This is a genomic window from Paraburkholderia suaedae, assembly GCF_040812055.1.
In the GTDB taxonomy this organism is placed as follows: domain Bacteria; phylum Pseudomonadota; class Gammaproteobacteria; order Burkholderiales; family Burkholderiaceae; genus Paraburkholderia.
The window spans coordinates 114450-169014 of sequence record NZ_JBFOAH010000017.1; the positions used below are offsets into that span (position 1 = coordinate 114450).

General features: G+C 60.4%; 62 protein-coding genes, 1 tRNA gene and 1 pseudogene (1 of these 64 running past the window's edge). 39 read left to right on the forward strand and 25 right to left on the reverse strand.

Annotated features, from left to right (window positions below; translation table 11 throughout):
* Window positions 1-433 precede the first annotated feature (433 nt).
* Window positions 434-823, forward strand: a complete 390-nt coding sequence (locus ABQJ48_RS22385) for a hypothetical protein (RefSeq protein WP_367840187.1) — start codon at window positions 434-436, stop codon at window positions 821-823.
* Window positions 824-1317: 494 nt separating this feature from the next.
* On the opposite strand, the pseudogene ABQJ48_RS37880 reads toward ABQJ48_RS22385, so the two are convergent.
* Window positions 1318-1849 (reverse strand): annotated as a pseudogene (locus ABQJ48_RS37880) (transposase); the annotation flags it as partial.
* A gap of 125 nt (window positions 1850-1974) precedes the next feature.
* Here ABQJ48_RS37880 and ABQJ48_RS22395 point away from each other — a divergent pair.
* Window positions 1975-3720, forward strand: coding sequence for an alkaline phosphatase family protein (locus ABQJ48_RS22395; RefSeq protein WP_367840189.1), 1746 nt, complete (start codon window positions 1975-1977; stop codon window positions 3718-3720).
* A gap of 19 nt (window positions 3721-3739) precedes the next feature.
* Here ABQJ48_RS22395 and ABQJ48_RS37885 read toward each other — a convergent pair whose 3' ends face one another.
* Window positions 3740-4060, reverse strand: coding sequence for a hypothetical protein (locus tag ABQJ48_RS37885; RefSeq protein ID WP_473094169.1), 321 nt, complete (start codon window positions 4058-4060; stop codon window positions 3740-3742).
* Window positions 4061-4499: 439 nt separating this feature from the next.
* Window positions 4500-4883 carry a DEAD/DEAH box helicase family protein gene (locus ABQJ48_RS22405; RefSeq protein ID WP_367840190.1) on the reverse strand — a complete coding sequence of 128 codons (384 nt, stop codon included), beginning with the start codon at window positions 4881-4883 and terminating at the stop codon, window positions 4500-4502.
* Window positions 4884-5269: 386 nt separating this feature from the next.
* Here ABQJ48_RS22405 and ABQJ48_RS22410 point away from each other — a divergent pair, with 386 nt between their 5' ends.
* Window positions 5270-5728 (forward strand): MEKHLA domain-containing protein, encoded by a 459-nt coding sequence (locus tag ABQJ48_RS22410; protein WP_473094171.1) that lies wholly within the window; start codon window positions 5270-5272, stop codon window positions 5726-5728.
* Window positions 5729-5772: 44 nt separating this feature from the next.
* Complete coding sequence (locus ABQJ48_RS22415; RefSeq protein ID WP_367840192.1) at window positions 5773-5988, forward strand: hypothetical protein; 216 nt, start codon at window positions 5773-5775, stop codon at window positions 5986-5988.
* A gap of 25 nt (window positions 5989-6013) precedes the next feature.
* Here the strand turns inward: ABQJ48_RS22415 and ABQJ48_RS22420 are convergent, their stop codons facing one another.
* Entirely contained in the window at window positions 6014-6307 is a 294-nt protein-coding gene (locus ABQJ48_RS22420; protein WP_367840193.1) for a hypothetical protein, read from the reverse strand.
* Between the two features lie 609 nt (window positions 6308-6916).
* Here ABQJ48_RS22420 and ABQJ48_RS22425 point away from each other — a divergent pair.
* Both ABQJ48_RS22425 and ABQJ48_RS22430 read left to right on the forward strand, forming a co-directional pair.
* Complete coding sequence (locus tag ABQJ48_RS22425; protein ID WP_367840194.1) at window positions 6917-8632, forward strand: phospholipase C; 1716 nt, start codon at window positions 6917-6919, stop codon at window positions 8630-8632.
* 179 nt (window positions 8633-8811) lie between these two features.
* Window positions 8812-10263 (forward strand): cytochrome-c peroxidase, encoded by a 1452-nt coding sequence (locus tag ABQJ48_RS22430; protein ID WP_367840195.1) that lies wholly within the window; start codon window positions 8812-8814, stop codon window positions 10261-10263.
* A gap of 69 nt (window positions 10264-10332) precedes the next feature.
* On the opposite strand, the gene ABQJ48_RS22435 is transcribed toward ABQJ48_RS22430, so the two are convergent.
* Window positions 10333-10704, reverse strand: a complete 372-nt coding sequence (locus ABQJ48_RS22435) for a Rap1a/Tai family immunity protein (protein ID WP_367840196.1) — start codon at window positions 10702-10704, stop codon at window positions 10333-10335.
* 367 nt (window positions 10705-11071) lie between these two features.
* Between ABQJ48_RS22435 and ABQJ48_RS22440 the strand changes: the two genes are divergently transcribed.
* The gene (locus ABQJ48_RS22440) at window positions 11072-11782 is read left to right on the forward strand and encodes a winged helix-turn-helix domain-containing protein (protein ID WP_367840197.1); all 711 of its coding nucleotides are present in this window, start codon (window positions 11072-11074) and stop codon (window positions 11780-11782) included.
* A gap of 1003 nt (window positions 11783-12785) precedes the next feature.
* A complete protein-coding gene (locus ABQJ48_RS22445) occupies window positions 12786-13157 on the forward strand; it encodes a DUF6697 family protein (protein ID WP_367840198.1) in 372 nt (123 codons plus the stop codon).
* An 84-nt stretch (window positions 13158-13241) separates the two neighbouring features.
* Here ABQJ48_RS22445 and ABQJ48_RS22450 read toward each other — a convergent pair whose 3' ends face one another.
* The gene (locus ABQJ48_RS22450; protein WP_367840199.1) at window positions 13242-13349 is read right to left on the reverse strand and encodes a potassium-transporting ATPase subunit KdpA; all 108 of its coding nucleotides are present in this window, start codon (window positions 13347-13349) and stop codon (window positions 13242-13244) included.
* On the reverse strand, window positions 13307-13588 hold the full coding sequence (locus tag ABQJ48_RS22455; protein ID WP_367840200.1) for a potassium-transporting ATPase subunit KdpA: 282 nt from the start codon (window positions 13586-13588) through the stop codon (window positions 13307-13309). Before ABQJ48_RS22455 ends, ABQJ48_RS22450 begins: the two co-directional genes overlap by 43 nt.
* Here ABQJ48_RS22455 and ABQJ48_RS22460 point away from each other — a divergent pair.
* Both ABQJ48_RS22460 and ABQJ48_RS22465 read left to right on the forward strand, forming a co-directional pair.
* Window positions 13587-13829: a potassium-transporting ATPase subunit C gene (locus ABQJ48_RS22460; protein ID WP_367840201.1), complete on the forward strand. Its 243-nt coding sequence runs from the start codon at window positions 13587-13589 to the stop codon at window positions 13827-13829. The genes ABQJ48_RS22455 and ABQJ48_RS22460 overlap by 2 nt on opposite strands.
* Before the next feature lie 168 nt (window positions 13830-13997).
* Window positions 13998-14945, forward strand: coding sequence for a PTS sugar transporter subunit IIA (locus ABQJ48_RS22465; protein WP_367840202.1), 948 nt, complete (start codon window positions 13998-14000; stop codon window positions 14943-14945).
* A gap of 351 nt (window positions 14946-15296) precedes the next feature.
* Here ABQJ48_RS22465 and ABQJ48_RS22470 read toward each other — a convergent pair whose 3' ends face one another.
* Complete coding sequence (locus ABQJ48_RS22470) at window positions 15297-15665, reverse strand: hypothetical protein (RefSeq protein ID WP_367840203.1); 369 nt, start codon at window positions 15663-15665, stop codon at window positions 15297-15299.
* A 229-nt stretch (window positions 15666-15894) separates the two neighbouring features.
* On the opposite strand from ABQJ48_RS22470, the gene ABQJ48_RS22475 reads away from it, so the two are divergent.
* Entirely contained in the window at window positions 15895-16506 is a 612-nt protein-coding gene (locus ABQJ48_RS22475) for a Crp/Fnr family transcriptional regulator (RefSeq protein ID WP_367840204.1), read from the forward strand.
* Between the two features lie 264 nt (window positions 16507-16770).
* Window positions 16771-17640, forward strand: a complete 870-nt coding sequence (locus ABQJ48_RS22480; protein WP_367840205.1) for a hypothetical protein — start codon at window positions 16771-16773, stop codon at window positions 17638-17640.
* Between the two features lie 458 nt (window positions 17641-18098).
* On the opposite strand, the gene ABQJ48_RS22485 is transcribed toward ABQJ48_RS22480, so the two are convergent.
* Window positions 18099-18680, reverse strand: a complete 582-nt coding sequence (locus ABQJ48_RS22485) for a lecithin retinol acyltransferase family protein (RefSeq protein WP_473094170.1) — start codon at window positions 18678-18680, stop codon at window positions 18099-18101.
* Between the two features lie 659 nt (window positions 18681-19339).
* Here ABQJ48_RS22485 and ABQJ48_RS22490 point away from each other — a divergent pair.
* The 3 genes from ABQJ48_RS22490 (at window position 19340) to ABQJ48_RS22500 (ending at window position 23441) form a co-directional block, all read left to right on the forward strand.
* A complete protein-coding gene (locus ABQJ48_RS22490) occupies window positions 19340-20647 on the forward strand; it encodes an MFS transporter (protein ID WP_367840253.1) in 1308 nt (435 codons plus the stop codon).
* A gap of 64 nt (window positions 20648-20711) precedes the next feature.
* Window positions 20712-22244: a UxaA family hydrolase gene (locus tag ABQJ48_RS22495; RefSeq protein ID WP_367840206.1), complete on the forward strand. Its 1533-nt coding sequence runs from the start codon at window positions 20712-20714 to the stop codon at window positions 22242-22244.
* A gap of 135 nt (window positions 22245-22379) precedes the next feature.
* Complete coding sequence (locus tag ABQJ48_RS22500; RefSeq protein WP_367840207.1) at window positions 22380-23441, forward strand: Ldh family oxidoreductase; 1062 nt, start codon at window positions 22380-22382, stop codon at window positions 23439-23441.
* Between the two features lie 130 nt (window positions 23442-23571).
* On the opposite strand, the gene ABQJ48_RS22505 is transcribed toward ABQJ48_RS22500, so the two are convergent.
* Window positions 23572-24336, reverse strand: a complete 765-nt coding sequence (locus ABQJ48_RS22505) for a FadR/GntR family transcriptional regulator (RefSeq protein ID WP_367840208.1) — start codon at window positions 24334-24336, stop codon at window positions 23572-23574.
* 367 nt (window positions 24337-24703) lie between these two features.
* Between ABQJ48_RS22505 and ABQJ48_RS22510 the strand changes: the two genes are divergently transcribed.
* Window positions 24704-25522 (forward strand): N-acyl homoserine lactonase family protein, encoded by an 819-nt coding sequence (locus tag ABQJ48_RS22510; protein ID WP_310816484.1) that lies wholly within the window; start codon window positions 24704-24706, stop codon window positions 25520-25522.
* A gap of 48 nt (window positions 25523-25570) precedes the next feature.
* On the opposite strand, the gene ABQJ48_RS22515 is transcribed toward ABQJ48_RS22510, so the two are convergent.
* Window positions 25571-26317: an IclR family transcriptional regulator gene (locus tag ABQJ48_RS22515; protein WP_367840209.1), complete on the reverse strand. Its 747-nt coding sequence runs from the start codon at window positions 26315-26317 to the stop codon at window positions 25571-25573.
* Between the two features lie 129 nt (window positions 26318-26446).
* On the opposite strand from ABQJ48_RS22515, the gene ABQJ48_RS22520 reads away from it, so the two are divergent.
* The 3 genes from ABQJ48_RS22520 (at window position 26447) to ABQJ48_RS22530 (ending at window position 31118) form a co-directional block, all read left to right on the forward strand.
* The gene (locus ABQJ48_RS22520; protein WP_367840210.1) at window positions 26447-27616 is read left to right on the forward strand and encodes a fumarylacetoacetate hydrolase family protein; all 1170 of its coding nucleotides are present in this window, start codon (window positions 26447-26449) and stop codon (window positions 27614-27616) included.
* Between the two features lie 61 nt (window positions 27617-27677).
* Window positions 27678-29111, forward strand: a complete 1434-nt coding sequence (locus tag ABQJ48_RS22525) for an aldehyde dehydrogenase family protein (RefSeq protein WP_367840211.1) — start codon at window positions 27678-27680, stop codon at window positions 29109-29111.
* A 300-nt stretch (window positions 29112-29411) separates the two neighbouring features.
* The gene (locus tag ABQJ48_RS22530; RefSeq protein WP_367840212.1) at window positions 29412-31118 is read left to right on the forward strand and encodes a methyl-accepting chemotaxis protein; all 1707 of its coding nucleotides are present in this window, start codon (window positions 29412-29414) and stop codon (window positions 31116-31118) included.
* A gap of 364 nt (window positions 31119-31482) precedes the next feature.
* Here the strand turns inward: ABQJ48_RS22530 and ABQJ48_RS22535 are convergent.
* A tRNA-Arg gene (locus ABQJ48_RS22535) sits at window positions 31483-31557 on the reverse strand.
* A 213-nt stretch (window positions 31558-31770) separates the two neighbouring features.
* Here ABQJ48_RS22535 and ABQJ48_RS22540 point away from each other — a divergent pair.
* The 3 genes from ABQJ48_RS22540 to ABQJ48_RS22550 all read left to right on the forward strand — a co-directional run bounded on the left by ABQJ48_RS22540 (window position 31771) and on the right by ABQJ48_RS22550 (window position 35310).
* Window positions 31771-32868 (forward strand): site-specific integrase, encoded by a 1098-nt coding sequence (locus ABQJ48_RS22540; protein WP_367840213.1) that lies wholly within the window; start codon window positions 31771-31773, stop codon window positions 32866-32868.
* Window positions 32869-32936: 68 nt separating this feature from the next.
* Window positions 32937-33767, forward strand: a complete 831-nt coding sequence (locus ABQJ48_RS22545) for a hypothetical protein (protein WP_367840214.1) — start codon at window positions 32937-32939, stop codon at window positions 33765-33767.
* Window positions 33768-34005: 238 nt separating this feature from the next.
* Entirely contained in the window at window positions 34006-35310 is a 1305-nt protein-coding gene (locus ABQJ48_RS22550; protein WP_367840215.1) for a hypothetical protein, read from the forward strand.
* A 39-nt stretch (window positions 35311-35349) separates the two neighbouring features.
* Here ABQJ48_RS22550 and ABQJ48_RS22555 read toward each other — a convergent pair whose 3' ends face one another.
* The 13 genes from ABQJ48_RS22555 to ABQJ48_RS22615 all read right to left on the reverse strand — a co-directional run bounded on the left by ABQJ48_RS22555 (window position 35350) and on the right by ABQJ48_RS22615 (window position 40661).
* A complete protein-coding gene (locus tag ABQJ48_RS22555; RefSeq protein WP_367840216.1) occupies window positions 35350-35580 on the reverse strand; it encodes a hypothetical protein in 231 nt (76 codons plus the stop codon).
* The gene (locus ABQJ48_RS22560) at window positions 35577-35966 is read right to left on the reverse strand and encodes a hypothetical protein (RefSeq protein ID WP_367840217.1); all 390 of its coding nucleotides are present in this window, start codon (window positions 35964-35966) and stop codon (window positions 35577-35579) included. The genes ABQJ48_RS22555 and ABQJ48_RS22560 overlap by 4 nt, the downstream gene beginning before the upstream one ends.
* Entirely contained in the window at window positions 35963-36262 is a 300-nt protein-coding gene (locus ABQJ48_RS22565; RefSeq protein WP_367840218.1) for a hypothetical protein, read from the reverse strand. Before ABQJ48_RS22565 ends, ABQJ48_RS22560 begins: the two co-directional genes overlap by 4 nt.
* Window positions 36263-36267: 5 nt before the next feature.
* Entirely contained in the window at window positions 36268-36720 is a 453-nt protein-coding gene (locus ABQJ48_RS22570; RefSeq protein ID WP_367840219.1) for a hypothetical protein, read from the reverse strand.
* The gene (locus ABQJ48_RS22575) at window positions 36717-37997 is read right to left on the reverse strand and encodes a ParB/RepB/Spo0J family partition protein (protein ID WP_367840220.1); all 1281 of its coding nucleotides are present in this window, start codon (window positions 37995-37997) and stop codon (window positions 36717-36719) included. The genes ABQJ48_RS22570 and ABQJ48_RS22575 overlap by 4 nt, the downstream gene beginning before the upstream one ends.
* Window positions 37990-38433, reverse strand: a complete 444-nt coding sequence (locus ABQJ48_RS22580; RefSeq protein ID WP_367840221.1) for a hypothetical protein — start codon at window positions 38431-38433, stop codon at window positions 37990-37992. Before ABQJ48_RS22580 ends, ABQJ48_RS22575 begins: the two co-directional genes overlap by 8 nt.
* Complete coding sequence (locus ABQJ48_RS22585) at window positions 38426-38668, reverse strand: hypothetical protein (protein ID WP_367840222.1); 243 nt, start codon at window positions 38666-38668, stop codon at window positions 38426-38428. The genes ABQJ48_RS22580 and ABQJ48_RS22585 overlap by 8 nt, the downstream gene beginning before the upstream one ends.
* Complete coding sequence (locus tag ABQJ48_RS22590; protein ID WP_367840223.1) at window positions 38665-38898, reverse strand: hypothetical protein; 234 nt, start codon at window positions 38896-38898, stop codon at window positions 38665-38667. Before ABQJ48_RS22590 ends, ABQJ48_RS22585 begins: the two co-directional genes overlap by 4 nt.
* Window positions 38899-39015: 117 nt before the next feature.
* Window positions 39016-39213, reverse strand: a complete 198-nt coding sequence (locus tag ABQJ48_RS22595; protein WP_367840224.1) for a hypothetical protein — start codon at window positions 39211-39213, stop codon at window positions 39016-39018.
* An 8-nt stretch (window positions 39214-39221) separates the two neighbouring features.
* Complete coding sequence (locus ABQJ48_RS22600; protein WP_367840225.1) at window positions 39222-39353, reverse strand: hypothetical protein; 132 nt, start codon at window positions 39351-39353, stop codon at window positions 39222-39224.
* Between the two features lie 9 nt (window positions 39354-39362).
* Window positions 39363-39560 (reverse strand): hypothetical protein, encoded by a 198-nt coding sequence (locus tag ABQJ48_RS22605; protein WP_367840226.1) that lies wholly within the window; start codon window positions 39558-39560, stop codon window positions 39363-39365.
* Window positions 39561-39706: 146 nt separating this feature from the next.
* Complete coding sequence (locus tag ABQJ48_RS22610) at window positions 39707-40216, reverse strand: hypothetical protein (protein WP_367840227.1); 510 nt, start codon at window positions 40214-40216, stop codon at window positions 39707-39709.
* Entirely contained in the window at window positions 40161-40661 is a 501-nt protein-coding gene (locus ABQJ48_RS22615; protein WP_367840228.1) for a helix-turn-helix domain-containing protein, read from the reverse strand. Before ABQJ48_RS22615 ends, ABQJ48_RS22610 begins: the two co-directional genes overlap by 56 nt.
* 118 nt (window positions 40662-40779) lie before the next feature.
* Here ABQJ48_RS22615 and ABQJ48_RS22620 point away from each other — a divergent pair, with 118 nt between their 5' ends.
* The 17 genes from ABQJ48_RS22620 to ABQJ48_RS22700 form a co-directional block, all read left to right on the forward strand.
* Window positions 40780-41007, forward strand: coding sequence for a hypothetical protein (locus tag ABQJ48_RS22620; RefSeq protein ID WP_367840229.1), 228 nt, complete (start codon window positions 40780-40782; stop codon window positions 41005-41007).
* Window positions 41008-41122: 115 nt separating this feature from the next.
* On the forward strand, window positions 41123-41632 hold the full coding sequence (locus ABQJ48_RS22625; protein WP_367840230.1) for a phage regulatory CII family protein: 510 nt from the start codon (window positions 41123-41125) through the stop codon (window positions 41630-41632).
* Window positions 41633-41856: 224 nt separating this feature from the next.
* The gene (locus ABQJ48_RS22630; protein WP_367840231.1) at window positions 41857-42009 is read left to right on the forward strand and encodes a hypothetical protein; all 153 of its coding nucleotides are present in this window, start codon (window positions 41857-41859) and stop codon (window positions 42007-42009) included.
* A 169-nt stretch (window positions 42010-42178) separates the two neighbouring features.
* Complete coding sequence (locus ABQJ48_RS22635; protein WP_367840232.1) at window positions 42179-44920, forward strand: VapE domain-containing protein; 2742 nt, start codon at window positions 42179-42181, stop codon at window positions 44918-44920.
* 267 nt (window positions 44921-45187) lie between these two features.
* The gene (locus ABQJ48_RS22640) at window positions 45188-45958 is read left to right on the forward strand and encodes a hypothetical protein (protein WP_367840233.1); all 771 of its coding nucleotides are present in this window, start codon (window positions 45188-45190) and stop codon (window positions 45956-45958) included.
* A 225-nt stretch (window positions 45959-46183) separates the two neighbouring features.
* The gene (locus tag ABQJ48_RS22645) at window positions 46184-46474 is read left to right on the forward strand and encodes a hypothetical protein (protein ID WP_367840234.1); all 291 of its coding nucleotides are present in this window, start codon (window positions 46184-46186) and stop codon (window positions 46472-46474) included.
* A complete protein-coding gene (locus ABQJ48_RS22650) occupies window positions 46464-46835 on the forward strand; it encodes an HNH endonuclease (RefSeq protein WP_367840235.1) in 372 nt (123 codons plus the stop codon). The genes ABQJ48_RS22645 and ABQJ48_RS22650 overlap by 11 nt, the downstream gene beginning before the upstream one ends.
* Before the next feature lie 216 nt (window positions 46836-47051).
* On the forward strand, window positions 47052-47600 hold the full coding sequence (locus ABQJ48_RS22655; protein ID WP_367840236.1) for a phage terminase small subunit P27 family: 549 nt from the start codon (window positions 47052-47054) through the stop codon (window positions 47598-47600).
* Window positions 47597-49300, forward strand: a complete 1704-nt coding sequence (locus ABQJ48_RS22660) for a terminase large subunit (protein WP_367840237.1) — start codon at window positions 47597-47599, stop codon at window positions 49298-49300. The genes ABQJ48_RS22655 and ABQJ48_RS22660 overlap by 4 nt, the downstream gene beginning before the upstream one ends.
* 41 nt (window positions 49301-49341) lie before the next feature.
* Complete coding sequence (locus ABQJ48_RS22665; RefSeq protein ID WP_367840238.1) at window positions 49342-50670, forward strand: phage portal protein; 1329 nt, start codon at window positions 49342-49344, stop codon at window positions 50668-50670.
* On the forward strand, window positions 50667-51347 hold the full coding sequence (locus tag ABQJ48_RS22670; protein ID WP_367840239.1) for a head maturation protease, ClpP-related: 681 nt from the start codon (window positions 50667-50669) through the stop codon (window positions 51345-51347). Before ABQJ48_RS22665 ends, ABQJ48_RS22670 begins: the two co-directional genes overlap by 4 nt.
* 83 nt (window positions 51348-51430) lie before the next feature.
* Window positions 51431-52669: a phage major capsid protein gene (locus ABQJ48_RS22675; protein WP_367840240.1), complete on the forward strand. Its 1239-nt coding sequence runs from the start codon at window positions 51431-51433 to the stop codon at window positions 52667-52669.
* Between the two features lie 53 nt (window positions 52670-52722).
* A complete protein-coding gene (locus tag ABQJ48_RS22680) occupies window positions 52723-53244 on the forward strand; it encodes a head-tail connector protein (protein ID WP_367840241.1) in 522 nt (173 codons plus the stop codon).
* Between the two features lie 9 nt (window positions 53245-53253).
* The gene (locus tag ABQJ48_RS22685; protein ID WP_367840242.1) at window positions 53254-53592 is read left to right on the forward strand and encodes a phage head closure protein; all 339 of its coding nucleotides are present in this window, start codon (window positions 53254-53256) and stop codon (window positions 53590-53592) included.
* Entirely contained in the window at window positions 53592-54158 is a 567-nt protein-coding gene (locus ABQJ48_RS22690; RefSeq protein ID WP_367840243.1) for an HK97-gp10 family putative phage morphogenesis protein, read from the forward strand. Before ABQJ48_RS22685 ends, ABQJ48_RS22690 begins: the two co-directional genes overlap by 1 nt.
* Complete coding sequence (locus tag ABQJ48_RS22695) at window positions 54155-54502, forward strand: hypothetical protein (RefSeq protein ID WP_367840244.1); 348 nt, start codon at window positions 54155-54157, stop codon at window positions 54500-54502. The genes ABQJ48_RS22690 and ABQJ48_RS22695 overlap by 4 nt, the downstream gene beginning before the upstream one ends.
* 46 nt (window positions 54503-54548) lie before the next feature.
* Window positions 54549-54565, forward strand: partial view of a phage tail tube protein gene (locus tag ABQJ48_RS22700; protein WP_367840245.1) — the beginning only. The gene runs 913 nt beyond the window's last position; the window shows 17 of its 930 coding nt (coding positions 1-17); its start codon is at window positions 54549-54551; the stop codon falls past the right edge of the window.

Below are 54565 nucleotides of genomic sequence, written 5' to 3' on the forward strand. Positions count from 1 at the left end.
GCGAGCAAAGAAGCGCCAATGGTCGGCCAGAGAAAAGCGCACTAACGAAAGCTCTTACTCGTTGAACGCACAACAGTGGATTGAAAGCTATTGAGCCTGCAGCGGGTGTGATGGGATGCTGCGCGAGAACGACGATAAACGAAAGTTAAAACATTTTATGGTTTGCATTAACTATCACTAATACTAGAGACGGCCTTCAGACGGCGAGAGCCTCTGCGCCCGTCTTTTCGAATCCCTGGACGCAGTTGGATTTCCCCTGATGCTCAACCGGCGGGTAGCGCACCGCGAAGCGCGTGCTTTTCCCATCGAAATGGCGCGGCACCAAATTACATCTATAAGCAAAGCTCTATCGTTTTTTTAAAAAACTTTAATTATCGTTTATCCAACCGTTCTTCTATTCTTGGGTCGTGCCATTTGCCGGAAGGAGACGACGATGAACACCTCTCAATTTGATGCGCGCGACAGCGCGCATGATGCGGAAGTCGAGGCGCAACTTTGTGCTTATAACGCCGCTTTCGAAGAACTCGGCCTGCGCTTCCGTTGGGATGAGCGCACGCTGACATCGCTGGCCACGATTGACGACGAACATGCGCAGATTTCCGCGTACATCGAGGCGCATCATGCGCACTTGCTGAAGGCGTATAGCGCTGAGTTTTTGAGTTTGGCGATTCTCGAGAAGAAAAGAGCCCGCTATCCATCGCGCTTCCAGGGGCGCGTCGATAGTGCGCCGAATCCGACCCACGTGATGCCTTTACCGCAAGCGAACCGCCGGTGTGAGCGTGCGTCGTATGAATTAGAGTTGCCCGCGCTGGCTGGCGTGTAGATTGTTGCGCGTCGCTGCGGTTTGCATGGGCATGGGCATGGCCGCTATCGTCTTTTTGCAAGTGCGGCGAAGCAGATCATGAAAAGCGAAATCGACAGTGATGCTACTGGCCCTCGAATCGAAGGCTCTCTCCGACAAGTAATTGCCCGGCAAAGCACCGATAAGCCCCGCGGATGAACTGCTGTGGAGCGGAAAGAGCGCGAAATGCTTCCTAAGTTGGCCGCGGTTGTGAACGGCCGTTGTTGGTAAACCTGAAGGGCCGTTCAGCGTAGGCTACGGTCTTCTGCGCGACGCACGGGTCGGGATTCAGGCACCGGGCGGCATCGGGCAGAGGTCGGCCATTTTGCGACCTTCGCGGTTTCCCGGCGAACGTCTGCTGTTGAGCGCCGATCCGCCGCTGGCCACCATGGCGCCGAAATGTCGAGTTTTCGAGCGTGATCAGACCCAGCAAGTTTTTTGAAAACTCGCAGTAATGAGCGCGTCACATGGTGCTTCTAAGATGCGAGTGTCATTTCCGAAACTTGTTGCGGTGGCGTCAAGAGCCAGTGCAAACGTTTAGCTAAACCGGCGTCTTCCAATTCTTTTGGCCATGGCTTTCTCAGGTGTGTCCCATCCAAGGGCTTCACGGGGCCGCCCATTGAGGAGTTTAGCGATGTCGTTGCGCGGGATCTGCGTGACCGTCGAAAGGTCCATGCCCTTGCGTAAGAACTCGTGCAGCAGGCCGTTGGTGTTCTCGTGGCTGCCATGTTGCCAAGGTGTATGCGGATCGGCAAAGCAGATATCGGGATTCAATCGCTTGGACCGCTCGGCATGACAACGTTATTTCGGTTTCTGCGATCGTAAGTCAGGCTCTCGCGCAACAAGGCAGGCATCTTCTTCATTTGGCGCGCGAAGCCTTCGAGCGCATCCCCAGCGCAGTTGTTCGGGCACAAAGCCCGTGCGGGCAATGCTCACTGCTGTGCGGGGCTTCTCCAGATGCAAGGCTTCAATCATCGCTTGCTTGAGCCTACCGCGCGGGTGAGCATAATTTTCGTGCAGCTCATCATCTAGGAGTACCTAAAACTAGAGCCCGAGCAGCTGCAATCGTCAGACTAACTTTACTTGTTCAAGTCGGATCTTTTCTATTCCCTACACTCCTCAAAAGGTATTCCGTGTTTCGTCAAAATATTCGAAGAACTCTTTTAGCATCGGCTGCGTCGCTGGCGCTTTGGGCCTCCGTCGTTCACGCCGCCGATGGTGATCCGGACAACCATCGCGAAGATACGCGAACACCGATCAAGCACATCGTGGTCATCATTCCCGAGAACAGAACTTTCGACAATCTCTTCGGGACTTATCCGCACGCGGCGAATATTCCCGGCGAGCAAAGCTGGGTTGGTGTGCCTGCGCCGAAATTCGTGGCGCGCCCCGGCACGCCGGCCGCCAACGTCCTGACGCCGGACTTGCTGCGGAGCAATCCGAATTGGAGCTTGTCCGGACGCCCCGCCAACCCAACGCGGCTTCGCCCCGCCGACGCCTACACCTGCGATATGGCGCATAACTACGAACCCGAGCAGCAGGCGTACGATGGCGGGGCTGTGGATCGCTTCCCGCAGACAGCCACCGGCAAGGGCCCGGGCTGCGCCGTGGACGGCTCAACCATCATGAATTATTACGACGGCAACACCGTCCAGGCGCTGTGGAACTACGCTCAGCACTACGCCATGAGCGACAATTCTTTTTCCACCACCTACGGCCCCACTGTGCCCGGCCATGCCAATATCGTTTCGGGCAACACGCATGGGATTATCATTCACGATCCCGCCAACCCTGAGAACCCCGACACCAGCGGCTTCTACGTCAATCCGACGGATCATTCGATAACCTTGACCGACGCCAACCTCCCCGGCTATCTCGACGATTGCGGAAAGGGCCGGACTTTTGAAATGACCGGCAAGAATGTCGGCGATCTCCTGAACGAAAAGAACGTGACCTGGGGCTATTTCCAGGGAGGCTTCCTGCCCACCACGCCCGCGAAGTTCGATGCGAACGGCAATATGTCTGCGCCTGCGGTTTGCGGCTCCCAGCATGTCGCCCATCAAGTGCAGATCAACGGCGTCACTTATAACGTGCAGAACCCGAGCGTTAACCCGGGTCCGGACGTGCATGTCCTCGAGAACGACTACAGCACCGGCGTTACTCCTTTCATGAAATATGCGAGCACGCGCAACCCACACCATCTGCGGCCGAGCTCGGCGGAAATGATTGGCAAGACCGACCAGGCCAACCACCAGTACGACATCTCGGATTTCGACACGGCGCTGTCCCACAACTCATTGCCCTCGGTCAGTTACGTGAAGGCGCCGGTCTATCAATACGGCCATCCGCAAAGTTCCGATTCGCTCACCGAACAAGCGTTCCTTGTAAAGACAATCAACGCGGTCCAGCAGTCTCGCTATTGGCACGACACTGCGATCGTCATCGTTTGGGATGATTCCGATGGCTGGTACGACCACGTCATGCCGCCGCTCTTGACCCCGTCGGCGACCAACATCGACTTCCTGTTCGGCCCCGGTAATTGCGGCACGCCGCAGCCCGGTGCCGACGCCGCGCGCTGCGGTCTCGGCCCGCGCCAGCCTCTGGTGGTGATTTCGCCTTGGGCGAAATCGAACTTCGTCGATCACACGCTGACTCAGCAGGCCTCAGTGCTTCGTTTCATCGAGGACAATTGGAAGCTCGGCTTCATCGATGGCCCAGTTGCTCCTCCCGCAGGTACGGGATCCGTCGACCGGCATGCAAATTCGCTCGATAACATGTTCGACTTCGAGCGCGAGCCGAATCTGCGTCCTCTCATCCTCGATCAGGTCACCGGAGCGGTCGTCAAGGGTGACAGCGACGACGGCAAGCGCCGCGACTGAAACGACTGAAGCACGACAGCTAGCTCAAAGTTGAGTGCAAGCGCACGGGATTGTAGAAGCCGACGATGTACTGCGTGATGGTCAGTGCCGATATCACCAGCGCGGCTGGCATCGTGGGTGCCATAACCAGCTCACGACCTTGTGCGAGTGAAAGGTCCAGCACGACTGCCAGATACATCCAGCCCCTGGGCGTGCGGATATACGTGATATCCGCACGCCCGATTTCCTCACGATGACCATCACGTTCATTACCGCGTTCACGATGTTCGCCTGCACTCGCGGCTTCGACCACTGCGCTGAGCGCGAGAATGTTAGTCGGAAGCGCAATCCCTTGGATCACTGATGATTTCCGATCGGACGCCGCCCGGACGCGGCGCCGGAAGGCCGAAATTCGCGCGAGCTATTGGGGGCCATGCTCGGCTCCTGTATGACCTGCAATCCGGTCAATGGCGGTTCGCGGATTCAGAGCGGTCAGATGTCTCGCACGCTCGATCGGCGGCTCCGGGTCGATCGGCGACGCACCATGCGCGGCGGTCAGTGCTGTCCCTCCACATGCGAGAAACGGAGGGGAGCAGTCCGTCGCGGAGCCACTCTGCGGCGCCAATGTCGATTCTCTCGTCGACGGGAATGTGAGCCGGCTCGGGTACCGGACTCGCGGAACGACAGAAGCGTCCAAGTCCGTCGGCGACCATACGCCCCAGGTCGAAGGGGCCAATTCGAGAGCCTTGCCAGTGACAGATGGCACCTCCACGGAGCTCAGGCCGTACCGCGCCGCAAGCTCATGCGGTGGCTCGGCGGCCAGGCTCACCCCGCGAGGTCAAGGCGGGCGGTGTGGAGGCATACTCGAGCGAGTGGACAGTCCGCGCAACGACGTTATCCGGAAAGCCCTGCCGCGCATGCTCAGCGATTTCCCTGTTGAACGCGAGGTAGGTACCGCGCAGTGGAGCAAGCCGATGCGCGACCAGACGGAGCGTCGATGTTTTTCCCGCACCCGCGTAAGCCTTGATCTTGAGGTTGTCGCCGCTGCCGGCCGCATCTACGATGGCCTGTTGCTCTGGCGTGGGTCTGAACTGGGCAGGCATAGACTCGATTTGGGCCGAAAGACCATCAGTTTGCCCCGGTGCGCAGGAAATCGGTCGCCGGAACTGCATGTCGGCAATCATCCAAAAAGATCCGGAGTTGTTGCGTGATTGGGAATCGTGGTATCACGTCAACGAATTGATTCAATTGCCTTGGAGAAACGCTCGGCCGGCGTCCGTTTTCGGAATCGTGATCGGCAACAACGGGTCCGGCCACGGAAGTGGATCATCCTTCGCGCGCGGACAACCTCGGGTCGCCGCCATTCGTCTCAGTGCGGCCAAAGGACGGTCCTTGGCCCGCTTGCGTACCTCGGACAGTGGAGTGTTGTCCGATCCGCCACCATTACTGTCCGATTGATCAATCACCACCCCTGCCGCTGCTGGACGCCAGGATACTTCGCCTGCGAATGCTGTATCGTGAGCGCCTTCGCCCTTGCACAGACCACACGATTTCCGTCGAGATGTCTCAGATGATCCCACTCCACTGCAATCCAGGTTTCTATCAGCTCCTTGCCGACAGCTACGCCCAGTTGCTTGGTCGCCCCCTAGTGCCGCGGGCCATGCCCGTGGTCGAAGCTACCGAATGGCTCTATGAGAGTGCCCCGTTCGCGGTACTCGCGCACAATACCGATCCCGACCCGCGCTTTATTTACGGCAACAAGGCCGCGCAGCGCCGCTTTGGATATAGCTGGGATGAAATCACCCGACTGCCGTCCCGGCTCTCAGCCGAGGCCCCAAATCGCGAGGAGCGGCAGCAGTTTCTCGCACGCGTACAGCGGCTCGGCTACGAGGCCGGCTACAAGGGCGTGCGTGTCACCAAGTCAGGCGAGCGCTTCATAATCGAGGAAGCCACACTGTGGCAACTTCTCGACGCAGACGGCAAACTGCACGGCCAGGCGGTTGTCATCCCGCGCACGCGCGACATCTGATTCGCGTATGCCAATCGTTTATGCGCGCTATTTGGACTTGCGCAATGGCCGATGATCCGTCAGATGCCGGATTAAGTGCGATGACCGGTGTGCGTCCGGAAGCCGCTATCCGGTTGGCTAAAGCGCGAGCGGCGGAGATGGGTCGATCAGAGGCGAACGCCAACGTCAATGTATCGGCCTACCTTCCCGAGGGACTCGGCACAATGGAAGCAGTGGCTTTCATCGAAGCGCCATCTGTTGGGCACGGGATGGCTCGATGAATCCGTATTTGATGCGGCTGGCGTTTTAGGCGCTGATATTGATGACTGAGCCGACCGCTGTCGTACCGGAACCGGTAGTGGTTTGCGACTGCGATGGCGAAGAACTCGCCAATGCGCTCAACGCGCTTTGCGCGTGATGGTGATGCTGGCTCTTGCCGAGGCTGCTCTGTGACGTTGCCGTCTTCAGATGTGCCGCAAAACTCGACTGGCTCGATTCGCTCGTTGAGCTTTGGCCTGTCAGCTTCGACAGCCCGGAACCAATGGCGCTGCTCACGCCGCTGAGTAGAGTGGATGCTGCACCGATTGCGATTGGAATCATATCGAGATCCGTCAGAATAGGGCAACCGAAATGCCCGAGCTTTCGAACTATACCGAGTTTTTCGGCGCTGCATGACCGTTTCGGCTTGAAATTCGATCAAAATCTCGGCTGTCTTTGACGCGGGCTTGGGTCCAGCGCGCAGGCGGGACGGCTTTTCGGGCGTCCGGAGCGCGAAAAATAGCGCGTCGTGGATCGACGCAAACGCTGCGGGTTCGATTTACAACGTGGAAAGGCGTCTGGACAAATCGTCGCTGTTCGGCCATCAGGAGACAGTCACAGCCTTGCTGCGATCGACCGAAGTACAGCCAGCATCAGTCGTTCGCCTGCGAAGATCGAAAGCTTGTTCTGCTGGCTGCATAGGGCGACGACCTTGCGGTCATGCCTTGAGCGCTGTTCAGGCGCCGCGCTTTTGAATCGGGATGCCGCTTAAAGCGGTACCTCTGCGCCAATGAAAGGCGATGGTTAGGAATTTGCCCGAAAACTTTCACTTTTTAGTGGTCCAATTCGCCGGCTTTATTCAATAGCTTGGCCGTCGCTTTTCTAACAACAATTTCCAGCACCGTCCGCACGTATCGATGGAAGGGCTGGTTAGCGAATGTGGAGTCCCTAATGTTTCACAGAACCCTTTTGCCCATTCCGCTTGCCACCGCACTGTTTGTGCTGAGCGCATGCGGAAGCAACAATGACAGCTCTTCTGCATCTGCCCCGGCCGCCTCTGCGCCGACTGTAACTGTGTCCGCGCAGGACGCGCTGACCACTGCAACGCCGATCAAGCATCTGGTCGTGATCTTCGGTGAAAATCGTTCCTTCGATCACTACTTCGGCACCTACCCGAACGCGCAGAACCCGGCCGGTGAGCCCGCGTTCACAGCGGCGGCGAATACGCCGACGCAGATCAACACCCTGAATCAGAAATCGCTTCTGACGAGCAACCCGAACTTCCTGAACACGGCTAACAACGCGTTTTCCGCAGCTAGCGGCAAGAACCCGTTCCGCCTCGACCGCAGCCAGGCCAACACGAACGGCCAGTCGCACGACTATCGCAACGAACAGCTCGCCTACGACAATGGCGCGGCTGACCTGTTCCCTAAGTTCACGGGTAACAATGGTGCCGGTAGCGGTTCGACATTCGGTACGCCGGGTCTCGTGATGGGTTACTTCGACGGCAACACGGTCACGGCGCTCTGGAACTACGCCCAGAACTTTGCGATGAGCGACAACATGTACACGGACACGTACGGTCCGTCGACGCCGGGTGCGCTTGAAGTCGTCTCGGGGCAAACGAACGGCGGTGTTTCCTCGACCGGCGCCGCGCAAGGCGACAACGTCATCGCCGACGGCGCCGGCGGCTTCACGGTCAATGGTGACTCGGATCCTACAGGCGACCTGTGCTCGGCGACGACCAGTGTCACGATGTCCGCGAACAACAAGAACATCGGTGACCTGCTCAATGCGAAGAACATCACGTGGGGCGGCTTCATGGGTGGTTTCGACCTGACCGCCACGAATCCGAACGGCACGACGTCATGCCAGCGCAGCACGTTCTCGTCGGTCCTCGGGGCAACGAAGGTGGACTACATACCGCACCACAACTGGTTCCAGTACTATGCGACGACGGCCAACCTGGCGCACACCCGCCCGACTTCGACCGCGCTGATTGGCCAGACAGATCCGCTCGATTCGACGGCCAAGCCGGTTCACCATCAGTACGACGTCAACGATTTCTTCGCGGCTGTCTCGTCGGGTAACTACCCGTCGGTCAGCTATCTGAAGGCACCGGCCGTCGGCGATGGCCACCCGGGCAACTCGGATCCGATTGACGAGCAGGCGTTTTACACGAAGGTCGTCAACTTCCTGGAGCAACAGCCGGATTGGAAGAACACCGCCATCATCATCACCTACGACGATTCGGATGGCTGGTACGACCATGCTTACGCGACGCCGACGACTTCATCGTTCGACCCGACCGCCGACCAGCTGAATGGCGTAGGTACCTGTAACGCAGCGGGCGCAACTCAAGGCGTTGGCGTGACGGGGGCTGCTGTGAATGGCCGTTGCGGTCCGGGCACGCGTGTTCCGCTCATCGTGATCTCGCCGTATGCCCGTAGCAACTTCGTCGACCATACGCTGATTACGCAAGCCTCTGTTGTCAAGTTCATCGAAGACAACTGGCTCGGCGGCACGCGAATCGGTGGCGGATCGCACGATGCGACGACGGGCAGCCTCAATTCGCTGTTCGACTTCACGAATGGTGGCAAGACGCCGGCGGTGTTCCTCGACACGAACACTGGCACCAAGCTGTCCTCCGCGCCGGTGATGAACTAAGTAGTCAGACTGACACGCCTGGTTTGTCTGTCATGCCGCAGGGGACCTGCTGGTCAATCCTGCGGCGTGACGTTCGATGAACGGGACGTTGATAACAGACAGTCAGTAAAGGCGTCGAGCCAGCCGGTACGGTGGCTCGACCTGCTTATTTGCAGTTCAGATTTGCCACAGCTATCGCGATGAACCTTCCTTCGAATGCCACCTTGCCTTCGCAACTACCCACCGGAAGCGGCCCGTCTCCCGACGCTGCCAGCCACACGCTGCGCCGCCGGATCCTATGGATACTGTTGGGCATCGTGCTGGCGTGCGTCGTAGTTGGCTATGCGCTGATCTACCCGGAACGTATGCCCGCGGCGATCGGTGACAGGGTTGAGGACCTGACGGGCGCGAACGCCCACCCGGTCCAGCTCTTGCGTCCCCCAGTCGCGCCCCTTAGCGCGGTGGCCGTGCTTGGCAGAGACCTGTTCAATGACCCGTCGCTTTCGGCGTCGGGCAAACAGTCGTGCGCGTCGTGCCACAGCGCCGCGCATGCTTTCGGACCACCCAACGATCTTTCGGTACAGCTTGGCGGTCCTCACCTGACGGACGCTGGCTCTCGGCCGGTGCCGTCGCTTGCCTACCTGTATCGCCAGGCTCCATTCAGCATCGGTCCCGACCAGGGGGAGACAGACGCCGCACCGGTCAGCCTCGACGTACTTGCATCTGCCGCACAAGGTGTGCAACGCGCCCAGAAAAACGCAGGCGTTGCACCGGCCGCGCCTGCCATGGTGCCGCAAGGCGGGTTCTTCTGGGACGGCCGTGCAAGCACGCTTCAGGATCAGGCGATCGTACCGCTGACGAACCCAGTCGAAATGGCGAACCCGAACGTGCCGGCGGTGGCTGACAAGCTCATGCACTCAAAGTACATCGGTACGATCAAGCAGCTCTTCGGTACGCGCGTCGTCAACGACCCGAACCTGCTTGTGTCGGAGGCCATGTTCGCGATTGGCAGGTATCAGTTCGAAGATCCGGCGTTTCATGCATTCTCGAGCAAATATGACGCCTGGCTCGAAGGACATGCCCGCCTTACACAAGCCGAACTGCGGGGCCTGCGCCTGTTCAACGACAAGGACAAAGCCAATTGCGCAGGCTGCCACCTGAGTCAACCGACGTCTGACGGTCTTCCGCCGCTATTTACGGACACGCAGTATGAGGCGCTCGGCGTCCCACGCAATCACGAACTTGTGCAGAATAAGGATCCCAAATTCTACGACATGGGCGTTTGTGGCCCGTTCCGGACCGGCATGGCGAAGGACACGCAATATTGCGGCATGTTCCTGACGCCGACGCTGCGTAACGCGGCAAGCCGCGGTACGTTCTTCCACAATGGCGTGTACCACAACCTCAAGCAGGTCATGGATTTCTATAACCTGCGCAACACGAGCCCGGAGAAAATCTACCCACATGACGCGGCGGGCAAAGTCCTGGTGTATGACGATCTGCCTGAAAAATACCATTCGAATGTCGACGTTGCGGATGCCCCGTTTGACCGCAAGTTTGGCGACACGCCTGCGATGACAGATGAGGACATCAGCGACATTATTGCGTTCATGAAGACGCTCGATGACGGCTACGGGAGCGTTCGCAAGTAATCGCTGGATCGAAGACGAGCGCAGCACGCGCTCGTCCCCTGTTGACCCATGTGCACCCCTCGCACGCTTTCAGTCGATCGCGGTCCCACTAGTCGCGCAAGCCTGCCGCATTGCGCGCAGGACAATCGGTTGCATCTTCTCGTTCCACGAGTCGGGGTGCGCATCAAGGTATTTATCGATGATTGTGCTGACCTGTCGCGCATCGGCATGCATTGTTCCGACGCAGCGCTGAAGTTTCTCGATTTTCGTGTCTGGCGCGCCAAAGGCCGGAGCATAGGAGAAGCCGTCGAGCACGCCAATTACGTACGCCGTACGTAATGATTGACTTCCACCTCGAAATAATTTGCCGGTAAGAAACCCGTTGTTCGTCTCGGACGCCGGACTCGCGTGCGCGACGGAGCAAAGTGTGACGAGTGCTACGGCGACCATTGATCTGTTCATCTGATATCGATTCAAAAAAGATAGGGTGCGCTATTGTGTGCCGCTATTGTGACGATTGCTGGGCTGACACATCAAAAAATTCACCGCTGCGTATGCATTCCTGACCGGCATGCCTGGTTCAGTCGGCTGAAGTGTCACCTCATTTTGCTCACTCAGAAAACTGCGGCCGTTCCACCACAAACCATCTGTCGATACGATATTCCGGTTAAGAAGGCGAACCTGTTCGTCGGCAACGGGACAGCCGGAAAGCTACATAGCGACAGAAGGGGCCTGACAGCCTCTTCTGTCGCTATGTCGATAAAATGAACGCACTTCGCCCTATGCGCAGTGCGGCAATGCGAAATTTCTTCTCCGCGGGAAAAACAGAATGAGTGGGCGTATTATGCTTGTCGAAGAGCGCCTGGAATCGGCGGAAGCCCTGTGGAAAAGTGCCGTTAGCTGCGGCTTCCACCTCGAGATTGGGTTCGATCTGGATGCGGCAATAACGATGTTGGAAAATGGCCCTTTGCCTGATGCGTTGATACTGGCCTGCGGCAAACACAAACTGGGACGTCGTTCCGCTCTGAAAGCACTTCGTTTCTCAATCCGTACCCAACGCCTTCCCGTTATTGTCATCGCTCCCGCAGGCGACGAAGAGGACTGCATCCGCACCCTCGCAGCAGGTGCCGACGACTATGTTACGACACCCTTTTCTCCGGCCGAGCTCTTCGCCCGGGTTAAAGCGATTTTACGTCCACGGCCTGTGTCGGCACCGGATCCGGTTCTTGTTTTTGATGGGCTGTCGCTAGACCCTAATACTCACAGCATTTTCCTGATGGATTACGACAAACGAACTGATCTTGGCATGACCCCCACCGAGTTCAAATTGTTGCGACTGCTAATAAAACATGCGGACGAGGTCCTGTCGCGCGAAACTATCGTGAAAAGCGTCTGGGATGAAGAGAGGGCGGTGATGCCACGCATGATAGATGTGCAGGTTTACAACATACGAGCAATACTGCGCCAGGTCGGCCGTGAGCACATGATAGAGACGGTGCCACGGATGGGATATCGAATCAGGAGTCGAAGTGCTCTTTGAGAGCGGGTTGCTCTCGTGTAATCACGGCCACGCACATGATCGCGACGTGATCTGCGTCTCGAATCACGCAAGAGGACCTTCTGAACGACGCAACTTGAGTTGAATCCCCGGGATACTGTGGGGCTCGTTTTCGGCGAATCACGTGTGCCCGGCAAGGGATTTTTCTTTCGAGCACAAAGCCGCGGAGGCGAATATCCGCAGCCTTCGCTCGTTCCCTGACTGACTGTTTTCGAGAACACGGAAGGGCTGGAGTGGGTGTGCGCCGTGAAAAGGTGGCGCTTTCCAGATTCAGACACCGCTCGGCAATGACACATTTGCCGTAATCGAGCGCTGGGAAAGCGCCGAAGCGTTGAAGGCACCTGCGGCGTGTGCGCACATGGCCGAATATGGACGCAATACCAAGCCATTGCTGGCTAGCCGCGTGATCAATGTGCTGCAGGCTTGCTAAGGCGGCGACTCGCACCGCCCGCGTGTGCTAGCACGGTATAGCGTGCGGCCGTGCGCCTAAATGATCGACGCACGGCGAAGGTAGTCGTCCGCCATGCGGCGCCCCGTGCGAAACGTTCGCCATCGGTTCCGGACCAGCGCGTTTGTCTTGTCGAGTGGCAAAGATAAATTTTTTCCGACCGGCACGCCCCCTTCGGATGCAATCAGTCGCTGTTCGTCAAGGGTTGTTGGACCCCTGCCATTGTCCGCAGGAATGCGAGTGCGCCACCGTGCGTTTGCTGGCAGGCGTCGAACGAGCCTCGATGGAGGAAACCGCGGGGTGCTCTGTAACCTTGAGATTCTGTCATCAACCGTATAGCAAATTTATAAAACCGAAGGCGCGTACCGTTAAGGCAGCATATCTGAGCGCGCGGCGAAGATTTTTTTCCGCTCAATCCGCATGCCTTCTTTATCAAGAAGCTGGCGCTTTATACAACGGATTTAGATACAGGTCGATATCATCGCTCCGGTTGACGCCACTGCTTCACAGTCAGGCGTCATTCTTGGGAGAAAAATCATGTTTGAAATTGGAAAAGAGTATTCTCGGGAAGATATTCATCGGGTCACGGGAGGATGCAAACAGGCATTCTTGCCTGTGAAGGGCGGAAAGGTCGTCGCCGCACGATTGCGTCAGGATCTCAATCCGTATGCCCCGGATGTGATCGTCTGCGATGGCAGCGCCGCTTCACGTGCGGCCGGCCGAACGCTCGCGCGACAGACCGACCCACTTCCTGTTTTTGTCCGAACAGCAACTGACCGATTCCGTTACATGGGCGAGTACGTCACTGATGAATCGTTTACTGTTCCGGCCGACTACGCAAAGTATGTGGAGAACACTGGATTTACGCTTGGTCAGATTTCGCGCGTGATCAAGATGAAACGCCGTTGATCTCAACGGATTCTGCAATTCGTAACCGTCCCTTCGTTGGCTGGGTTGCTGCTCGCGCCCAACCGACGAACATCAATGACACTCCTAACGGGTCGCAGTAGTGGTCAGGTGCTCGACGATCGGCCCCAAAGCAAGCGCCGGGAGGTAGGTCAGGGATGCAACCATGGCAACCGTCCCGATAAGCAAACCCACAAACAGGACGCCGTGTGTTTGCAGAGTGCCCGGGCCGGGCGCGCGTCGTCTTCCCCCATGAACACTACCGCGAATAACAGCGAAAGCGGTAGGAGGGTATAGAGCGTCGAGCGCGTCAGATCGACCCAGAGATTATCTGCCGTCTGAGCGCCACGGCGGGCAAAACCGCCGATCAGCGCAAGTAGCAGGGCGATGCCACTCGACGCGGACAGAAAACTCTGCACCGGGATGCCGAGCATGCCGTCGGGGTCGGGACTGGACCCGGATATCACGCTGGCGAACGCGACTTACCAGCTCGATCGCGTAGCCGCCGCGTGGGCCACGGATACGAAGCGTGATCCGGCGATGGTGCGTGCCGAAATCAATGCCGTGTTGCATCAGCAGGAGCATGCGCCGCTCGGTGGGCTGGTCGGCGATCCGCTCGTGAACATGCTTGCTGTCAACCTCGGACTACGCAGACGTTATGGAGCGCCTGCATGATTAGATCCGCCTGGATGGCATCCTGCACCGGTGGCATGCAGGCGATTTGGCTGAAAAGCTGACACGCGTTCCATGTCGAGCAAGACTGTCGGCGGATAGCAGCGATTTTTACGCGAGATTAACGCCGACTCGCGTAGCCTGATAACAATCTAGGGGCAGGGGGCCGATATGACGCGCGCACTGGTTGGTCTGCGGACTTTTTTTGGATTGGGCAAAGCATCGCCCCGTGGCCGATCGCGGGCCGCGCCAAGCCGCAATGTGATGATGCGCGTGACCCTGGACGCACAACACGCCACGCCATTGCGCCAGGCGCTGACCCGAGACTGCGGCGATCAGCAATGGACCATTCGCGTTGCGCCTCTGCACGGAACGGGCCGCGTACGGCTATCGCTCTATCTGCCCAAAGACGCTGTCAATGGGGCCATTCAACGGCTCGCGCATCTAAAGCCGGCTGCGGAGGTCGGGCAACTGCTTGAAATCCCCGACGCGCCAACCGACGCCTGGCGGGATTTGATGCATGGCGAGTCCCAGCCGCGCGCCGATTCGCCGGATTTTCGAGCTGAATCTGCAGTGAAAGGGGACACTGTTGCCCAACTGCTTTCTCCGCACCATGTTCTGCTTGGTCTGGAAGTAGCGGACCGTGAGACCCTTCTCGCTGAGTTTGGCCGCTACTGCGAACAGCACTATGATCTGCCGGCAACAAGCGTGGCTGCGGTGCTCGCGGCGCGTGAGGCGCTAGGTTCGACTGGCCTCGGCCAGGGCGTTGCCGTTCCGCACGGTCAAATCAGAATTCTGCGGCAGGCTATGGCGTTTTATGTTCGCCCCGCGAAGCCGATCCCGTTCGATGCCCCAGATGGGAAACCTGTGAGCGACGTGGTCGTTCTGCTAGTCCCGGAATGGGCAAACAGCACGCATCTGCGCTTGCTGGCTGACGTGGCGCAGCGCTTCTGCGACCACCAGTTCCGAGAGCTGCTACATGACTGTCGCGACGCGCGGGCCGTATGCCAGCTGTTCGCAAGCTACGAGGCGGCGGATGATGCCGAGCGAAACGCACCGTACGCTGATTCGGCCGGTCATCCGGGCGCAGGCGACAAACTGTTCCGTTCTCGCAGATAGGATCTTTTTCTGGTGGTTTGCCTCGCAGGAGGCAGAACGCAGATGCTGGGGTGCATTAAGCCGAAGCAATTCCCGCAATGGATCGTGGGGCCGCCGCGCGATCTGGCGGCGGCATGCGCCCTCCCGTCAACACGGGAGGTCAGGTGGCGGTCCTGCTCGTGACCGAACACTGGGGCCCAGCGATTCACACCTGCGCGTGCAGCGCCTATTCCCGGGCAGATTTTGCAGCGTCGTGCTCATGGGCGTCGTCAGAGTGCAGGCGGACACACTCGGCGCGCCGGGGCAGTCGCGCACCAGCCGGCCCGTTGACTCGTGCCTGTCGCATGCGTCAGCAGAGATTGCCTGATCGTCTCATGTACGGACAGTAACGGACGGCAATGAATGTCGGGCGACCGGCTGTTCAGGGTCGGGTGCCGCCAAACAAAGCAGTTTGCCAGCTTTTGCCAGCATCGCCCGCCGGTGCAGCGATGACTGCGGGTATCCGGCACCCTCGGCCGCGCGCGCCAGGTCGGCCGCCCGTTGCGGTTCCAGTTCCAGCAGCGCCATATTCAGCGAGGAGACCAGTTCTTGCGCCTGGTCCTGCGTGAGCAGGACGGTCTCGACTTGCTGTTCGCCTCTCCAGACGTTCGGGAATGCACGCCCGCACAGGCGGATGGTGGACTGTTCGTTGACCGGGCAATGTCCAGCGCCAGAAAAGCCGCTGAGACGAGCGCATGCCATACCGATTTTCTGCGCGTACGCACGGCAAGCTCTACCAGCAGTAGAGCGCGATGGTTTTCCGGGTTTCAATGGGTCGCTTGATGGCTGCCCTCTTCGGCAAAAGCAACAAACGTTAAACGTGTGTAAAATCCGTGCCGCTGCACAAGGCGACAAAAATTAACGCCGTCGAGAGATGATGGAAGCCCTGCTGAGAGAGCACCCCTTATTTTCTGGGGCTAGCGATGACCTAATGAAGAAAGCAGGCGAGCTGGTCCGCATCACCGAATTCGGGCCTGGTGAATACATCTGCTTTCAGGGTGACCCACGATCCCCGCTCGTGCTGGTTATTTCGGGGCAATTGCGAACTTCTACGCTCTCCGAGGATGGTCGCGAAATCCCGGTACGCACGATTAACCCTGGACAATCGGGTGGCGAAGAGCCGATCCTTCGCAACTTACCTATCCACGGGAACATCGTGGCCGTGAGGAAAAGCATTGTGGCCCTTTTCAGCCGTGCCCATGCCCGGCAGTTGTTCAATGAGCCCAATGTAGCGCGCGCGTTGAACAACTCCATGGCCCTTCGGGCTATGCATCTTGTCGAACGTCACGCAGCGCAGGGATTACCGCGTGCGGACGCCCGAATCTCAGCGGTCATCGAATCCGCGATCGACAATGCGGAACAGGATGAATCGCCCCTTATCGAACTTCCAGACCAGGCGACTATCGCGGCAATGGCAAAAGTCAGTCGCGAAACCGTCTCGCGCGTGCTGAAATCCCTGGAGCTCCGTGGCGTAATTGCAAAGGAAGGGCGATTGACCCGCATTCGCGATCGCATTGCGTTACATGCTCTGGCCACCGGATGACGGTGACTTCTTTTCATTCCAGCTATCTGGACAGTAAAGCCGCCGGGGCCGACCGAACCGCATATCTCGCGGCTTGCGTGGTTAGCGATCGGCGGATCCACATGTATCTCCCCCTGATTTGCTGGGCTACCTGTGCCTCACACACTCAATTGCGCTATGACCTGTGCTATTTCCATGACACATCCCGCACCGCTCCGTCGCTCATTCGGCCTCGTCGCTCTCGCCTTCGTTTTGCATGGTTCCACTGCGCTCGCGGAGACGACGGTGCACTCACTATCCGGCGTACGCGGCGCCATGCAGACTCGTGACGCCCAAAAGATGTTCGATCATTCGATGAGCGGTGCACCGCAACCCGACGGCTTCGGCACAAAGCTGCCCGCCGGCTTCACCACCGCATTTCTCGTCGAACAGCTGGCGCCGGGTCAGGACGCACGGAGCGTCGTGTTGTCGGGCGCGAAGCCCTGGCCGCTGCGGCCGAACAGCTATGTCGCCATGATCTGTCTTGCCGGCAGCCCGGAACTCGCCGCCTCCGCCCTGAAGTACCCCCCTGCCTCGTGCGACAGCCTCGGCAGCGACGATACAGACCCGCGACGCGTCTGGTTCGGCGTCTTCGAAAGCAATGGGTCAGGCGCACCGCGGCTCGTCGCGCGAACTGAGGCGCCCGTCGCCACGCCGACCGACTGGCGCGACACGAACATCGACCGGCCGGACAAGCTCGATGCAAGCGACACAGGAAGCGAACAGGAGGCCATGCCGTCCAGTTGGTCCCGCTTCGATCTCGCTGCGTACCAGCTCCGCACGGGCGAATACGCGTTCGGCGTGCGCGCAGGATGGAGCGAGGGATACGCCGGGGGCGGTGCAGATTTCGAAGCGCTGTATCTGTTCGTGATCGACGGGAAGTCACTGCGCGTGGTCTTCGCCCAGCCGATGGCCTTCGACAAAATGCTCGCAGGCGATTGGAACAAGGACGGCACACGCAAGCACGATGTGTCGGACGCAGCGAATGCGCTCACCATTCTTCCCGCCATGACCGGCGGCTATCACGATCTCCAGCTTCGGGAAAAAGCCGGTGGAAAGTGGCGGCGCACGTTCAAATGGGCCGCAGCGCAACAGCGATATGCGCCTAATCCATGAGGGCAGACGATCTGGGACGACCTTTCGGGCAAGCGAGCTTATGTGGGGTCGCCAGACCACAAAATGTTGAAGAACGGCGCCATCCTGCGGCGCGGACGCGCGCTGCAGGAATCCTGAAGTGATGTCAATCTGACGTCTCACTGCTGCAAGCACGGCTCGTTGGGACCGTCGTCTTCATGATGACTGTTGCGCGGTCTGGGCACTAACCTGCGCCCTCGGTGGCTCGGGCCAGCTCGGCCGCCCGTTGCAGTTCCAGTTCCAGCAACGCCATATTCAGCGAGGAGACGAGTTCCTGCGCCGGGTCCTGCGTGAGCAAGACGGTCTCAACGCGCTGTTCGGCTCTCCAGACACTGGTTCAACCCGGGCAACTACGGCTGTTCGACCACGCCCTCGGGCGGACATTCGAGCGTCCGCTCGGCCGGACCTCGGGCTGAACGAATCGCCATACATGGGCACGCTTACGCGTGGCCGGACATTATCTGACCCATCAAGCGCTCTTTGGCGGTAGCGCCGACGCAGTCGCTCTTTGCATCGAGCAAAGCACCTGCGCGGTTGCGGACCATCCCAGCGAAGTAATTGATCGACATCTTGAACAGGCCGGCCGCTGCGCCGATTGCCGCACGCGGATAGGTCAGGCACGCGTGCACTTGCTCGCTGCGGCTTTCGCCATAGAGGCACCACGTGCAGAAGTGTTCGCAGTTATTGGTCAGCAGTCGGTATCGATTCTCGCCAAGGCGCGAGCGCGCCCGTTCTACAACTTGCCGGTCGGCGTAACCTGGACGATTGCCCGGCTTTATCCACACTTCGCTTCCGGCAGCGAAGCATGCAATCGTCACCTCCTCGACAGGTCCGCGATGCAACGACCGGGCAAGACCCGCGTAGTGCACTACCTTGCCTTCGCCTACATAGATCCCGTGGTGGCGGTATGCGCCGCGAGGTGTTACGAGATGTGCGCCGAGAGCCGGTTCGCTTCCAACTCCAAGATGCCACAGCATCTGTATCGTCGCACTGGTGCGCGACGCGATAGTGGCGTGTCCCATGATTCGACTCCCAGCTGCGACCTGCATGAGCCAAGCATAGAGCTGGATATGTATTTACGATAATTAAAGATTATTAGGACTTCCATAGTTGATTGATTATGGAGGGTGCCTTGTTGGCGCAGGTCACCTGTCCAACGGAGATAAGGCTTCACAGCCGGATTCGAGGCGATTTGTTCAGTTGCGAGGCGTCGCCTCGAAGTACCTGGCGGGCTATCTGGGCTGGCTTCGTTTCTTTGGCCGCTTCTAAGGCCTGTTCAAGACCACGCCTGTTCTTGCTCGACGCGTTTGATACGTCAACTACGACACGATTTAGTGACAGCGCCAATAAAAAAGGCGGTTACGTGTGAACGCGAGTGCCGCATGGCGCCGATCAGAACTGACCCGCATCCGTCGACTTTCACAGCAAAGGCGTCTGCCGGTAGCGGGGACAGAGCCTCCGGGCAGTGAAAGCGTACAGCTTCGGTAAGTCAGCCCCCTAGGCAGATCAAATCAAGTAGACCTTTCCTACTTGACACCGCCCCGTCGCGTCCCTAACATTCACCGGTAAATTGGTATTACCGCTTTGCACGAGCGTGCGCTGCACGGCATTGGTCATGTCGTGTTGCCGCTTGATGTTGCGCCCAAAAATTGAACAGAAAAATGGAGATGCGATTGTGACTATGAGTACCACCGACGTCTTGCCGGCCGGCGAATCATTTGAGGATCGCACCTACCGGAAAGTCACGCTCAAGATCGTGCCGATCCTGGTCATTTGCTACGTCGCGGCTTACTTCGACCGCGTCAACATCAGTTTCGCGAAGCTGCAGATGCAAAGCGCTCTGGGGCTATCGGATACGGTGTATGGACTGGGCGCCGCGATCTTCTTCATCGGCTACTTTCTGTTTGAGACACCGAGCAACCTGATTCTGCACAGGATCGGCGCGCGACGCTGGATTACCCGGATCATGATTTCCTGGGGTATTACGTCGTCGGCGATGATGTTCGTCAACGGTCCAGTGTCGTTCTACGTGCTGCGCTTCCTGCTAGGCGCATTCGAAGCCGGGTTCATGCCCGGCGTGATCCTGTACTTCACCTACTGGTACCCGGCCCGGCGGCGTGCGCGGATGGTCGCGCTGTTCATGACGGGCATCGCGATTGCCGGCACGATTGGCGGCCCGCTGGCGGGCTTTGTCATGACGAAGTTTGGCGGGATCGGCGGCCTGGCCGGCTGGCAATGGTTGATGCTGGTCGAAGGCTTGCCGACTGTCGTGCTCGGCGTAATCGTGTACCTGATGCTGGTAGACCGGATCGAGGACGGGAAATGGCTCACGCACGAAGAAAAGACGCTGCTGCGGGACAACCTCGCTGCTGAGGTCACGCCGCAGCGCGCGCACGACGTAAAAAGCGCGTTCAAGAATCGCTATACCGCGCTGCTTGCGCTGATCTACTTCCTGGTGCTCAACGGCCAGTTCGGCCTGTCGTTCTGGATGCCGCAACTGATTAAAAATTCAGGGGTGTCCGAGCCACTGTCAATCGGCATGTTATCGGCGGTGCCTTACGCGGTGACGGGTCTGTTGATGGTCTTGATCGGCCGCAGCTCCGACCGCACCGGCGAGCGGCGCGTGCACCTCGCGCTCTGTATTTTCGCGGGCACCGTCGGCTACTGCGTGTGCGCCTGGTTCTCGCACAATACGGTGATCGCCACGGCCGGGCTGTCGCTCGCTGCGGTCGGCATCATCAGTTCGTACGGCATCTTCTGGACCATGCCGCCGAAGTTTTTGAGCGGTAGCGCGGCCGCGGCCGGTATTGCCATCATCAATTCGATCGGCAATCTGGGCGGCTTCGTCAGCCCGTATGCGATCGGCAAGCTAACCGACATGACCGGCAGCACGGATCTCGGCATGTATGTGATCGCCGCCATGACTGCCGTGGCTGCTGTGCTCGTGCTCTTCACGATACCGAAGCACATCTGCAACGATCGAGTTTAGGCTCAATTCCACCCGTCGCGCCACGGCAGCCTGAGCGGGCTGCCTCATTTCATCCAAAAGCACTATGAGCTCCCAATCGCCCGTCATACGGTTGCATCCCGACGACAACGTCGTCATTTCGCGCCGTCAGTTGATACCTGGCAATCGCCTCGAAGCAGACGTCGTCGCCGCGGATCTGGTGCCGGCCGGCCACAAGGTCGCGACCCGGCCGCTCGCGGCCGGCGAGCCCGTGCGGCGCTACGGCCAGATCATCGGCGTCACGACGCAGCCTGTTGAAAGCGGCCGCCACGTCCATGTGCACAATCTCGCGATGAGCGAATTCGCGCGCGACTATGTGATTGGTGAGGATCTGCGATCGCTGCCTCCCGCGTCGTCAGAGGCCACGTTTCTTGGCATCGAGCGCGAGGATGGACGCATCGCCACGCGTAATTACATCGGTATCCTAACGTCTGTCAATTGTTCGGCGACTGTCGCTCGCGGTATCGCCGATCATTTCAGCGGCCCGCGCCGCGACGGTACCGCGTTGCGGGATTTCCCGCACATTGACGGTGTGGTCGCGCTGACGCACGGTGCCGGCTGCGCAACCGACAGCGAAGGCGAGGGGCTTGCCGTGTTGCGCCGTACGCTGGCGGGATACGCGGGACATGCAAACTTTGCGGCTCTGCTGATCGTCGGACTCGGCTGCGAAACCAACCAGATTTCCGGCCTGATGGCCGAACAGGGATTGAGCGAATCGGCGCGTCTGCGAACATTCAACATTCAGGAAGTCGGTGGTACCGCTGCGGCGGTCGAGACCGGCGTGCGTCTGATCGAGGCCATGCTGACCGAGCTTCCCCGAGTCGAACGTCGGCCTGTGCCGGCCAGCCGGCTGATCGTCGGCCTGCAGTGTGGCGGTTCGGACGGCTATTCGGGAATCACCGCGAATCCAGCTCTGGGTGCTGCGGTCGATCGACTCGTGGCGCACGGAGGCACCGCGATCCTGTCGGAAACCCCGGAAATCTATGGCGCCGAACATCTGCTGTTGCGCCGTGCTGTGTCGCGCGAGGTCGGAGAGAAACTGCTCGAACGGATCAACTGGTGGACCCAGTACTGCGACCGGCATGGTGCCGACATGAATAACAATCCGTCCGCCGGCAACAAGGCCGGTGGGTTGACCACTATTCTCGAGAAGTCACTCGGGGCGGTCGCCAAAGGCGGTACCTCCGCACTGCAGGCGGTCTACGAATACGCGCAGCCGGTCCGGGCGCACGGCCTCGTATTCATGGATACCCCCGGCTATGATCCGGTGTCGGCAACCGGCCAGGTCGCCGGCGGTGCGAACCTGATCTGCTTCACCACCGGGCGCGGCTCTGCTTATGGCTGCGCGCCGTCTCCGTCGATCAAGCTCGGCACCAACAATGCGCTTTGGGCGCGTCAGCAGGCCGACGTCGACATTAATTGCGGACCCATACTGGACGGCGAATCAAGCATCGACGAGATGGGCGAGCATATATTCCGTACGATGCTGGCTACCGCATCGGGAACGCGTACCAAAAGCGAGTTGCATGGCTACGGACAATCAGAGTTCGTACCATGGCAGCTGGGCGCGGTCATGTGAAACCTACTCGGGCATCTGAAGCAACCTATTCAGGAGAATAATCCGTATGACTTCGAACGCCGTTGCGGCCATTGCGCGTGATGCGATCGCCGCGCCATCCACGACAACTTACGGCACGCCGAGCGGGGTGATGCAATGAGCGCACCTCGCTACGCTGCCGACGCGCTGATCGGCTACGCGAATCAACTACTGGAAGCGGCGGGCCTTGCGTCGACGCATGCCGATGCGGTGGCGCGCACGCTGGTCGACGGTGACCTGCTGGGTCATGACACGCACGGTCTGGCGCAGCTTGCCGGTTATGTCGGCGCGCTCGAGGCCGGCACCATGACCAAGGAAGGCGAGCCTCTCGTGATCGCCGACAAAGCGGCAACCTTGCTGTGGGATGGGCGCCGTCTGCCCGGACCGTCGCTGGTGCTGCGCGGTATCGACGCGCTGCTGCCGCGGGCTCGCGAATACGGCACCGCGACTCTGGTGATTCGCCGCAGCCATCATATTGCGAGCCTCGCCGCGTATCTGCTGAAGGCGACCGAAGCGGGTTTCGTGCTGATGCTGTCCAGTTCCGATCCGAGCGTACAAAGTGTCGCGCCGTTCGGCGGCACACGCGCTGTGTTCACACCGAATCCGGTCGCGATCGGCGTGCCGACGTCGGATACGCCGTTTCTTATCGACATTTCATCGTCGGTCACCACCAATGCGATGACCGCACGGCGGCACAAAGCGGGCGAGCGTTTCAACGAGCCATGGATGCTCGATGCGCAAGGCAATGCCACCGACGAACCCGGCGTGCTGTTCGACAATCCGCCCGGCACCATACTGCCCCTTGGCGGTCTGGGAGCAGGCCATAAGGGCTTCGGACTCGCCGTGCTGATTGAAGCGCTGACGAGCGGCCTGGCCGGCTTCGGTCGCGCCGATCCGTCCGAGGGCTGGGGCGCGACTGTATTCATGACGTTGTATGACCCGGCGGCTTTCTGCGGTGAGCAGGAATTCAAGCGGCAGATGGATTGGCTCGCGGATGCATGCCGCAACAATCCGCCACGCCCCGGCGTGGAAAGTGTGCGCATGCCTGGGGACGGCGGTATGGCTCGCAGAGCGGCACAACTTGCAGGCGGCGTGCGGCTGCACGACACGATCCGGCCGGCGCTTGAGGTATGCGGGCAGCGCTACGGTATCGCCTTCCCGAGCCCGCTCGACGCGTAATGCCTGGGACTTGAGGCCCACCGCTTGCGCGGCTGGGCCTCAACGTTCACCGCAGCAGCCGATGGACATTTGACAGACAACCGACCGACAGCCGGACACGCCATCCTTCGCATGGCGTGAAACCCGTGACTCAGTCGTGGGTAGCAGCAGACGGCGCGCCGCTCGCTTCAACAGGACGATTTGCCTTGTCCCATCCCTTCGTGAATTCGTCATGAACGCGGCGCAGGTGGGCATGCATCGCGGCCCGTGCGCGTTCCGGGTCGCGCGATTTGATCGCCTTGTAGATCGCCAGATGATCCTTCACGGTTTGCGCTCGGCGCCGCGGCGTTAGGAAATGCTCTTCAATTTTGATCCACATTGGGCCGTAGCGGAATTCCCAGATCGAGCGTACCAGATGAACGAACGCACTATTGCCAGTGGCAGCGGCGATGCGCAGATGGAACAGCCTGTCGGCTTCCTGCTCGACGACGTGGTGAGCGTTTTCCTCGATCATCTGGTCGATGGTCTCGAGGATGCCGTCGAGGTCGGACTGAGTAGCGGCACTGGCGGCCAGCGCGGCAATTTCGCCCTCGAGCACTTCGCGCGCCTTGATGAGTTCGAAGGGCCCGGGTTCACCGCTGTCTTTGGTAGTCACGGCAACCTCTGCACGCGGACTGGACGAGCGTTCGACCACCCACACGCCCGAGCCGACGCGCACGTCGACCAGGCCGGCGATCTCCAGCGCGAGCAGCGCCTCGCGCAACGGCGGACGGCTCACGCCGAACAGCTTGGCCAGTTCGCGTTCTCCGGGCAAGCGTGTGCCGGGCGGAAACTCGCCATTACTGATCAGGGCTTCGAGCTGCGCGGCGATTTCGCGATACAGCCGGCGCGGAGGGCCGAGGGCGGCGATGGGCAAGGTGGCTCCTGTAGAACAGGTGAAGGACGCGACGGGAAGCCGGCGGATACGCATAGGGGCACCGGGTACTACTCACTGCCGCGCCGGTGCATCGAGCGCAGGCTGGATTTTATCATCCCACTGTTGCTGCTGCGGCGTCGCAGCATGCTTCTTCTGCCTCGCTCGCGCCCGCGCCGGCAGTTGCATCAGTAATATCTGAACGAGTGTCTGTCGCGCGGCAGAGCAGCATCGCAAGAGCGTGCCGCTGGCGAAGCGCACAGCTCGGGCGCGGCGCGAGTCAGAACCCCAAACGCGAATTTCAACACGGTAAAGCAATGCAGCCACGATTCGGCCAAACCTGATCATGGCACTACAGGAAGCCCGACAGATGACTACACACGGCAGCACCCGCAGCGCAAACGAGACGCTCGTCAAAAGCGTTTCGCTGTTCAACCTAGGCACACTGATCAACGACCAGTCGTCATTGACGCTCAGACGCGGCATGGGCACGCGGGTCGAGATTCCCGTGACCGGTGCCTTTATCGAAATGGCCGACGGCGAGCATATTTTGTTCGACACCGGTCTGCTGCCGCATGATTGCGAGCAGGAGGGCACCGATCCATGCCTGTCGATGAAGCGCTTTTCCGAAATGATCGCGCGCTACGATCGGCAGGACGATATTCGTGCACGGCTGGCCGATCTCGGTCATACGCCGGAAGACGTCAAGATGGTCATCAACAGTCACTTCCATTGGGATCACTCGGGCGGCAACATGCTGTTTCCGCATGCGCGTTTTATGGTGCAACGCACTGAATATCGTTTCGCGTATCAGCCCGACACCTTTGTCGCGCGACCGTACGAGCGTGCGTACTTCGATTGTGGCATTCACTATGAACTGCTGCGCGGCGATCAGATGATCAAGCCCGGCGTCGCGGTGCTGACCACGCCGGGGCACACGCCGGGGCATCAATCGCTGATGCTGAATCTGCCGTCGGGCGCGATCATGATCATGACCGGCGACGCCGTGTTCTGCCCAGCGAACCTCGATCCCGATATGCCGCCGGGCAATGCGCACACGACCGAGCAGGCCATCGCGTCGATCGCCCGGCTGCGCCTGCTGACCGAGTTTTTCGGCGGCGATCTGGTGATCTGCCACGATCCCGATTTCTGGAAGAAATGGCAGCCGGCACCGCATCGATATACGTGAGCTTCGCGAACCCGCGTCGACGTGTGCGTCTGCCGCGGGTATCTGTCGTTACAAGGCTGCCGCGATCCGGCTGGCAATGCGCGCGATTCCGGTGACGATCTGCTTTTCCCGTCTCCCATCGAGGCGGCCAAGCGGCACGCTGGTGCTGACGGCGACGCGCTTGCCGAGCGGCGTCACCCCGACGTATGCCGCGAAGCACGCAAGACCGACACTGACCTCTTCGCGCTCGGTGGCAAGGCCGCACGCGCGGATGCCTGCGAGTTCGCGCAGCAACGCGCTGCGCCGGGTGATCGTGTGCGAAGTCATGGCGGCGAGGCGCTCTGGCAATACCGCTGTCACTTCCTCGTCGGAGAGGCTCGCCAGCAGCGCCTTACCGAGCGCGCTGCAGTGCGCCGGCAGTCGCGAACCGAGATCCGAGACGAGCCGCACGGGACGTTGTGCGTCTTCGCGCGCGATATAGACCACCTCCGCCGCGTCGAGCACCGCGAGTTGCACGACCTCGTTATGCGCCGCAACAAACGCGCTGGCCTCATTCCTGAACGCGACCTGCAAACCGTCGTGCCGAACGTAGGCGCTTCCCAGTTCGAACAGCTTCAGGCCGATGATGTAGCCGTCGCTTCGCTTCGCGATCCAGTGACGGTGTTCCAGCGAATCGAGCAGCAGATAGAGCGTGCTGCGCGACAGACCCGTCCTCTCGACGAGCGCGGACGCCCGCACGGGCGCGGTTGCTTGCGCGAGGATCTCGAGAACATCGTGGGCGCGCTTGAGCGCCGGAACTTCGTAGAGGGTCTTCATGACCGCAATCCAGGTGAATATTCAGTCGCCGATTGTCCAACACATTGGACACAAGGTCAACAAGATGGACGCCCTGCCATTGTGTGGCTACGATCACGGCTCACTTAACGCCTGCTCCATCCGACCCAAATGCGACCACTTACTGCCTCCTGCCTTCCCGACGACCTCGATAACGCACTGCTGATCGGACGCGTCTGGCGGCCGGCGCCCGTTAATGGTCCGTCGGTCGTCGTGGTTCGCCATGGCGAAGTATTCGACATCACTGCGACAGTTCCCACCACCGCTGACCTTTTTGATCGGGCCGATGCTGTCGCCATTGCACGTGACGCGCGCGGCGAGTCGCTCGGGCCGGTTGGCGCCTTGGTCGACGCGAGCTTCGCATCGAGCGATGAAGCGGGCCTACGCCTGTTGGCGCCCTGCGACGTGCAGGCCATCAAGGCGTGCGGCGTGACGTTTGCAGTGAGCCTGCTTGAACGCGTGATCGAAGAGCAAGCCGGTGGCGATGCCGCGAAAGCAGTCGAAGTTCGCCGCATGATCACGGAACTGATCGGCACGGACCTCGCGAAAATCAAGCCGGGTTCGGACGCCGCCATGAAACTCAAGGCCGAACTCGAACGCCGCAACGCGTGGTCGCAATACATGGAAGTGGGGATCGGCCCGGACGCCGAGGTGTTCTCGAAATCGCAACCGATGTCGTCGGTGGGACTGGGCGCGGCTGTGGGCCTGTATCCGACTTCGGCCTGGAACAATCCGGAACCCGAAATCGTGCTGGCGGTGAACGGCGCGGGCCAGATCGTGGGCGCGACGTTGGGCAACGACGTGAATTTGCGCGATATCGAAGGCCGTTCGGCGTTGCTGCTTGGCAAGGCGAAGGACAACAACGGTTCGTGCGCGATTGGACCGTTTGTGCGTCTGTTCGACGAATCGTTCACCCTGGATACGGTACGCGGGGCCAGCCTGTCATTGCGGATTGAGGGCGAGGATGATTTCGTCCTCGAAGGGGTGAGCCATATGACCGAGATCAGCCGCGACCCGGCCGACCTCGTCAACCAGACCTACGGTGCGCATCATCAGTACCCGGATGGCTTCATGCTGTTCCTCGGCACGATGTTCTCGCCGATCAAGGATCGCGATGCGCCTGGCGCCGGGTTTACGCACCATCTGGGCGACGTCGTGACGATTGCCACGCCTTCCCTGGGTGCATTGGTGAACACCGTGCAACTTTCTACCGGCATTCCTGCGTGGACCTTCGGCGTGCGAGCCTTGTATGCAAGTCTCGCGAAGCGCGGCCTGCTTTGAGCTGGTTCTTCCGATACCCCGGTGACGCCAATAGAATCGACAGACATGGAGCATAAATAGAATGACCCGCTACGCAAATTACATCGATGGTGAATGGCTGGACGGCCCGACCTTTTCGCGCAACGTAAACCCCTCCGACGTCGACGACGTAGTCGGTGAGTATTCCCAGGCGGACGTGCAGCAGACAGCACGTGCTATCCAGGCCGCGCGCAAGGCATTCGCGAGCTGGTCGCTGTCGACACCGCAGCAGCGTTTCGATGTCCTCGACCGCGCGGGCACGGCCATTCTCGCCCGCAAGGAAGAGCTTGGCCGCCTGCTTGCCCGCGAGGAAGGCAAAACGCTGCCTGAGGCGATCGGCGAAGCAGGCCGTGCCGGCCAGATTTTCAAGTTCTTTGCTGGCGAAGCGTTGCGCTTAGGCGGCGAGATCGTGCAGTCCGTGCGTCCCGGCATGACAGTCGAGGTGACGCGCGAACCGCTTGGTGTGATCGGCATGATCACGCCGTGGAATTTTCCGATTGCGATTCCCGCCTGGAAGATTGCGCCTGCGCTTGCCTATGGCAACTGCGTCGTCATCAAGCCGGCCGATCTGGTTCCGGGCAGCGCATGGGAACTCGTGAAAATTATTGCGGAGGCGGGCGCGCCCGCTGGCGTCATCAATCTGGTTATGGGCCGTGGCTCGGTGATCGGTGAGGCGCTGGTCAATTCGCCGGACGTGGACGCCATCAGCTTCACCGGTTCCGTATCGACCGGGCGCAGCATCGCTGCCAAATGCGTCGCGACCGGCAAGAAGGTGCAGCTGGAAATGGGCGGTAAGAATCCGATGGTGGTCCTCGATGATGCGGATCTCAACGTCGCAGTCGAGGCGTGCGTGAACGGTGCGTTCTTCTCGACCGGCCAGCGCTGCACCGCGTCGAGCCGTCTCATCGTCACCGAAGGCATCCACGATCGCTTCGTGGAGGCGGTGAAAGCGCGCCTCAAGACATTGAAGATCGGCGACGCCCTCGCGCCGGATACGCAGATCGGCCCAGTGGTCGACGAACGGCAGCTGGCGCAAGACGAACGGTACATTGCGATTGCGCGTGAAGAGGGTGGTACGGTCTTCGGCGGTGAGCGCGTCGCCGCCAGCACCAACGGTTTTTTCCTCGCTCCCGCATTGATCACCGACACGACGCCCACGATGCGTATCAATCGCGAAGAGGTGTTTGGCCCGGTGGCATCCGTCATCAAGGTCAAAGACTACGAAGCCGCGCTCGCCACCGCCAACGACACCGAGTTCGGACTGTCGGCCGGGATTTGCACGACCTCGCTCAAGTACGCCACGCACTTCAAGCGTCATGCGCAGGTCGGCATGGTGATGGTCAATACCGCGACCGCGGGCGTCGACTATCACGTGCCTTTTGGCGGACGCAAGGGGTCAAGTTACGGAGCGCGTGAACAAGGCAGCTATGCGCGCGAGTTTTACACGACAGTCAAGACCGCATACGTGAACGCATAGGGCATCGTTGCATAAAACCTGGGTCGGGGAACGACCCGGTGCCTTTACTTGAGCGGCCCGCTGCCTTTAGGAGCGGGCCGCTGTCATCTGTTCGAGGCGCGGGTGGCATTGGCCGGCTGGCTGCACGCTCGAGGAGATGGCAGGTCATCGAATCCTGAGTGCGCAGGAACAACTCAATAAGTATGGAGTTTTCCGCCTGGTTGCCGTTATAGCTTATTAAGGATTTATTTAGTTACGCTACATGGTCTCGTTTGGCGATTTTGCCCGCTCGCTGCTCTCACGCTGAAAGGTTCGCAACATATGAAGCTGTCTTTCGTCCAGAAGCTCTGGCTGCCGCTTATCTTAAGTTTGCTGTGTCTCGCCGGAATATCGATCTACAACGCCTACCAGACGCGGGATATGCGGATGGAGGAGCGTAGGTTAGATCTGCAACACACGGCGGAGCTCGCGCTGAGTGCCGTCAAGACCTTTGGTGACCAGGCCGCCGCCGGCTCCATGCCCTTGGCGGAAGCGCAGAAACGGGCCATGGACACCGTTCGGGATATGCGGTTCGGCGAAAACGGTTATTTCCAGATTCTCAATTCGCAGCCGATGGTCCTGATGCACCCCACGCTAACGCAGTTGAATGGCAAGGACGTCAGCGACTACAAGGATCCGAACGGTGTTTACCTCTTCAGAGACATGGTCGCTGTCATCAAGCGCGACGGCAAAGGCTTTACCTCCTATTCCGGTGTGAGGCCGGGAGGAAGCGAATATTCCCCGAAGGTTGCTTACAACGTGACCTATCAGCCGTGGGACTGGATCATCACGGTGGGACTTTATGTCGACGACATCAATGCCGCATTCCGCTCGTCGCTGTATCAGAGCCTCGGAATTCTGGTGATCCTGGCCGGCGCCCTGTCGGTCGTCGTGGTGCTGCTCAACCGCGGCATCTTCCGCTCACTGGGCGGCGAGCCCTCCTATGCCGCCGGGATCGCCAACCAGATTGCTGACAACGATCTGACCGCCGAGGTGAAGACAGCCCCGAACGATCGTTCGAGCCTGCTGTTTTCGATGAAGCGCATGCAGGAACAGCTCACACAGACGATCGGCGCGATCAAGTTTTCCGCCGACTCGATTGCCACCGCCACGCACCAGATTGCGGCGGGCAACCAGGACCTGTCGCAGCGCACTGAAGAGCAGGCAGCGTCGCTCGAAGAAACGGCGTCGAGCATGGAGCAACTGACCTCGACCGTCACCCAGAATGCCGACAACGCCAGTCAGGCCAACCAGCTCGCCGCGCAGGCCGCCCAGGTGGCGGAACAGGGCGGCACCGTGGTTTCCCGCGTGGTCGAAACCATGGACGGTATCAACGCCAGTTCGGACAAGATCGCCAATATTGTCGGCATCATTGAGGGCATCGCCTTCCAGACCAATATTCTTGCGCTGAATGCGGCTGTCGAAGCGGCGCGCGCGGGTGAACAAGGTCGCGGTTTCGCGGTGGTGGCCTCGGAAGTGCGTTCGCTGGCGCAGCGCTCCTCGGCGGCATCGAAGGAAATCAAGGAACTGATTCACGATTCCGTGGAGCGCGTGCAGGCAGGCGCCGGCCATGTGCGCGAAGCGGGTGCGAAGATGCGCGAGATCACTCACGAGATCAGGCGCGTGACCGACATCATGGGTGAAATCACCGCCGCCTCACGTGAACAGAGCAAGGGCATCGGCCAGGTCAACCAGGCTGTCACGCAGATGGACGAAGTCACGCAACAGAACGCGGCGCTGGTCGAACAGGCGGCGGCGGCTGCCAGCTCGCTCGAGTCGCAGGCGAACGATCTGAAAGCGTCCGTTTCGATGTTCAAGCTGCACGGTTCACACGACGCTGAGGTTAGTCGTTCCGTCGCGCCGACGACGCGAACGATGGTGCCGTCGCGCCCTCGGCCGCCGGCCACGGGAGCCGCCGTGAAGCGGTCTGCACCACAGCCCGCGCGGACGGCGCAAACCACTGAGGCGGCGGAATGGGATAGTTTTTAGGGAGGCGCCCGCCCGTATCCCGGGTTGACGATTAAACGTTGGACCCTGGGTGCGTGAATCGCGTGGCTATGGCCGATCGATGCGATGGCTAATCCGACTCGGCGCAGGAGGTCGGTCGGGCGACTGATTATCTGCGCAGACAGCGCGGCAAATAAGAAAGGCTTACAAGGGATTCGCTTGTAAGGTTTTTAAATTCTTGGGTGGAGCGTGAAAGCGTTCTTCAACGCTCCTAAGCCCTACCTACGCGTAAGCGTGGCACCAGCGACGTCTTGACCAAAGATCGTGTCGCAGGAAATAAAAAACCCCGCGAAGCTTGACTGGGCGGGGTTTCGAGGATTTCTTTGGACTTCGTTGGATCGGTTTGTGGTCCCCCTGACAGGAATCGAACCTGTATCTAGCGCTTAGGAGGCACTTGTTCTATCCATTGAACTACAGGGAGATGGATATCGGCAATGGGACGACCGGAGCCTTGCTGGCATTGGCTTGGGCCTTGTCCCGTGGGCGTTTCCGGCTTTTGTGCTCCACCCTAAATGAAGCGCCGTGACAGCCTGTGAACCCCAGTTTATAGCAGCCTCTGCTACACTTTTGCTACAAATCGACCCTGTAGCCGTCAAAAGTGAACTGGCACTGCTACAGTTTTTCGGGGTAAACCATGGCTTCAATCCTGCCTGTCGGCAGTCGCTGGCGTGCCCAGGTACGCAAACGCGGCCAGAGTATAGCAAAAACGTTCAAGACGAAAGGCGCGGCGCAGGCGTGGGCGCGGGAGAAGGAGGTCGAGATCGAGAACGGCGCGAACGCCGTCGACGCGGCCACCGTGACCCTCGGCGCCCTGATCAGGAAGTATCGCGAGGCGCGCAGCGAGTCGGGCCGCGCCGTCAAACCCAAATCAAACGAGGACTACATCCTGCAGCGCCTGCAGGACCGGTTCGAAAGTGACTTTGCGTCGCGGCTCACGACCCAGCAGATCGTCAAGTTCGCGCAGGAACGCCGGACGGCCGGCGCCGGTGGCTACACCGTCGACATGGATATCTCGAAGCTCGGCACCGTGATGCGCCACATGGCGTCACTGCTGAACCTGACGCTGCCAGACGCGATCGGCGCGGCCCGGCCGACACTGCACCACCTGCGGCTGATCGATGCCGGCGGCAAGCGCGACCGGCGGCCGACACCGGAGGAGATTGAAAAAATCTTTGCGTGGTTCGCCGAACATCCGGAGCGCGAGCAGGCGATGCCCGACCTGCTGCGTGTCGCGATGCAGTGCGCGTTCCGCCGCAGCGAGCTGTTCAGCCTGCGCTGGGATGACATTGACGCGGAGAACCACCTCGCGCTGGTGCGAGATCGCAAGCATCCGCGTCAGAAGATCGGTAACAACGAGTGGATCCCGCTGATCGGCGACTCGTTCGAGGTCATCATGCGGCAGCCGCGCTATCCGGTGCCGGCAGAGTATGCTGCGAAGCGGGCCGCTGACCCGGCGGTGCCGCCGCACCGGAACGAATACATCTTCCGGTTCGACAAGGGCACCGCGAGCAAGTACTTCAAGCAGGCGTGTGACGCCAAGGGGATCGCGGACCTGCATCTGCACGACCTGCGGCACGAGGCGACCAGTGCGCTGTTCGAGGCAGGCTGGCAGATTCCGGAGGTGGCGGCCGTGACGGGGCACAAGGACTGGCGCAACCTCAAGCGGTACACCAATCTGGATCCGGCTCAGGTGGCAAAAAAAGGCCGGCTGAAATTAGTCAAGGCCGCATAGCAATTGCAGGGAGCTGATCGCGAACCGCGTCCGGAGACTACCGACGGCTTCCAATTGAGAGAAAAACAATGACGGAGCAAGCAGAACAAAAGACGTTTGGGGCAGAGCAGGTAGTAAAGATGGTGGGTTTGGCGGCATCACTGAGTTTGCCAGCGTCAATTCTCTTTGACTGGGGCTTCTTCAATGCGCTTGGAATGCCGCTCAGACAGGTGCCAACCTCGCTGGTTGACCACGCGAAAAGCGCAGTGTTCTGGTTTCCATTCGTCATCCTGATGGGCGCTATGATGACCGCCTCTCAAATGCTGGTGGTCAGATTCACGAGCAAAATGGGTCCATCCCTGAAACCGGTCGAAAACAAGAACCCTGACATCGCGGCGCTGTGGAGAAAGGTTCGTCAGAGCCATCGCAGGTTGTTCTTGACGGCAGCGGCGATCGGCATCGCTATGATGATCGCTTATCTAGTGGTCGGCGACAGCGTGTTCATAGGCCTGGTCGGGGGGGTGTCGGCACTTTGGATAGCCTTCGCCGTCTGGAGCGTTGGGCATCCCGGCGGACTGCGACGGTGGTCTGCTGATGTCCTAACCCTACTCGTGTTTGGGCCGCCGGCGGCAGTCACGCTTTGGGGGGTAGGGCACATGGCTGGAATGGCAGTACATTTCGCGCCTCTTTCGACCACGATAACAGTCACTGGAGCTCCGCCACAAAACGTTGCGGTGATCCGGTACCTGGACAAAGGGCTTTTGGCCCGAACCAAAGGGGGAAGCGCAGAATTTTTTCAATGGTCGACGCTCGCTAGTACGTCCACGCCTTCGACGTACCAGGATTACGACGGCCTTCTGTGCACTCGGCTGCATCGGTGCTACTGGCCCCTGGCGGATCAGTTCAAAGAAGTCCGGTGAACGTTGGTCGGCATGGCGCGAACGGTCTAGCATGCGATTGCCTCGCGCTTTGCCTTTTCAGACATTCGATCCAGATATTCGGCCAAAGCGTCGTAAGCTGCATAACGCGACGCCCCTTGTACGTCGGCATCGGGAACACTTCGGCGCTGCCCCGATCTGCATAGCCTAATCCGACCGGTGCTTGCGTCGCGACTCTCAATGCTGTAGAAGGGAGCACCTCTAGAAACCCGTTCCCTCCATGCCCGTGTACAAACTGGAAGATGTGTTTGGCGTCACTTCGAAGCCCATTCGATCCTATGTCGAGCGAGAAGACATCGATACGCGATTTCGAGAGGCACTGAAATCGGGCAAGCAGGTAGTTGTTTACGGCTCATCGAAGCAAGGTAAAACCGCGCTTGTCTCAAAGCACCTGCCCTACGCCGATCACTTGCCGGTAAGCCTGACTCCAAAGACCCAGCTCATCGACGTCTATCAGCAGATGCTGTCCGCCGCCGGGGTACGCCTGATCAGTGGAACGACCGACAAACGATCCACTGAGGCCAGTGCAGGAGTCAGCGCAAAATTCAAAGCGTTGATCCCGCTGTTCGGCTCGGCCGAGGCAGAGACAAAAGGGGATTTCAAGGCTGGTTCCGGACAAGAGGTCAACTATGAGGAGATTCCGGTCAACCTGGAACTTCCGCAGACCGTGGCTAACCTTCTTGAGCGGGTCAACTGCAAGAAGTGGGTCATCCTCGAGAACTTTCACTATCTCAACGATGACATCCAGCGCGCATTCGCGTTTGACTTGCGTGCCTTCCAGGAACTGGGTGTGCGGTTTGTGATTCTCGGTGTATGGCGCGAGAAAAACCGCATGGCACAGTTTAATGGCGACCTGCTCGACCGCGTGGTCGAAGTGCCTGTTGAGCCCTGGGTGGAAGCCGATTTCCGCCGTGTCGCGGAAAAGGGCGCGCGCGAACTGAACATTGAAATACACAGTTCGCTGGTCAACGGCGCCATCGGCGCGTCGTTTTCCAGTATCGGCGTCTTTCAGGAACTGCTGAAGGGCATCTGTATTGAGGCGAAGGTGTTCGAATGGCAACGGTTGAAACGAAGGATAGACAACGTGGAGTGTCTGCAGCGCGCAATCGAAGTCAAAACGCATGACTACGCCGCGCGTCACCAGAGGGCGCTAGAGGCAATTTCTGCAGGTCATACGACCGGTGGAGCGAAAGGCGACCTGCCGCCTTTATTTCTGCCCTACTATCTGGTCCAAGTGATCCTGCAACAAGGATTCGAAGGCATCGCCGATGGCATGCATCGGACTGTCCTGCACGACGGCATCAAGGCTATTCACCATCGCGGCGAAGATGTGCGGTCATCGGACATGACGAACCTGCTCGGTGGGCTAGCAAATCTCCAGGCTGCCAAATCAATTTCGCCACCGATCATCGACTACGACACGCAAAAGCGCGTTTTACAAGTCGTCGACTCAACCTTCTATTTCTTCATCAAACACGTCGACGCCAAAGAAGTGGCGGCGGAGATGCTCAACCCGCTCAGTTAGCCCGGTCTTTCCTGAGTGCTCAGCGCCGCCTGCTTAATTTTATGCGGCGCGGCGTTTTGCTTGCTCGGACATCGTGTCTAGGTAGTCGGCCACCGCATCGTAAGCCGCATATCGTGCGGCGCCTTCCTTGTACGTTGGTATGGGGAACGTTTCGGCGCTGACTTGATTGCGGATCGTGCCCTCGGACATGGCAAGCAGGGTGGCGAGCTGCCCCATCGTCAGACGCACGCCGAATTTTTCGAGAATGTAGGCGCGGGTAAGTAGGCTCACCGTTCAGCGCTCCCTGCGTGAATGATTGCTGCATGTTGTTGCATGGCCGCCAGAGTGGCAGCCGCGTTGTAGCAGACAAAGTTTGCTGTGACACTGGCACCCGGTGTCTGACCGGCCAGGCACCAGTGTTCGTCCAGCCGACGCCGCACGCTCATTGCGCGATAGCGCTCGATGGCGCCGCCGCGTAACAGGGCCGCGAGCGCTAGATCTATCGCCGCCTGTGCGGTTGCCAGAGTCATGATGATTCGCTTTTTTGGCATGCCACCTCGTTGCTTGAGCAGCTCGGTTATCTCGGCCCGCAAAGCAACTTGGTCACGCGTCCACTGGCGGTGCCCATTCACGACGATGGGCACGTACCGGCCTGAATCAAGCGGCGCGCGGCTCATGATCGGACCTCGCGCAGGGTGCGGATGGCTTCGGCGCAATTTAACGCTGCACGCTGCAAAGGCCGGCTTCCCGTCCTAGCAAATAGTTCTGCTCTGGCCGTGCATACGTTCGCGGCTTCTTCCAGCGCCGCTGCCCGCATGCCGGCACGAGTCGCTCCCGCTGCGGACAGCGCTGCAAGGAGGTAGACGGGCCAGAACTCATCGGCTTCAGGCGTAAGCTTCTCGTCGCTCTTCAGGACCGCAGCGCACGCCTGCAGGTGAATCGCGCGCAATTCTTTTTCGTTGATGCTCATCATAGATTTCACGTCGACGGATGCAGCGCACGATCGAGCTGCATCAAACCGGTTTCGATGGACAGGCGAGCCTGTTCCGCCCAAGTGCGCGCCTCTTGCGCTACTTTGTGCCGGCTATAGCTGCCTGTCTCGTCGCGCATGAGGTCGAGCAGCTCGATGTCGGCGCCGAGCGCGATGTCCTCGGTCAGCTTCCGGATTTCAGCGCGCAGGACTTCGATTCGCGCGAGGGTGGCCAGTCGGGAATCCGACTGGCCTTCGTCCGTCTGGATAGGTTTGCGCCGCGCGAGCGGCGCTTCGTCCTTCTGGATTGCTTTGGCGGGCGCGAGCCCGCTGCTGTTGACGTCGTCGTTCGATGCGTGCGCCGGGACGGCGCCAGCGAGGGAAAGCCGTGGGCGCTTGTCCGCCGCTTCCCGCTTACGCGGCAGCTGACGTGGGGTAGAAATGGCCGGGCGAACAGTCATTGCGCCGCCTCCATCGCCATTTCCTCGGTCCAGTCGGGATCGGGCATCGTAGACAGCTTGTCGAGCCACGCACGGACGGTTGGCGCTTCCTTGGCGTTCGTTCTGTCCGACCGGTCAAGCGCGCGCGTGAAGTCGCTCACGGCCGCTCTGATGGCCTGCATGCGGGTCGGATACGTCGTTGTGAAATCACGCATCGAGGGAAGTGCCGACGACGTGCCGTTGCCAATGCGCAGCGTGCGCGAATAGATCCAGACGCCGTCGTCCGGTTGCGCAAGGTGGATTTCTGCAGGTGACAGGCCCGTGCGTTTCAGCTTCGGTGCGCTGATCGTTTCGCACCCGACGAAGACGCCGCTGGCATTCGCGGCGTGAATCGGATACTTCGTGCGCTTCGTCGATACCGTGTCGAGCAGATCGGCATGCGGCGTGAGCGCGGCGTGCACGCCTGCGATGGTGCCCGGCGAAAGCTTGCCGAATACGGGGTCGTGCAGCACGGCCTGCAGCGCCTGCAAAAGTGACTTTGCCTGCACGTCAGTGATCTTGTGCGCGTCAGGCTTTGCCAGCACCTTCTTGGTGACCTTCGCTTTCCCCCTGGCCTTGGCCTGAGCCGCAGCAGTCGAAAGACGTTCAAGTGCCTTCGCCGCGCCATGCGTGCGGATCTCCTCGATCGCCAGTGTCGACGCCACGACCCTGTCGCGGACGAGCTTATGCAGAGCTGCCGGCGCGTGTGCGAGTACAAGCACGTCGCGGATCGTCTGGTCGGTGATATTCAGGCGCCTGCAGATGTCTGCATTCGTCTCGTTGATAGCCTGCAGCTCGACCACTTTCTCAGCCAGCTCAAGCGGCGTGAGCTTCTCGCCGTCGTTGTTGTTGATGCCGGCATAGATCAGGTTTGCGCGGCTGACCGACTTGGCTTCGTCGATGACGCACGGCAGGCGCTCGATCGCCTTGTCAGCAGGCATGCCTTCGGCGATGGCCAGCAATGCAGCGTGGAATCGGTGCTGACCTTCGTACACGAAAATGCGGTCCTCGCCACCAACCTTGCGGACGAAGCAACCGAGCGGCTTCTTGCGGTCGTAGCCGTTCGCCTTGATCAGATCCGCCAGGTGGCGCACGCGGTCCTGATTCAGGGGGCGCACATTGTCGCGTGGGTCATAGTGCAGCTGGTCGGGCGGTACGGTCCACAGATCGGACGATCCACCACCGGCCGTCTTGATGGCCGCCTTCGTGTTGCCGGTGACGATCATCGCATCGAGAACGAGCGGGCTGGTCTTAGGCATGGTTCGGCTCCCGTTCGCCACGCGATAGGCGTTCAATCTCGGCGCTGATCGCCTTATGTGCCAGGCGAAGGATGCGGAGCTCGTGCGCATTGCCGGCTTCCAGCATTGGGTTTTCGCTCGCGCGAGTAATGCCCGCCACGTCGGCCATGGTTGCGTCAGAAGGTGAGCTCGGCGGATAGTGAAGCTGGGTGCCAGCGAATGAGCCAACGTCATTGCCTGCAAGCCAGTAGACGAACTCCCTGTCGTGGCTGTACACGATGCGGCGCATTGCTTGCCGAACTACGTCCGTGCGCACGAGCATCTGCAGCGTGTCGCGCATTACCTGCGGGTCGGCGTGGGGCAGCAGACGCTGGACGTTGGTGATGGTCAGCGGCTCACGCTGGACCGCGAAAAGACCAATCAACGCTTTGCAGATCGGTGTGAGGTCATTAACCATGCTGCCTCCGGAGACGGGCATTCAGGTGTGTGCGCAGGAACGGCCGGACAAAGCACAGCGCGCAGAATGCGGCGATGATGACGACGATGAGCTTGCCGGCCGACACGCCAGCGAAAAGCCAAAGGACGGCGTCGACGAGCCCCGACAGGTAGCCGATGTGGCGTTTGTCAGCCGGACCCGTCATGAACCACGCCGTGCAGCACGTGGCGACCGCGACAAGAAGGGCGAAGATCACGCGACCTCCTTGACCGGCTGAGCGCGAGACTTGCGTTTCGCTTTGGCGATCGTCGTATCGGCCAGACTGGCGGCCCGCGTGCGGCGATGTCTGCCGAGCGCGGCTGAGCAATCCGCCTCGTTCGGGACTGATATGGACGTGCCGACGACAGTGCTGCCGTCCATGATCATGTAGAGCGTGTGGACGCTGCCGTGAAGCGGGCGACGCGCGACAACGTGTTTTCCGACCATGATCGGAGTCGTTGCGCGCGGTGCCATCGGATCGTATTTAACGTACGTGCGCAGGCCGATGGTGTCTCGGCGTGTTGGTTCCTGCGGAACCTGAAGTCTTAGTTCTTGCATGTGGCGTCAGTCGATATCGCCGGCAGCAAGACGTTTGCCGTCCAGCGTGGGTTGGTTAGCTTGCGCTCGCTTTTTCCGCAGCTCGGCGCAATTCGCGAGGCAGATCCGCAGAGCGGGAATAGCGTTGGCCGGGGAGCCGGGGAAATGGCGGAGGCGGTGTTCGCGCGCGATGTCGACATCGGTGACGGGAATCCGCTTGGCCATGTCCTCTCCTAGGCGATGTGTCGCGCCAGACCGGGCGCGGCTTTCGCGAATGCAAATACAAGGGCGATCACGAAAAAAAAGACGACGACGCTGGCAGGGGCTTCCTGCTTGTGCTGCGCGTTGTGGTTGCGTTTTGCCATGTCGTCACCTCAGACCGTGGCGTGAGCGGCGTGGGTGACGACCGGCGCGGGTGCCAGCTCCAGAACGTTGATGCCGATCACGAAGACCGCGACGATCACGGTCAAGCGGAAGGCAAGTGACTTTTCAAAGTCACTTTGAATGGGTGTCTGAAGGCTGAGAAGCCACGCCCGGCGGTTGTTTCCAGCTGAATCGGGAAGAGATGTCACGAAAATCTCCGTATCAGTAGCGCGACGGGATGGCGCGCTCCGGTCGAAGTATCCCCAAACGGATATTTCCTGTCAATCCGTTTGGGGATATCCGTTCTCGGAATCAATGCCCCGACCGACTGTCCGGGCAGGCGATGCGAGGGCGATTAACCGCTAGAGGATTGCTTCAGATCTAACTGGCGGGACCGATTGCTGAGCCAGCTGACGGTCAGATGGTTGGCGAGCATTAGCGCGGAGTCGATCCACGCAACGTCGTTAAAGTAGGTCGCAGCCATGAAGGCAAGGGAGACGAGGGGGGCGAGCGTCGCGCCCCCCCGCTGAAACAGGTCTTTGCGGCGGTGGGGTGTTGCGGCGTGAAAGCGAAGGACGGTTGATAGCCGGTCGAGGGCGTCTGCAGCGGGCGCTGCAAAGTCATGTTCAATGCCAGTGGCACTGAATTCGACGGTCCCATCAGGGAGGACGATGGCCATTGCGATCGCGACTGGCGCAGCACCGTCGTTGGCGCAAGCCAAGCTGGCGAGCCGTTCGCGAACTGTCTTTTGACGCGCCAGAAGATTGCGCGCCTGTACTGCTGTCTCCGAAGCAGGAAAGTGGAGGACGTTACTTCCCGCGTTTGTGGCCTCGATGTCCCGAAATACTTTGGTCTTTGTTTTCATTGATGCTCAACGATTCTTTAGAAGTAGGACGTCGAGCGGCTTGGCGGGTGCGATTTTCCTGATCTTTAGTGTGTGTCAGCTTTCCCGAAATCGAGAATGAGTCGGACCCAGCCAATTCAGGCTGGGCCATCACAAAATCAATGTAGCTTTGAATCTTGGCCCGCTCGGCTGCTGGCAGCTTTGCAAACCGCTCTTTGTCGAGCTGCAGCTCAGGCTGCCTATGCTGATCGTCCAAAAGACGGCCAGGCGTCACGCCGATCGCGTCTGCGAGCGCTGCGACAATGCTGATCTGTGTGTCTACATTGCCCGCCAGCACGCGTGCGACGGAACTCTGCGAAATGCCGGCTCGATTGGCCAGCTTTGTCTGGGTGTCGACGGCTGGATTTCGGGCCATCTGAGCCCGAACGTTTTCCGCCAACACTTCCCTGAGAGGTTTCCTGTTCATACGCGGAATATTGCCGAATATGGATACCCCTTGCGGGATATTTTAGGCGGCTGTCCACTTGAGGAAATATCCCCAAACGGATATGATCGGGTCATTTGCATTGTTTGGAGGCTGAGAAATGCCACAGGAAAAGATGCTGGACACCGTCATGCGCAAGCTGGACGAGACACGCGGCACCTGGCCGGAGATCTCCGACAGAAGCGGCGTGCCGTACCAGACCCTCACCAAGATCGCCTGCGGCATCGTTCGCGATCCGCGTGTCTCCACCGTGCAGGCCTTGCTGGATTACTTCACGAGTCGGCCGGAGCAAGCGGCGTTGACCGATGGCGCTCGGGCGTCGCACTGAAGCTTTCTTGAACATGTCAGGGCAGATGTTTGTGTTAGCACGCTCGCATAGTAGAAGCGTCGATGCCCGGTAAGCAGTATGAAAAGCCACACATCCAAAGACATCGGGGATTGAAATGACGTGCAGATATAGCGGTACTGAGTGGCTCGACGTTCTCTATACGTCTGTCCGAGATACACCAGGAGGCGTCGCAGACGCAGCTGCTTTTCTGGCCAATCGACGCGGTAAAAATATTGGTTCAGAGTCGCTGCGCCTGCGTCTGCGCGGGGAAGGCGACAACCGGCTCTCGATGGAAATGTTTGAACTGCTGATCGAGTGGATGGAAGAAAAGCGTCAGGCGCAAGCGCGGGACGCAATTCATGCCCTCAACGAACGGTTCGGCTTAAGAGCAACCGAAGCTGTGGACGCAGAAGATGGCGACGGCGTCGATGCGGTCGTTCTCGGTGCGCTGGACCTCGCACGTCAAAGCGGCGTCGTGGCAGGTGAAGTTCACTCGGCCGTCGCTGACGGCAGGATCACTGAACAGGAAGCCGATGCCATAGCGGTCGCCGCGCGCAAACATCAGCGCGGCCTCGATCGTCTGCTCAGGGTGGTCATGCGCATCAGCAAGCTCGGGCGAGTTTAAGCATGCAGTTCCGGGCCGGAATGGCGTGCTGCAATCAGTACCGCGCCAATGCGGGACTGTGCTGTGACCTCGATCACCAGCTTCATTGCGCATCAATTGAGCTGGCTCGCCTCGCCGCGCACGCCCCGACGCGGGTAGCCGCATTCCTCTCGACTCTCTTGCCGACCTTTCCGGTCGACATGCTCCTTGTTCGCGCACGGCAGGTCGGCCATCTGGATGACTTCGTGTTGTCCGCTGCCAGCTATTGCGCAACGCTGCGCACGCGCACCGAGCGCGGGCTTTTCTTTGGCTTCATCGCTGGTTATCTCACCGCAGAGCAAATCGAAGTTTTCAAAGCGTCACACGACGCTGAATGGCGTCGGCTTCGTGGCAAATAAAGCAATTACCGGGGGATCCAAAGTGACTTTGTCCAGTACCGCTTCCGCGCTTCGTGCGCGGCATCCATTCGCGCCCAAATTCGTCGCCTGCGCAGGCCGATTTGCGGCGGGCCACGCCAGATGGCGTCGCCTTTTCGACGCTGGGTCTGTCCTGATCACGGGTTAAAGCATGGCATCACTCGATCAGATTGCAGCGCAGCTCGCGGCTGCTGGGCACCCCAAGCTTCCCGAAGGTCATCCGCGCGTATCGGACAATGGCAAGCCGCACCGCTATGGTCCGGCCAAGAAGTTCTGGTATTCGATCCACCAGGTGGTGCGTAACGGTCAGGTGCTTGGCTACATCGGCGCCTTCGGTCGTTGGGTCGGCGACGACAACGGCGCGCAGACTTTCGAATGGCAGGGCGAGGCGGCGGCGCCGGAAGATCTGGCGGTTACACGTGCACGTCAGGCTGAGATCGAGCGGGAGGATGAGCGTAAGCGCCTGCATGCGGCGAAGATGGCGGCCAATCGTGCCCGCCACCAATGGCAACATGCGTTCGTCGACGGCCAGTCGATTTACCTCGATCGCAAGCAGATCACGCCCGAGGGCGTGCGCTTTGATGCCGAGGGCACGCTGCTCGTGCCTATGTATCAGTATGGTGGCGATGAGCCCCGAATGGTCGGCCTTCAGAAAGTCACGCCCGATGGCGCGAAGCGCTTCAACAAGGGCATGGAAAAGAAGGGCGCTGAGTTGCGTATCGGTGAGATTGGCGTCGACGACCGCATAGCAATGATCGCTGAAGGCTACGCGACCGGCCGCTCGATCCGGATGGCGACCGGCGAACAGATCCCTCTGTCGGTCTGCTTTGACGCAGGAGGCATCCTGCCCGCAGCTCGTGCGCTGCGTGCGGCCTATCCGGATCTTCACCTGCTGGTCTGTGCCGACGACGACTGGAAGATCGAGCAGCGCCTGCGGGAACATCTGGCCGCCGACTACGGCTATGAAGGTGAGCTGGTCATCGGTGGCGAGCAGGTAGAGATCGAATCGAAGAACACTTCTTACACGCTGCATGCCGAGTACAAGCAGATCAATGGCGGGGTGGAGTACATCGAGCTAGCGGTCTGGAACAACGTCATGCCGGAGCGCAGATGGCGCTTCGAGAACACGGGCCGCAAGCGTGCCGAGGAAACAGCGGCAGAAGTCGGAAACGCCAGTGTCGTATATCCGCGGTTCGCCGCGCGCGGCGACCGCAAGCTGACCGATTACAACGATCTGCATTGCGAGGAAGGCCTGCACATCGTCAAGGCGCAGATCGAGGCTGCGTTGCTCGCGGTGTTGGCTCCTGCTGCGCACGATCTCCCGCCTTTTCCGCACCTGCATGCCGTCGCCAAACTTGCAGATCCGCTCTACGGCGAGGCTGTGGCACTGGTACGTCAGGGCAAGCGCGCGACAGTTTCGGGCGTGCAGCGCGGTCTGCGGATCGGTTATAACCGCGCGGCAGCGTTGATCGAGGCGATGGAGAAGGCGGGCGTCAGCTCGGCGCCGGCCGCGAACGATGTTCGCACGGTAATCGATCCCCATTCGCCTCACCGCGCGACGTCAGCTGACGCGGCTAGGGCAAACATCGACGCCGAGAACGGTGCATTCACGTGGCGGCAACGCTTGCGGCGGGCAGAGAAGTCGTCGGCGATTTTGCCATCGCTCGACAACGTATTCACCATTCTGTCCAACGATGAAAAGTGGCAGGGCGTCTTCGGCTTCGAGCAGTTTTCGCTGCGCATCATGAAGCTCAAGCCGCCGCCGTTTGAAGGCGGCGAGACCGGCGAGTGGACCGACCGTGACGACGCACGCTGCGTGCTCTGGCTCGGTCAGACATATTCATTCAGTCCACGCAGTGACGTCGTCATGGATGCGGCATTCCTCGTTGCCGATCGCAACCGGTATCACGAAGTGCGGGACTACCTCTCTGCCCTGCAATGGGACAGCGTCCCGCGCTTGCGGTCGTGGCTCACGCGTTACCTGCTGGTTCCGGACAGTGAGTATGTCCAGCTGGCCGGGTTCAAGTGGCTGCTCGGCGCTGTTGGCCGCGTCATGCGTCCTGGCTGCAAGATGGATAACGTGCTGATTCTTGAGGGCGTGCAGGACGCCGGCAAGTCGGCGGCGTTCCGGACGCTGTTCGGCCAGCAGTGGTTCACCGACGCGAACATCGTCATTGGCGACAAGGACGCGTTCGCCGTGATGGCCGGCAAGTGGGTGATCGAGCTTGCCGAGCTGGACGCGCTCAGCAAAAGCGATTCATCGAACGCCAAGCGTTTCTTCACCACGGCAGTCGATACGTATCGCCCGCCCTACGCGAGGCGGGCGATAGATGTACCACGTCAAAGCGTCTTCGGCGGCACGGTCAACTTTGACACATACCTGAAGGATGAATCAGGGAACCGTCGTTACTGGCCGGTCAAAGCCGGGTCGCCGCTCGACCTGAAAGGGCTGGCAGACGATCGCGACCAGATCTGGGCGGAAGCCTATCAGACGTATATCGAATGGGACGCGGCGAACACCGAGGCGGGCGGAGTGCTGCCCACGCCGTGGCAGGTTCTGCCGGCCGAAAAGCCGCTGTTCTCCGCCGAGCAGGAAGCCCGCTACGAAGGCGACATCTACGAAACGATGATCGCCCGTCATATCGCCATCCTTGGCGAAGTGACGATGGAGGACATCCTCGGCGACTGCCTGAAGCTTGAGATCGCCAAGTGGACGCCGGCAGAGCAGCGCCGCGTTGGCAAGGCAATGAAGTCGCTCGGCTGGGTACGCAAGCGTAAATCGACCGGTAATCGCGAATGGTATTACACGCCTCCGGATCCCGTCGACGTACCGGTTCCCGCGACGCCCGTCGCTTTTGAACAAGCGGAGCACGACGATGACGCACCGCTTTGATGCCAATCCTGTCGCGCCGTTTTGCTTGCCCGCCGCAGGCTTTGGCGCGCGCGTCAGCGTATATCGGCGCGCTGCTGATTACCTTTCGGCGCGCCGCAAAACGTCCCATGTCCCGACGTCCCGAGCGCATCGCCTCGTATGCGTACGCGTGATGCGTGCGACGTGCGCGACGTGCAGGCGAGGGTGCGCACGTCGCAGGCGCCCGCGCGCATCCACGACCTTTTTTCATTGGGACATTGGGACAATGGGACAGATTGGGGGCAAGCGATGATCGATCTGAAAGAGCAAGCCGGTGTCGCGATGAATGTGCGCAGTCAACTTGGTGAGTCGATCGGTGATCCAAAAGTAACTTTGGGTGCGATCGCCTTTGCTGATGAGTTGGGCAACCTGCTGTGGCGAATGAAGTATGGGCAGGACATACGTCGGGCCGGCATGCACCGCGCTACGCTGCTGCTTGCGAACCGGATCCGATCATCCGGGAAATTCAATCGGTCGAAGTTCACCGGCCGCGACGCAAAGTCGACGCGCGATCCGAAGGCGCGCGAAAAAGCAGAGCGGGCGTTGACCGACATCATCGAACGGTTTGCTCGCCGGCTGCTTGTCGAGTGGATAGCCGACATGTGCGTTGAGTGCGGTGGCCGTGGCATAGCTTTCGGTCACGCGATGGTTCCGACCACGCAGACGGCTGAGTGCCATGTATGTGATCGAACTGGCCGGCTTCTCGAACTTGAGGAATTCATTCCGTTGCTGGTGGGCCGTTATGGTCCGCTGCCTATCCGGCACTACGTACGATGCGAGCATTGCCTCGGTCGCGGCGTCGTTCAGGTAAAGCGCCGTGTGTCCCACACGCAGGTTTGTCCGCTCTGCGATGGATCGCGTCGCGCACCGGTGGACGAAGCGGCTCGTGCCTTGGCTCTTGGTGTTTCGCTGACTGTCTACCGGCGCCATTGGGCCAGCTACTTTCACGGCATGCTCGCTGTGCTCGATCGGATCGACGGATCGGTAGCGGACGTGGTACGTCGACGGACCCGTGCGTGACGTGTTGCAAGTTGTTACGGGTTGCTTTATATTTCGAGCCGTCCTTTACGGCGGCACTGGACATACGCTGGCACCGCGCGTTAGTCGTGCAAACCTTTCGGCGACATAAAAATAATCATTGGAGCCCGTTAGGTCGTGTGGAGGCGTGCGCCTTCACGAAACATCGAATTCAACCCAAGCCCTGAGCGCGAAAGCCCTCGGGGCTTTTGCATTTCAGGAGCGTCTATGCATGCGGTCCCTAGCCTTTTCTTGCGCGCGCTTGCGCTGCGGTTTTCCGTTGTCGATGGCGACACAGGCACTGCAGCAGCGGCATCGCCGGTGGATGGCAGTGCAGGCGACGCGCCTGCCAACCAACCTGCAGCGCCGGTTGCGACCGACGAGCATCCGTCGCATCAGTGGCTCGATGAGATCGAAGCGGAAGTCGGCGCGTGGTTCATTCACAGCACGACGGCGCAGCGCGTCCGGTCGCTCGTCGCCAAGGCGCGCGCGCATCTGCCCGGCCGCGATGCCACGTAAAGCACCTACTCCATGCCGCCACTTCGGCTGCCGAACGGTGGTAGCCGAACCGGGCTTCTGTACCGAACACGCGCATGACCGGACCGGTTGGGTCAGCGACAAGCGGCGCGGAAGCCGTCACGCGCGCGGTTATGGCGCGGCATGGACGAGGCTGCGGGAACTGGTCCTCAGGCGGGACGGCGGCCTGTGTCAGCCATGCCTGCGGGCACGTCGTGTAACGCGTGCGACACAGGTCGATCACATCAAGTCGAAGGCCGAGGGTGGCACGGACGCTGAATCCAACCTGCAATCCATCTGCGAGCCGTGCCACAAGGCCAAGACGGCGCGCGAAAGCGCAAGCGCCCGTCTGCGGACGTCGTAACGCCCTGTGGCGCGTTCCCCAAAGTTGCTTTGCCGCCGCCGGCCGCCGAATGACAGGTGGCCCCTGGAGGCTTCTACCGAAGCGCGCAATGCCGCTTCCGAAGCCGGTCAGGGCAAGCGCGGCGGCCTGAGCGGGGGGTGCCCGAAAGTCTGGCCGGTCGCCAGATGGGACCGCGTGTTTAGCCAAATTTTTCCGCGCGCAAGTTATCGAGGGGGGGTGTCCAAGCGCCCCCTGGCACATATGGGTCAACGTGGTCCACAACCGGCGCCGGCGGCGCTGAAACTCATTCGCGGCAACCCCGGCAAACGACCGATCAACCTGTCGGACGGTGTCAATCCCGAGGTTGCCATTCCTGACGCACCGCGCCATCTGAACAGGGAAGCGCGCAAGGAATGGAAACGGGTGTCGGCGGAGCTGGAACAGCTCGGGCTGATCAGCCGGCTGGATCGCGCGGCGCTTGCGCTTTACTGTCAGGCGTGGGGCCGGCTGGTCGAACTGGAGACCGCCTTCCAGAAGCGGCAGGAGTTGCTCGCCACTCAGGGCAAGACGTCAACCGAGGCGTTCGTCGACGTCGCGCCTTCCGGCTATCGCCAGCAGGCGGTCGAAGTGAGTCTCATCAACTCGCTGCAGGATCAGGTCCACAAGTTTCTGCAGAGCTTCGGGCTGTCGCCGGCGAGCCGCTCACGCGTGACCGCGTCGACAAACCAGCTGGCGCTGCCCGGCCTGGAGACGGAAAACACCGGCTGGGGCCGGTTCGCCAAATGAGTACGCAGCGCGACGAACCGGACTACGTGGGCATTGCGAACGGCTACATTGACGACGTGCTATCCGGTCGGATCGTCGCGTGCAAGTGGGTCAAGCGCGCCTGCGAGCGCCAACGCAACGATCACGTCCGTGCCGAGGCACGCGATCCGGAGTTCCCGTATCGCTTCGATGTCGAGGCGGCGAGTCGGATCTGCAGCTTCGTCGAGCTGCTGCCTCACATCAAGGGCAAGTGGGCGCGTACACGCCAGCGCATCGTGCTGGAGCCGTGGCAGGTGTTCGTGCTTTCGACGGTATTCGGCTGGGTCCACGTCGATACCGGGCTTCGCCGCTATCGCCGGGCATACGAGGAAGTCGCCCGCAAGAACGCGAAGTCGACCAAGAGTTGCGGCGTCGCCCTGTACCTGTTTGCCGCTGATGGTGAGCCGGGCGCAGAGGTGTATAGCGCGGCAACGACGCGCGATCAGGCGAAGATCGTTTTCGATGATGCAAAGGCGATGGCGTTGCGCGAGCCGGACATGTGCCGGGCGCTCGGCATCGAGGTGCTGCAGCATCAGATGCTGGTTCCGGACGACGCAAGCAAGTTCACGCCACTGTCCGCCGAAGGCAGCACGCTCGATGGTCTGAACGTGCACGGCGGCGTCATCGACGAGCTGCACGCGCACAAGACGCGCGCGGTGTTCGATGTGATCGACTCGGCTACGGGCGCCCGCGACCAGTCGCTGCTGTGGATGATCACGACGGCCGGCTCGGACCGCACCGGGATCTGTTACGAGCAGCGCACGCACGTGACGAAGATCCTTGAGGGTGTCGTCGTCGACGAGTCGTTCTTCGGAATCATTTTCACGATCGACGAGGGGGACGATTGGGCGGATCCGGCCTGCTGGCCGAAGGCGAATCCGAACTACGGCGTCTCTGTTCTGGCGGACGATATGGAGTCGGCGTGCCGCAAGGCGATGTCGATGCCCAGCGCGGTCGGCAACTTCCTGACCAAGCGTCTGAACGTCTGGGTCAACGCCGACAGCGCATGGATGGACATGCGGGCATGGGATGCCTGCGCGAAACCGGAGCTGCGGATCGAAGACTTCTATGGCCAGCGCTGTTATGTGGCGCTCGACCTGGCAAGCAAGGTCGACATTGCCGCGAAGATCCGCCTCTTTCCACCCTCCGGCGACCGGCAGAAATGGGCGCTTTTCGGCACCTATTACCTGCCAGAGCGTGCCGTCGAAAACGCGCACAACAGCCAGTACGACGGCTGGCGCCGGCGCGGGATCCTGACTGTGACGGAGGGCGAGGTTACGGACTTTGATCTGATCGAGGACGGGGTGCGCGAGGACTGTGCGCTGTTCGACGTCGCCGAGGTGCCGTTCGATCCGTTCCAGGCGACGCAGCTTTCAAGTCATCTGCTGGCCGACAACGTGCCGATGGTTGAGATGCGACCGACAGTGCTCAATTTCAGTGAGCCTATGAAGCAGCTCGAAGCGTTGGTGCTCAAGCGCGAGATCGAGCACGACGGTGATCCGGTGCTGGCCTGGATGATCAGTAACGTCGTGTGCCATCGCGATCAGAAAGACAACATCTATCCGCGTAAAGAGCGGCCGGAAAACAAGATCGACGGCGTCGTCGCGGCCATCATGGCCCTCGGTCGGGCAATCCTGCCTGGTGAAAGCGACGGGCATTCGGAAGTATTCGTGGAGCTCTAATGTTCAATCCATTCAGGTGGCGAGCCGAGGCGTCGTCTCCCATGCGGGCCGAACCGGCGCTGCCGGTCGCGTCGGCGCCAGACGTCCGCAACGACACTGGCGCCGTGACGATGGTCAACTACGAGGAATTGTCCGACCTCCTCGTCACCGGAACCGGCCTTGCGACCGTCAACCCGGACCAGGCGATGCGCACCTCGGCGGTGTACGCCTGCGTGCGCCTGCTCGGTGGCGCCGTCGCCTCAATGCGCATGGAGATCTACCGCCGCAACGGTACGGCACGCGCACTCGCCGACGATCATCCGCTATGGTGGAAGTTCAACGAAGAGCCCTGCGCGATGATGTCCGCGCCGATGATGTGGGAGTACTTTGTCACCTCACAGTGCTTCTTCGGCGATGCGTTCGCGTTGCTGATCCGCAATGCGAGAAACCCGACCATCATCGACGAGATCATTCCGCTCGATCCGCGCTCGGTCTGGGTCTGGCTAAAGGACGGGCGGTACTACTACGTTGTGTCGATCCCGACGACGTACGGCGATGAAATGATTCCGGTCGCGTTCGACCAGGACGACATCCTGCACTTCACCGGGCCGGGCTTCAACCCTCGTACAGGGCGTTCGATGTCCGTGCTGAAGTATGCGGCCAGTCGCGCGGTGCCGATCGCACAGCACGCCGAGGAACTGGCGGACAAGGCCTTCACCAAGGGCAACATGTCCGACATCGTGCTGAAGTTCCCAAAGCAACTTTCGAAGGAGCAGCGGGAGGATCTGCGCAATTACTGGGTCAAGAAACACGGTGGCCTCGATAACGTCGGCACGCCGGCCATCCTCGGCGAGGGCGGCGACGTGACGCAATTGCGGATGACGGCCGTCGATGCGCAGTTGCTCGAATCGCGCTCGTTTCAGGTCATCGACATCGCACGGGCGTTCGGTGTGCCGCCTTTCATGATCGGCGAGACCTCAAAAACGACCAGCTGGGGCTCGGGCGTTTCGGAAATGGGACGAGGCTTCGTGCTCTATTCGGTGCGGCCGTATCTGAACCGGTACGAAGCGGAGATCAATCGCAAGACGTTTCGCAGCGCCCGGTATTACGGCGAGTTCGACGTGACGCGTCTCACGCGTGGCGATCCGGTGGCGGAGGCGGCGTATTACCGGCAGGCTATCGGCGGCTCTCAGGGGCCGGGCTGGATGTCGATCGACGAGGTGCGGTCGCGGTTCAACATGCCCCCGCTCGGTGGCGCATGCGCGGGGGTCTATTTTCCAACCGCCCCTGCGTCTGGCGATACGGGCGCCGCAGACGGCGACAAGGGGCCGGCAGGCGGCGAGCCATCGCCAAAGCCGGATACAACTGATCCTGAGGGGATTCCTGAATGAAAAACAAGATTTTCTCGCTGTTCAACCAGAAAAAGCCGGAGTTTCGGGTCAGTAACGCCGCCGACGGCACCGACATCTACCTGTACGACACCATAGGCGGCTGGTATGGCATCGCCGTGCAGGACGTGATCAAGGAACTGAAAGATGCCAAAGGCGCGGTCAACCTGCGTATCAACTCGCCGGGTGGCGACGCGTTTGACGGCCGCGCGCTGGCGACGGCAATCCAGCAGCACGGCAACGTGACCGCACACATCGACGGACTCGCCGCGAGCGCGGCGACATACGTCGCGCTGGCCGCGAAGTCGGTGAACATCGCTGAGGGCGCCTTCATGATGGTGCATAACGCGTGGACCGTAGCCGTAGGGAACGCGGCCGAGCTGGGCGACACGATCGCAATGCTGCAGAAGATCGATACGAGCATTGCTAACGACTATGCCGCGAAGACCGGCAAGACGCTCGACGAGGTCAAGGCGTGGATGGATGCCGAAACGTGGTTCACCGCACAGGAAGCGAAGGACGCGGGGCTGGTCGACAACATTGTCGCGGCCAAATCCGCCGACAACCGCTGGGATCTCGGCGCATACCGGAACGCTCCGCGCTCGCTCACGGAGCATGAACCTGATTTTGCGGCGGCCGATCGCGCTCGCCGCGTGCGAATGTTGGAACGCATTGCGTAGGAGTCGCTCCCGCGCATGTCTGGCCGCCGCGAGGCGGCTTTTTTTATGCCCGCGCGTGCGGGCACCTCACTTCGGAGCATTCAATGCCTGTATCTATTCAAGCACTGCGGGAGCGCCGCGTCTCGATGTCCAAAGAGCTGCGCAACCTCGTTGATAACCACACCGGCTCGGCTTGGGGTGCCGAGCAGCAGACCAAGTATGACGAGCTCGCCCGCGACATCGAAAGCACCGATGCCGAGATCGCGCGCAACCAGCGCGTGCTTGACGAAGCGGCGCACGAGTTTGGCCGCACGCAGAACCGCGCCGATCAGGGCGGCATTTCCTCGGACGAGGCGCATGCCAATGTCACGATGGAAAAGTCGATCTTCAACACCTGGTTGCGCGAAGGCAAGGACGCGCTGAACGAGCAGCAGCGCCAGTACGTCGCCCAGCGTGCAGCAAGCGTGCGCAACGACATGAGCACCGACGTCGCGTCCGGCGGCTATCTGGTGCCGACCGACTTCGCAACGCAACTGATCGAAGCACTCAAGGCCTTCGGCGGCATGCGGGGCGTAGCCACCGTGATCGGTACTGGCACCGGCCAGCAGATCCAGTGGCCGACCGTGGACTCGACGGCTCAGGAAGGTGAGATTGTCGGACAGAACACTCTGGTCGCGGCGCAGGACTTTAACTTCGGCATGAAGGAAATCAATGCCTACAAGTTCAGTTCGAAGTCGGTCGCGGTGCCGATCGAACTGCTGCAGGACAGTCGCATCGACCTGGAAGGCTACATCCATACCGCGCTCGCCACGCGAATCGCACGGATCACTGAGCGTAAATACATTCTGGGTACGGGCACGAATGAGCCGCAGGGCGCACTCGTTGCTGCAGCGGTGGGCGCAACGGCAGCGGACGTCGCCGATGTCCAGTACACGGACCTCGTCGAGCTGGAGCACTCGGTGGACCCCGCTTACCGCAGCTCGCCGAAGGTGCGCTGGCAGTTCCATGACCAGACACTGAAGGGTTTGAAGAGGCTGAAGGATGGCTATGGTCGTCCGCTGTGGCTGCCGGGCGTCGCGGTGAAAGAGCCCGACACGATCCTCGGCTACCAGTACACCATTAACCAGTACATGCCGGTGGCCGCCGCCAACGCGAAAACGGTTCTGTTTGGGGATTTCACGAACTATCTGATCCGCGATGTGATGCAGGTGATGCTGTTCCGCATGACCGACTCCAATTTCACGATGAAGGGTCAGGTGGGCTTCCTCGCGTTCTATCGCGGTGACGCGGGCAGCATCGATGTCAGCGGTGCGTGGAAGGCGCTGCAGCAAGCGGCGTCTTAAGCGGCGATGGGCGGGCGGCTTCGGCCGCCAAAGTCACTTTATAGCGGAGGGGGATGATGGTTCAGGTAATCGCACCGCCCACCCAGATGCCCGTATCGCTCGACACGGCGAAACTGCATCTGCGCGTGGACGGAACGGTCGAAGACGATCTGATCACGATCTATCTGCAGGCGGCAACCGCACGCGCGGAAAACATCACCGGGCGGGCGCTGATTACGCAGACGTTGCGGGAGCGGTTTCCCCGCTGCGCGGGCGACGTTGAACTGACGCGCTGGCCGGTGCAGTCGATTGTGTCAGTTACGTCGGCTGGTGAGGACGTGGCTGGTTACACGTTCGAGCCGGGCGACAACGCGACATTGTGTGGCCTGCCCAGAGGCACCATCGTGGCGACGTACAAGGCCGGCTATGGCGATACCGCAGATGCTGTGCCCGAGCCGATCGTGCAATGGATTCTTGCGACGGTCGGTACGTTCTATGAAAACCGTGAGACTGAGATCGCGGACAACCGCGCGGCGACGGTGAGCCTGTCATACCTGGACAGCCTGCTTGATGCCTACCGGATCTGGTCTGCCTGAGGAGCGTCCATGCGCGGAGGAAAACTCGATCGACGTATCACGATTCAGCGCCGTACTAACTCGAAGAACGACTCCGGCGGCAATGTCGCAGGCTGGGCAGTCGTCGACACCGTGTGGGCCGGTGTCAACTATCTGTCCGGCATGGAACGTTCTGCCACCGTACATCAGGGTGGTGAGACCGCCGATGAGCGCACGGTGTTCACCATGCGCTATCTGCCCGGCATCGACGAGACGATGCGCATACTTTACGGCAGCAAGGTGTTCAACATCCGCTTCGTGAATGACGTGCTGGATCAGCATAAGACACTGATCCTGACGTGCGACACGGGCGCAAGCGAGGGGCTCTGATGGCGACGGGAAATGTGATTTCCGGCTTGCAGGCCTTCAACGGGGCAATTGCGACGTTGAAGGACGATATGCAAAAGAAAGTGGCGTTTTCCGCTGCGCTCATCGGCGCCAACGTAATCAAGCGTGAAGCGAAGGCGATTGCGCTGAGCAAAGGGCTTGAGCAATCCGGGGCGCTGCTCAACAACATTGCAGTCAAGCGCGAAGCGAACCCACCGCTCGGCGTGGCGCAATACAACCTTGGTGTGCGGCATGGCCGCGAGCTTGGCAGTAATGCGAAGGTTGTGTTTTCGGTGCGTGCGGATGGCAGCATCAGGAAGACCTACGTCGACGATCCGTTCTACTGGTGGTATCTGGAGTTCGGCACCAAGCCTCACGCGGAGCGGGGAGGATCTGGCCGAAAGCTCGCGTTCGAAGCGGATGGCAGCCCCGTCTTCGCGTTGAAGGTCAGTAATCCCGGCATTCAGCCGATGCCATTCATTGGCCCGGCATTCGAGCGCAAGGGGGATGAGGCGTTGCAGGCGATGTCGGACCGTGTCGCGCAGTTTATTGAGAAAGGCAAGGCATGAGCCTGAAAACTGAGGTCTACCAGGCGCTCGTTGCAATCCTGCCAAATACCTTCAACGTCGAGCTTCCGCCCAATCCGACGTGGCCAGCGCTGGTCTATACGGTCCATTCGCAGGAGGAGACCGGCTGGGTACTCGGCGGGGGCTACGACCTGCACACAGTGACGATCGCGATTCTCGGTCGCGACACCGATGAAAACGGTGCGCTGCGCGATCAGATCGTCGAAGCATTCGAACAGATGGATGATTTCCTGCTGGTCGAATCCGAGGGCGATAGCGAGTACCAGGGCAACGCGGCGGTGTACGCGTACCTGGTGATGATTCAGATGCGAACGCGCCGCACGTGATCCACAAAGCCCGCTTCTGGCGGGCTTAACTTTTTAAAGGAACCGTATGTCCAAGCTGACACG

Excerpts from the sequence above, each read along its gene's own strand:
- ABQJ48_RS22465 (WP_367840202.1), top strand. The coding sequence starts at position 13,998 with ATGACGCGCGCACTGGTTGGTCTGCGGACTTTTTTTGGATTGGGCAAA.
- ABQJ48_RS22545 (WP_367840214.1), top strand. The coding sequence starts at position 32,937 with ATGACGGAGCAAGCAGAACAAAAGACGTTTGGGGCAGAGCAGGTAGTA.
- ABQJ48_RS22685 (WP_367840242.1), top strand. The coding sequence starts at position 53,254 with ATGCGCGGAGGAAAACTCGATCGACGTATCACGATTCAGCGCCGTACT.
- ABQJ48_RS22410 (WP_473094171.1), top strand. The coding sequence starts at position 5,270 with ATGATCCCACTCCACTGCAATCCAGGTTTCTATCAGCTCCTTGCCGAC.
- ABQJ48_RS22385 (WP_367840187.1), top strand. The coding sequence starts at position 434 with ATGAACACCTCTCAATTTGATGCGCGCGACAGCGCGCATGATGCGGAA.
- ABQJ48_RS22620 (WP_367840229.1), top strand. The coding sequence starts at position 40,780 with ATGCCACAGGAAAAGATGCTGGACACCGTCATGCGCAAGCTGGACGAG.
- ABQJ48_RS22635 (WP_367840232.1), top strand. The coding sequence starts at position 42,179 with ATGGCATCACTCGATCAGATTGCAGCGCAGCTCGCGGCTGCTGGGCAC.
- ABQJ48_RS22530 (WP_367840212.1), top strand. The coding sequence starts at position 29,412 with ATGAAGCTGTCTTTCGTCCAGAAGCTCTGGCTGCCGCTTATCTTAAGT.
- ABQJ48_RS22445 (WP_367840198.1), top strand. The coding sequence starts at position 12,786 with ATGTTTGAAATTGGAAAAGAGTATTCTCGGGAAGATATTCATCGGGTC.
- ABQJ48_RS22615 (WP_367840228.1), bottom strand. The coding sequence starts at position 40,661 with ATGAACAGGAAACCTCTCAGGGAAGTGTTGGCGGAAAACGTTCGGGCT.
- ABQJ48_RS22460 (WP_367840201.1), top strand. The coding sequence starts at position 13,587 with ATGCCGTCGGGGTCGGGACTGGACCCGGATATCACGCTGGCGAACGCG.
- ABQJ48_RS22500 (WP_367840207.1), top strand. The coding sequence starts at position 22,380 with ATGAGCGCACCTCGCTACGCTGCCGACGCGCTGATCGGCTACGCGAAT.
- ABQJ48_RS22515 (WP_367840209.1), bottom strand. The coding sequence starts at position 26,317 with ATGAAGACCCTCTACGAAGTTCCGGCGCTCAAGCGCGCCCACGATGTT.
- ABQJ48_RS22695 (WP_367840244.1), top strand. The coding sequence starts at position 54,155 with ATGAGCCTGAAAACTGAGGTCTACCAGGCGCTCGTTGCAATCCTGCCA.
- ABQJ48_RS22485 (WP_473094170.1), bottom strand. The coding sequence starts at position 18,680 with ATGGGACACGCCACTATCGCGTCGCGCACCAGTGCGACGATACAGATG.
- ABQJ48_RS22660 (WP_367840237.1), top strand. The coding sequence starts at position 47,597 with ATGAGTACGCAGCGCGACGAACCGGACTACGTGGGCATTGCGAACGGC.
- ABQJ48_RS22690 (WP_367840243.1), top strand. The coding sequence starts at position 53,592 with ATGGCGACGGGAAATGTGATTTCCGGCTTGCAGGCCTTCAACGGGGCA.
- ABQJ48_RS22435 (WP_367840196.1), bottom strand. The coding sequence starts at position 10,704 with ATGAACAGATCAATGGTCGCCGTAGCACTCGTCACACTTTGCTCCGTC.
- ABQJ48_RS22670 (WP_367840239.1), top strand. The coding sequence starts at position 50,667 with ATGAAAAACAAGATTTTCTCGCTGTTCAACCAGAAAAAGCCGGAGTTT.
- ABQJ48_RS22475 (WP_367840204.1), top strand. The coding sequence starts at position 15,895 with ATGAAGAAAGCAGGCGAGCTGGTCCGCATCACCGAATTCGGGCCTGGT.
- ABQJ48_RS22470 (WP_367840203.1), bottom strand. The coding sequence starts at position 15,665 with ATGGCATGCGCTCGTCTCAGCGGCTTTTCTGGCGCTGGACATTGCCCG.
- ABQJ48_RS22675 (WP_367840240.1), top strand. The coding sequence starts at position 51,431 with ATGCCTGTATCTATTCAAGCACTGCGGGAGCGCCGCGTCTCGATGTCC.
- ABQJ48_RS22495 (WP_367840206.1), top strand. The coding sequence starts at position 20,712 with ATGAGCTCCCAATCGCCCGTCATACGGTTGCATCCCGACGACAACGTC.
- ABQJ48_RS22595 (WP_367840224.1), bottom strand. The coding sequence starts at position 39,213 with ATGGCCAAGCGGATTCCCGTCACCGATGTCGACATCGCGCGCGAACAC.
- ABQJ48_RS22540 (WP_367840213.1), top strand. The coding sequence starts at position 31,771 with ATGGCTTCAATCCTGCCTGTCGGCAGTCGCTGGCGTGCCCAGGTACGC.
- ABQJ48_RS22665 (WP_367840238.1), top strand. The coding sequence starts at position 49,342 with ATGCGGGCCGAACCGGCGCTGCCGGTCGCGTCGGCGCCAGACGTCCGC.
- ABQJ48_RS22420 (WP_367840193.1), bottom strand. The coding sequence starts at position 6,307 with ATGATTCCAATCGCAATCGGTGCAGCATCCACTCTACTCAGCGGCGTG.
- ABQJ48_RS22490 (WP_367840253.1), top strand. The coding sequence starts at position 19,340 with ATGAGTACCACCGACGTCTTGCCGGCCGGCGAATCATTTGAGGATCGC.
- ABQJ48_RS22425 (WP_367840194.1), top strand. The coding sequence starts at position 6,917 with ATGTTTCACAGAACCCTTTTGCCCATTCCGCTTGCCACCGCACTGTTT.
- ABQJ48_RS22650 (WP_367840235.1), top strand. The coding sequence starts at position 46,464 with ATGCCACGTAAAGCACCTACTCCATGCCGCCACTTCGGCTGCCGAACG.
- ABQJ48_RS22640 (WP_367840233.1), top strand. The coding sequence starts at position 45,188 with ATGATCGATCTGAAAGAGCAAGCCGGTGTCGCGATGAATGTGCGCAGT.
- ABQJ48_RS22405 (WP_367840190.1), bottom strand. The coding sequence starts at position 4,883 with ATGATTGCCGACATGCAGTTCCGGCGACCGATTTCCTGCGCACCGGGG.
- ABQJ48_RS22510 (WP_310816484.1), top strand. The coding sequence starts at position 24,704 with ATGACTACACACGGCAGCACCCGCAGCGCAAACGAGACGCTCGTCAAA.
- ABQJ48_RS22625 (WP_367840230.1), top strand. The coding sequence starts at position 41,123 with ATGACGTGCAGATATAGCGGTACTGAGTGGCTCGACGTTCTCTATACG.
- ABQJ48_RS22590 (WP_367840223.1), bottom strand. The coding sequence starts at position 38,898 with ATGGTCGGAAAACACGTTGTCGCGCGTCGCCCGCTTCACGGCAGCGTC.
- ABQJ48_RS22455 (WP_367840200.1), bottom strand. The coding sequence starts at position 13,588 with ATGCTCGGCATCCCGGTGCAGAGTTTTCTGTCCGCGTCGAGTGGCATC.
- ABQJ48_RS22525 (WP_367840211.1), top strand. The coding sequence starts at position 27,678 with ATGACCCGCTACGCAAATTACATCGATGGTGAATGGCTGGACGGCCCG.
- ABQJ48_RS22415 (WP_367840192.1), top strand. The coding sequence starts at position 5,773 with ATGGCCGATGATCCGTCAGATGCCGGATTAAGTGCGATGACCGGTGTG.
- ABQJ48_RS22560 (WP_367840217.1), bottom strand. The coding sequence starts at position 35,966 with ATGAGCCGCGCGCCGCTTGATTCAGGCCGGTACGTGCCCATCGTCGTG.
- ABQJ48_RS22520 (WP_367840210.1), top strand. The coding sequence starts at position 26,447 with ATGCGACCACTTACTGCCTCCTGCCTTCCCGACGACCTCGATAACGCA.
- ABQJ48_RS22565 (WP_367840218.1), bottom strand. The coding sequence starts at position 36,262 with ATGATGAGCATCAACGAAAAAGAATTGCGCGCGATTCACCTGCAGGCG.
- ABQJ48_RS22550 (WP_367840215.1), top strand. The coding sequence starts at position 34,006 with ATGCCCGTGTACAAACTGGAAGATGTGTTTGGCGTCACTTCGAAGCCC.
- ABQJ48_RS22575 (WP_367840220.1), bottom strand. The coding sequence starts at position 37,997 with ATGCCTAAGACCAGCCCGCTCGTTCTCGATGCGATGATCGTCACCGGC.
- ABQJ48_RS22600 (WP_367840225.1), bottom strand. The coding sequence starts at position 39,353 with ATGGCAAAACGCAACCACAACGCGCAGCACAAGCAGGAAGCCCCTGCC.
- ABQJ48_RS22645 (WP_367840234.1), top strand. The coding sequence starts at position 46,184 with ATGCATGCGGTCCCTAGCCTTTTCTTGCGCGCGCTTGCGCTGCGGTTT.
- ABQJ48_RS22570 (WP_367840219.1), bottom strand. The coding sequence starts at position 36,720 with ATGACTGTTCGCCCGGCCATTTCTACCCCACGTCAGCTGCCGCGTAAG.
- ABQJ48_RS22680 (WP_367840241.1), top strand. The coding sequence starts at position 52,723 with ATGATGGTTCAGGTAATCGCACCGCCCACCCAGATGCCCGTATCGCTC.
- ABQJ48_RS22610 (WP_367840227.1), bottom strand. The coding sequence starts at position 40,216 with ATGAAAACAAAGACCAAAGTATTTCGGGACATCGAGGCCACAAACGCG.
- ABQJ48_RS22440 (WP_367840197.1), top strand. The coding sequence starts at position 11,072 with ATGAGTGGGCGTATTATGCTTGTCGAAGAGCGCCTGGAATCGGCGGAA.
- ABQJ48_RS22430 (WP_367840195.1), top strand. The coding sequence starts at position 8,812 with ATGAACCTTCCTTCGAATGCCACCTTGCCTTCGCAACTACCCACCGGA.
- ABQJ48_RS22580 (WP_367840221.1), bottom strand. The coding sequence starts at position 38,433 with ATGGTTAATGACCTCACACCGATCTGCAAAGCGTTGATTGGTCTTTTC.